Source organism: Streptomyces sp. NPDC007346 (genome assembly GCF_040703535.1).
GTDB lineage: Bacteria > Actinomycetota > Actinomycetes > Streptomycetales > Streptomycetaceae > Streptomyces.
In genome coordinates, this window is record NZ_JBEYKR010000054.1 from 1 (window position 1) to 43,168 (window position 43,168).

Sequence of the window (43,168 nt, forward strand, 5' to 3'; positions counted from 1 at the left end):
CGATGGCGCCAAGCTGCTGGTGGGCGGCAAGCGCATCCTCGAAGAACCCGGCGGCCGCGCGGGGCCGCCGGGTCGCGGTGCTCAAGCCCGCGCAGACGGGCCTCGCGCCCGGGGAGCCGGGGGACGCGGCCGAGGTGGCGCGGCTGGCGGGCGACCATGTGACCGCCGTCGAACTGGCCCGGTTCCCCGAGCCGTTGGCCCCGGCCACGGCGGCCCGGCGGGCGGGGCTCGCCCCGGTGCGGCCGCACGAGGTGGCCGAGGCGGCTCAGAAGCTGGCCACCGAGCACGATCTGGTGCTGGTGGAGGGGGCGGGCGGGCTGCTCGTCCGCTTCGACGACCAGGGCGCCACGCTCGCGGACGCCGCGCGGCTGCTGTCCGCACCGGTGCTGGTGGTGGCGCCCGCGGGGCTGGGCACGCTGAACGCCACCGCGCTGACGGCGCAGGCGCTGGGGGCGCGGGGGCTGGAGTGCCTCGGTGTCGTGGTGGGCAGCATGCCCGAGCGGCCGGACCTGGCCTCGCGGTGCAACATCGAGGACCTGCCGGTGGCGGCCGGGGCCCCGCTGCTCGGAGCCGTACCGGCCGGAGCGGGCGCCCTGCCGGGCGCCGACTTCGCGGCGAGGGCGGGCAGTTGGCTGGCCCCGCGGCTCGGGGGGAGCTGGGTCGTGCCGGTCCTGTGACGCCGGGGACCCGGCCTGGGGCCGTACGGAGACGCCACCACCGGTCCGTACGGAGGAGAAGCGGTGAGGGGAGGGAGCGGTGAGGGGAGGAAGCCGTACGCCCTCTCCCTCCCGGCCCCCTGTGTGCGGGGCGTGGCCCGCGCGCCGTTCACCTCGGTCCGAGGGGCCCTCGCCTCACACGCTCCACTGGCGCAGCTCGTCCGCGATGGCCCGCACGTCGGCCTTGCCCTGCTTGACCAGGAGGGCAAGATCGCGCACCTGTTCGGGCGAGGTGATGACCTTCAGCCCGGAGGCGACGAGGTAGCCGTACGCGACGGCCGAGGCGAACATCGCGTTGGAGTGTTCCAGGGCGGGCACATGCAGTAGCAGTTGCAGCAGGGACGCCGCACGCGTGTGCGGGTCGCTGTAGACCGCGCTGCCGAAGATCTCCGCCTCGTGCCGGGCGACCGCGGCGACGAGCGCGCCCCAGTCGACGACCTGGGGGTCACCGGGGGTCTTGTGCTCGGCGACCATGAGCAGCCAGGAGAGGTCGATCCGCAGGTTCAACGGGTGCCTTCGCGCTCCGGGCCGAACTCTTCGGCGAAGACCGACTCGTACTGCTTCATGAAGTCGGCGGCGGCCTCGACGAAGGTGTGTCCCACCTCGCCGGCGTCCTGTTTGACGAGCTCCTCTATATAGCGGTTCACGCTCATCCCCCTCTGGAGCGCGCGCTGTCGCGCGGCCTCGGCGGTGGCCTCGTCCACTCGAACGTTCAGCTGAGTCTTGGGCACCCTCCCACGCTAGCGCGGTCGCGCTAGCACCGGCAAGGGGAGGGCGCGGGTGCCGGGCCCGGCCGCCGGGAAAGCGATCGACTTCCCCAGGGGGCGGATGGTGGGATGGCCGCCATGAACGATCTCTCGACACGGTCCGCGACCGCGGCCGATCTGGACCGGGTGCTCGCGTTCTGGAAAGTGGCGGCGGAGGGCACCAGCATCAGCGACGACGGCGACGGGGTCGCCCGCCTGGTGGAACGGGACCCGGACGCCTTGATCCTCGCGGAGCGGGACGGGACGCTGGTGGGCACCGTGATCGCGGGCTTCGACGGCTGGCGCTGCCACCTGTACCGGCTCGCGGTCCATCCGGAGCAGCGCCGCAAGGGCGTGGGCGGCGCTCTGCTCACGGCGGCGGAGGAACGGTTCGCCGCGCTCGGTGGACGCCGGGCCGACGCGATGGTGCTGGACCGCAACGGCCTGGCCCAGCACGCCTGGCGCGCGGCGGGGTACGGGCCCGAGCCGCAGTGGAGCCGCTGGGTGAAGCACCTCACGGCCTGACGCGGTACGGGCGGGAGCAGCTGGGGCGGTACGGGGCGGGGCGGCTGGGCAGACGCTCTACGATGACACCCCTGCCCGACGCCCCCGCCGCATCCGCCGAAAGGTGTGAGCCCGCACCCATGGGCGAGCCTCCCGACAGCCGACGCCGCGCGCTCCTCCCGCCCCTGCCCGATCATGGGACGGAGGTGAACCGATGACCGAAGTGCTCCTGCTGCTCGTCGCCCTTCTGCTCTGTGTCGCGTGCGGCGCCTTCGTCGCGGCGGAGTTCTCCCTGACCACGGTGGAGCGCGGGGAGCTGGAGCGGGCCGTCGAGCGGGGTGACCGGGGGGCCGCGAGCGCCCTGAAGGCCGTACGCAGCCTGACCTTCCAGCTCTCGGGCGCGCAGCTCGGTATCACCGTCACCAACCTGGTGATCGGCATGCTCTCCGAGCCGTCGATCGCCAAGCTCATCCGCCACCCGGTGGAGGCGGCCGGGCTGCCTCCCGCCGCGGCGTCCACGCTGGCCCTCGTCATCGGTACGGCCCTGTCCACGGTGGTCCTGATGGTGGTCGGCGAGCTGGTGCCGAAGAACTGGGCGATCTCCTCGCCGCTGTCCGTGGCCAAGGCGGTCGCCACCCCGCAGCGGGTGTTCACCGCCGTGTTCCGCCCCTTCATCAGCCACCTCAACAACACGGCCAACCGGATCGTGCGCCGCTTCGGCCTGGAGCCGACCGAGGAGCTGGCCTCCGCCCGCAGCCCGCAGGAGCTGGTCGCGCTGGCCCGGCACTCCGCGAAGGAGGGCGCGCTGGAGGAGGACACCGCCGAACTCTTCGTACGCACCCTGAACCTGGCGCAGCTGACCGCGGAGAACGTGATGACCCCCCGGGTCCAGGTGACCGCGCTGGAGGTGCGGGCGACGGCCGAGGACGTGGCCAACGCCACCCGGGCCACCGGTCTCTCCCGCTTCCCCGTCTACCGGGGCAGTCTCGACACCGTGGTCGGCGTGGCCCACATCAAGGACGTGCTGGCGGTCCCGGCCGACGAGCGCCCCCGCAAACGCGTCTCGGAGATGCTGCGTGAACCTGTGCTCGTACCGGAGACGCTCACCGTGGACCGGCTGCTGGACCAGCTCTCCGGCAGGCTCGCCATGGCGGTGGTGATCGACGAGTACGGCGGTACGGCGGGCGTCGTGACCTTGGAGGACATCGTGGAGGAGGTCGTCGGCGAGGTCCGCGACGAGCACGACCCGCACGAGACGCCCGACCTGGCCGCCGCGGGTGAGGACGCCGACGGCCGTGCCCTGTGGTCGGCCGACGGCGCGGCCCGTACCGACCAGCTGGGCCGGATCGGGCTGCGGGTGCCCGAGGGGCCCTACGAGACGCTGGCCGGGCTGATCGCCGCGGAGCTCGGGCGGATCCCGACGGTGGACGACAGCGTCGAGCTGGCGGGGTGGCGGATCGACGTGGTGGACGCCACGGGCCACCGGGCGGCGCGGGCGCTGCTGCACGCGCCGCCGCCCGGCGGCCAGGAGCAGGCGGAGGAGGGCCGGTGATCGTCCTTCAGCTCTTCATCGGTCTGCTGACCCTGGTGGTCAACGCCTTCTTCGTGGGCGCCGAGTTCGCCCTGATCTCCGTACGCCGCAGCCAGATCGAGCCGGCGGCCGAGGCGGGCGACCGGCGGGCGCGCAGCGTCATCTGGGGGCTGGAGCACGTCTCGGCGCTGCTGGCCGCCGCCCAGCTCGGCATCACGCTGTGCACCCTGGTGCTGGGCATCGTGGCCGAGCCGGCCATCGCCCATCTGCTGGAGCCGGTCTTCGACGCGGTGGGGGTGCCGCATCCCCTGGTGCACCCGATCTCGTTCGTGATCGCGCTGAGCGTGGCGACCTATCTGCACATGCTGCTGGGCGAGATGGTGCCGAAGAACATCGCGCTGGCCGAACCGGCCCGCAGCGCACTGCTCCTGGGCCCGCCGCTGGTCGCGGTGGCCCGTGCGCTGCGTCCGGTGATCTTCACGATCAACGCCTTCGCCAACACCCTGCTCAAGCTGTTGCGGGTGGAGACGCGGGACGAGGTCTCCGCGACGTTCTCGGACGACCAACTGGCCCGGCTGGTGAAGGACGCCGGGGACGCGGGGCTGGTCGACGACCGTTCGGCGGAGCGGCTGCACCACGCCCTGGAGCTGGGCCGCCGGCCCGTACGGGATGTGGTCATGCCGATGGACCGGGTGCTGTACACCCTGGCCGGCACCACCCCCGAGGAGCTGGAGCGGCTCTCGCACGAGTCCGGGTTCTCCCGCTTCCCGGTGATGGACGGCGAGGCGGGCCGCATCCTGGGCTATCTCCATGTGAAGGACGCCCTGGACGCCACGCCCCGGGACGCGCCCTTCCCTCTGACGGCTCTGCGGCCGATCGCCCGGGTCCGCGGGGAGACCCCGCTGGACGACGTGCTGACCGCGCTGCGGCGCAGCCGGACCCATCTCGCCGCCGTCCTCGACGAGGAGGACCGGCTGGTCGGCATGGTCACGATGGAGGACGTCCTGCGCGAACTCGTCGGCAGGACGCAGTCCCGCTGAGCACCTGCCCCGACGGCTCCCGTACCGGCCGGACGGTACGGGAGCCGTCACGGTAGAATCGGTGGGCCATGGAATTGAATGCCTCCTACACCAGCTTCGTCGCGGTCGGCGACTCGTTCACCGAGGGCATGTCGGATCTGCTCCCCGACGGCACCTACCGGGGCTGGGCCGACGTCCTGGCCTCCCGGCTCGCGGCCCGGTCCCCCGGGTTCCGGTACGCCAACCTCGCCGTGCGCGGAAAGCTCATCGGCCAGATCGTCGACGAGCAGGTGGACGCGGCGGCCGCGATGCAGGCCGATGTGGTCACCCTCGTCGGCGGGCTCAACGACACGCTGCGCCCCAAGTGCGACATGGGCATGGTCAGGGGACGGCTCGAAGAGGCCGTGGAGCGGCTGGCCCCGTCCTGCAAGAAGCTGGTGCTGATGCGCAGCCCCGGGCGCAACGGCCCGGTGCTGGAGCGGTTCCGCCCCCGGATGGAGGCGCTGTTCGCGCTGGTCGACGATCTGGCCGGGCGGCACGGCGCCTCGGTGGTGGACCTCTACTCCGCCCCCTCGCTCAGCGACCCGCGCCTGTGGGACGCCGACCGGCTGCACCTCACCGCCGAGGGGCACCGGCGGGTGGCGGAGGCCGTCTGGCAGACGCTGGGGCTTTTGCCCGAGCTCGACTGGCGGGCGCCCGTCCCCGCCTCCCCGCCGCCGCGCTGGGCCGACCGGCGGGTCGACGACCTCCGCTTCGCCCGCCGCCACCTGGGGCCCTGGATCGGCCGACGGCTCACCGGACGGTCCTCCGGCGACGGCCGGGTCGGCGCCCAGTTCGACGCCGGGACGGCCTCGGCCTTCTGGGTCACGCCCGCGGACGCCGCGGCCCCGGGCCCGGTGGCGGGATGGCGCCGGGCCCAGGACCTTCCTCAGCCGGGACCGCCCGCCGGAAGCACCGGGCTGCCGCCGGAGGGCTCGGCCCCGACGTCGTCGTAGCCGGCCTCCCGTCCTCGTAACCGGCCTTCCACCTCTTCGTACGTAGAGCTTTCTGTCTTCGCGGCCGGCCTTCGTAGCAACCCACGAACAGGCCTGCGGTGCTGGCCTGCGGAAACCGACAGTAGAATCCGTCCACTGTTCTACGGGGATAGGCTACTTTGCAGGTCAGCGTTGCTAGCCACCCCTCTGAACGGTGATCATTTCTCACAATTTCTCACGTGAGGGCCTTCCGGTCACCGCCGTGGAAGGCGTCGAGAGCCAGTGCGGCACCCCGCATGTCCTCTGCTTCGATGCTCACGTACTTGGCCTTGGTGAAGCTCGCGTTCGTGTGACCGGCCCACGCCGCGAGGATCACGTCAGGGACACCGCTCAGGGCCAAGGCCTTGAGGACGGAGTGCCGGGCGTCGTACAGCCGGACACGGCGCAACTCCAGCTCACTCATCAGGCGGTAGGCGTACTCCCGCAGCTGCCGCGTGTTGATCGGCATCCCCAGCTCGTCGACGACGACGTAACCCGTAGTGGTGTACGCCTCGCCCGCGAACTTCCGCTCAGCGGCCTGCCGATCGCGGAACGCCCGCAGCGCTTCCCACGGGCCGCGCGGCAGGGGCAGAGCCCTCTCCCCCGACGCGGTCTTCGTGTCCTTCTCCAGCACCTTGTTGTTGCCGACCATCGTCCGCGTCATGGTGATGCCTAGGATGCCGTCGACCAGGTCCACATCAACCCAGCGCTGGCCGCAGACCTCCGCCGGCCGCAGCCCCATCAAGGACAGCAGCAGCGGGGCGTACAGCCGGTCGCCTTCCATGCCGCGGACGAAGGTCTGCACCTCGGCCACGGTCCAGGGCTTGACCTTGACCCGGTTACGCTTGTCGGTCTTCTTGTCGGCGAGCGCCACCCGAACGTACTGGGCCGGGCTGCTCGGGATCAGCTTGCGGACCACCGCCCGCCCCAGAGCCTCGCGCAGCCGCGTCAGGATGCCCTCAACCGTGGACACCGCCAGGCGTGTACCCGGCTCACCACCGCGGCGCCGGCCGGTGGCAACGATCTCGTCGATGAAGTCCTGAATGTGGTCCTCGGTCAGCTCCTGGAGCCGGATGTGGCCGAGGCGTTCGACGACGTGGACCAGGGCCAGGCGGTAGGTGCGGATCGTCGTCTCCTCGACGTCGCGCCGCTTGTACTCCAGCCACTGCTCCAGCCACTCCCCCAGCGTGATCTTGTTGGGGGCGATGAATGTCCCGGCGGCCCGCTGGTGCAGGATCCTGTCCCGCTCCTCCTTGACCGCCGTCTTGGTGTCCCGCGTGATCGTCAGCTGGACGCGCTTGCCGTTCTCGTCCAGGCCCGCATCGACGACCACCCGGTACCGCACCTTGCCGTCGCGCAGAACAAGCCGTTTCGGCTCAGCCATGGCCCTGCTCCTTTGGCTGCGATGAGGCTGGGTCGCTGCGCTTGTACAGCCACTGTGGCCGCCCAAACAGCTCGTGCTCAGCCATCTCTCTCCGTGCGCTCCCTTCCGACAAGCGCAGGGGGCGTTCTCCGTCGGCCCATGCCCACGCCTCTCCCGCCGGGACAACTCCTCCGCCGGTTACGTGGATGGGGTCCATCGGCTGGTCGGAGAGCGGCAGTAGCAGAGCAGAGGGTGAGACGCCGAATACCACGGCAAGGGCTACGAGTTCGTCTGCGGTTACGACCCGCTCCGCCTTTTCCATCCGCGTGATACCCGAAGCCGGAATTGCGCGCCCAGCGCTCGCCAGCTCAAGAGATAGCTGTCGGGTGGTCAGGCCTCGACGATCGCGCAGGCGGACAATATTTGCCGCGACTGCCTGGCCGGTGGACCCCACGGTGATAGCGCGTCGTCCGCGCCGTTGCTCCGCCATAGGCGACAGCGTATGCACCAACTTCTCCTTTCATCGCTGACGTTGAGTGCTACCACATCCATGCCCTGCATTGTAGAATCAGATGTTCCTTATAAGCATCATCTGAGTCCAGAAAGGAGTGGGTCATGGCCGATCAGCCGACCCTTGATGACGTCCGCGGGTGGCCAGCTACCGTCGCCGTCAGCCGAGCCGCCCAAGCCCTTGGTTGCAGCAAGAGCCACCTGCACGAGCGCATCAAGCGAGGCGACTCCCCCGTGCGAACCATTCCCTTCGGGTCCCGCCATGTCGTCATCACGGCCGACCTGCTCCGCGTACTGTCCGGGGAGTCGCAACAGGCAGCTTGACCGCCCCGGGCCGGGCACAGACCGGGGCCGGACCGCAGCGCCCTTGGAGGCGGCTGGAGCGGTCCGGCCCCGGCGTCTGTGCAACGAGATCCCCTACCGCTGAGCACGGTTCACAGGTCACTCGTCCAGGTGGATACCCGACGCGCAACGACGGGTACGGGAGACCGCCCGCCAGTCGCCACAGGGGGTACTGCGGCTGACCGGACTGCTCCCCCACGGCCAGTGGGAACCTGAACCCCACTGGCCGAGATCATGAGAATCAACTGCTTCTGGCATAGTCCTGAGCTTCAAGGTCATCTGGATATATCCAGATCAGAGCGCTGTCCATAAGTTCGGACCTCAAGTCGTGATGATCAGTTACGCCAGGGATCCGAATGCCAGAAGCGGCGCACCGGCGCATCGCCGCTGACATCCGCCGCCGCATCCGGGCCGGCGAGTGGAACGTCGGCCAACCGCTGCCTTCCCGCCGCGAGATGGCCGGTAGCTACCACGTTCACGAGCAGACGATCCGGCTCACCTATGACCTGCTCCGCAGGGGTGGCGTTCTCGACGGAGAGTCCCGCAGGCGCGTCACTGTGGCCCATCCTCCTGCTGTGCGCACTCTCACGAACGCTGACCTGCCGTGGCCTTACAGCAGCGAGACGACCGACACCCGGCCGCGGCCAGCGACCGAGGAGATTGCCGCCCGGCTGGGGGTTCGGCCTGGGGTGATGCTGCATCACGAGACGGTGGAGTGCCTGGACCCGGGAGGGCATTCGGCGATGATCGTGTCGTCGTGGTGGCGTGGCCAGCGCAGGTCGCATGCCAGTCACGTGGTGGAGGTGGGGACGGCCCCGCTGACCACAGAGCAGGCTCACGCCTTGGGGCTGCTGGTGGACATGGTCGCGTTTCGTTTGGTGCGGACGCGTCTCGACGAGGGCGGCGCTCCGGTGGAGACTGCTGATCTCGTCCTCCCCGTGGATCGGTGGTTGATCAGGCTGTGCAGCCGGTATCATGCCCCGGTTGCTGACTCTGGGGTCAGTCAGCACCACTGAGCGTTGCTCACTTTTGACCAAAAAACTAGTGCCCGACGGAAACTGATGCCCTGACCATGCGTCAGGATCACCGCGCGTATAACCCCAGGCCAGGGGCAAGGCCACCCTTACCCTCACGCAGGCGGCGTGTGGCACGGACAGCTGCACCGGATGACCAGAATCGGCGTCTCCCACGCCGGCGCCCCCGGTAGGCGCACCACGCTGGGCCCCGGGCATTCGCCGTGCTCACCGATCCGACAGGGGGGCGCCAGGACCGAAGCCGCGGAGGCGGTCATGCCAGCGGGGTGAGGTGTCGCTGCTCCCGGCACGGGGCGCACGCGTACAAGCCGGCGCCAGGCCCGGACCCCTGCTCGATGACCTCCACCAGGCGTGCAGTCCCGGACGGGCCCTTGTGCCAGTGGCACCAGCCAGAGGTGAGGCCTGCCGGTGTAGGGGTGGGGTCGGTAGTCTGTTCCATGACGTCGCTCCTCTAGGCGGTGTCCGCACCCCCGGACCGGTGACACGGTCGCGGGGGTTCTTCGTGAGTCCCACGATAGACGGGGAGGGATAGGTGCGATAGGCGGGCTAGGCCAACCTATCTAGCCTGCCTCGCCTGGTTGACCTTGCGCGCTTAGCGTCGCGTTCATGGATTGGAAGCCGGATATTCCCAGGTGGCGGCAGGTGTATGCCTTGCTGGAGGAGCGCATCGACAGCGGTGTCTACCCGCCTGGGGCGCGGCTGCCGTCGGCGCTGGACCTTCAGGCTGAGACCGGTGTCAGTCCGGTGACCGCACGCCGTGTCCTTCAGGAGCTGCGGGCGGCCGGCTTGGCGTACATGGAGCCGGGTATCGGGACGTTCGTCGCACGGCTGCCGGAGCCGCCCCCTGCTTGAGGTGGCCCGCTGGAACTACTGCTGGTCCCAGCCGATCTACCAGAAGTCGCGCGGCTAGCCAGCGAGGCGGCATGATCACGTTCGCGGTGCTGCGGAAGTGATGGCCTGACCTGCATGGCGGTCGAATCGTCGCCGGGGTGGCCTACTAGGATCCGGCCGTGGCGAATCCGAGTGAACATCTGATCCAGCTGTGCCGTGCTGCTGTCGAGGCGGAGTGTGTGGCCTTGTCCCAGCCGTACACGGAGGAGGGCTGGGCGCCGTGGCGTGAGGCTGCGGAAGCGTTCCAGCGGGCGGTGACCGAGGAGGTCGGGGACGGCAACCGGTACACGCTGGAGCAGGCGGCGAAGAAGGCCGTGCTGCACCCCGAACCGGACGGCGAGTAGTCAGCCTTCGAGGCTGCGATCGTAGGCGTCGCAGACCCGCAGCAGCCAGGACTCCGGGATGAGGTGCACGCCGTGGAGCGGCACCCGCCAGTCCGGGACGGCGGCGCTACGGCGGCCGAGCAGGGCGGGTTCGTACAGCAGGTGGGCGAACCAGTCGAGTGCGCGGATCACGGAGCCTCCTCAAGCAGCCCCGCCCCCGTCCCGGGAGCAGCCGGGATGGGGGCGGTAAGCAATCCCCTTGTTCGCGGGCCGAAGCCCTGGGGGTTGATGTGACAAGCGTATCGGCGGGCGGTGACAACCCGGGCTCGATCAGCCCCGGCGCGGCGGCCGGTTCTCCCCCGGCGACAGGTAGACCAGCACCTCATCCGGGCGCGGCTGGTATGGCGGAAGCGTCCCGCCGTGAGCGGGGACCGGGATACCGAGGCGGCGAAGGGTAGCGGCCAGCAGGCGGCGGATCACCACGTCGCTCCGTGATCGATGCACCGGAAGTGGCTCTCCTCGCACAGCGGGCAGGAAGGCTCCTTCGATGTCATCACCTCGGCAAAGGCCTCCTCCGACGTGAGAGACATGATGCGCAGAGATTCGGCGTCAACGCCGCCCTGTGTTTCCAGCGGTTCGCTCATCACAGCCTCCTAGGGGTGCCCCCGTCGACGGGGGAGGCGACGGGGGCACCACCAGTGTGACAGGGCAGGCGGGGGCTGGGTGGGCGATACGCTGACACGGCGACGCCCCGGCACTATCCCTGCCGGGGCGTCGCATCGTGCGGGCTACTGCTCGGTGGCGGGCGCCTGTCGGCGCGTCGGCCAACCTGACGCCGCGTGCATTCGCTCGCTGTCGATATCGATGAGGCCAAGTTCCAGCAGGTGGAGCAGGGCTTCACGGACCGCGTTGTCGACGATGTCAGCGAGGGGCCGGTTCTGAGCGTAGGCGCCGTCGGGTCCGAGGGCCCATCCGGTGGCGGCACTCCCGGCGATCCGGTCAAGACGGTAGAAGTCGCTGTCCGGGCTCGTGTCGATCGGGATACGGGGCCAGGGGTCGAAGGTACGCGCCGGGAGCGGGGGCTTCGTGTCACTCATGGTTGCGGTCCTCACTGCTCGATGGTGGCTTCGTGTGCGCGGACGAGTGGCGCTGCGATGAAGTCATAGGCCTCGGCGTCGACCAGGTGTCGGACGCTGGTGGCGGCGGCCGTATTGCCGATGAACTCTTGAGCGATGTTGAGGGCGACAGCCATGAACGCATCGTGGATGTCTTCCTGCGTTTCCAGGGCCTCGAAGTCCGGCATCCGCCGCAGCTCTCGCGGATCGCAGGCGTCGTACCACGTGCTCAGCTCGTCGATGTCAATCTCGGTGGCGATGGTCGCGACTGCCGCACGGATCGGCCCCTCCACGGCCATCCACGCCTCACTAGCCAGGTCGTCGTAGTTGTCGTAGTCGGGCTGGTCGGAGACGCTGATGGCCGCGTCGATGAAGAGCCCGACAGTTTCCCACCAGTCGGTGGTGCATCCCGAATCACGGGCGGCGAAGAGGAACGCGCGGGCGCTTTCGCTCGTGTGGAGAGGGGCGATCAGACCCGTGATGCCCAGCCTGTCCTGTGTCGCTTTCACGCTCGCCTGGTGGGCGCTGGCGATGTCAAGGCAGCCGCGGATGACGTCCGGGCTGAGGTTGAGCGCCTCGGCCAACTCGCGGGTATCAACGCCCCGGGATGCGTGTTGCGCGAGGTTCTTGAACGCGGCACGGTGGGACCTGTGGAACCCGGGCTGGTCGGCGTAGACGTGGAGAGGGTGTGCCGCGTCGTAGCCGAAAGTGATCTTCCATAGCCATCGCAGCGAGTCGGCTTCCTCCTCCGTGAGGGCCGCTGGCGGCGGCCCGTACTGGGCCCCGTCGTCGTAGATGCCGCTCATGGTCAACGCTCCTTCGTCTGAGTAGTGGCGGCTTCGGCGCCCATGAGTCCGACGGCTTCGAGTCCGGCTTCGATGGTGGCGGCCCGCTTCAGAAGGAAGGCGGCCTCCTGGATGAGGCGAGTCAGGTCGCCTGAGACCGTATTCCTCCCGGCGGCCGGGGGGTTCGCGGCGATACGTGCGGCCTGCTCAGCCAGCCGCTTGGCCTCCTCAGAGAACTGGGCCTGCTCCCGCTTGAGCGAGTAGGCCAGGGCGTCGTGGGCGGTCACCTTGGCCATGGTCAGCCCTCCTTGGTGGCGGTGTCGTCTGCTTCGGCCCCGCATCGTCGGCACTCGTCACCTTCCCCGACCGGGGGGTAGTCGTGCTCCGGGTACACCTCGCCGTCCGGGCTGACGCAATCGTCCTCCAGCGGGAAGTAGTCGCGCTTCTCCCCGCCAACGGGTGGCATGTAGGTCGACATGGTCAGCTCTCCTTGTGGTGTCGGTTGACGTGGCTGTTGATGCTGGCCGGGGCCCCGGCGTACCCGCAGCCTCGGGGGCAGAGTTCCCAGCCCCTCTTGAGGGCGGCAGCCCGGACGGTCCCCTTCTCACCGCCGGGCGCGTGCCCCGTGTCATGGAGAAGCTGGGCAACGGATCCGCCGTGGTGGACGGCCATATACGCAGCTTCAGCGATCTTGTCGTGGCCTCGGGCGAAGAAACTGCCGAGGCCCGTCTCAGTGCCGCAGCCGCACCAGCAGGTACCGGTGGGGAGGAGGCGCTCGCTCACTGGGCATCCTCGGTGTTGACGGTCTCGACGATGTCGAACGAGATGCCGGCGTCCTCGGTCGCGGCAAGGAACTCGGCTGCTGCGTCGGCCGGGCTGGCGGCCTCGGAGTAGACCTTCAGGGTCATGCGGTAAGTGGGCATGCATTCAAGATAGCTGTTCTTGATTGGCAATCAAGGTGGACTAGAAAAGATACGCCAGGGGCAGCATCCTTCGGGCGCAGCTAGACTCGAACGCATGTACGACCTGCCGCCCGACCTGGACCGCCTCCGAACCCTCCACACCTGGTACGCCATGTGGCTCGGACGCATCGACCAAGCGATCAAGCAGGCCGAGGAAGAACAGAAAGCCCAGGAGCTCAAGGCGCAGCGCAAGGCCGCCGCCACCCCCGACTGGGTCGTCGAACTCGACCGCGGCACCCACAACCCCTACGCCGACGTCCACACCGGCAACTGCCACATGATCGGAAAACGCTGGAAAGCCATCACCCGCGAGCAAGCCGCCCAACTCATCAACCAAGGCGGCACCCCCTGCACCCACTGCCGGCCCGACACCGAACTCGGGATCCTGGAGTAACCCGGCGCGCGCCCCGCCCAGCCCCAGCGCAGGATCAGGCTGTGGAGTACCCGGTCAAACCCGCCCTCGCCCAAGCCGTACCGACCATCCCCGACGGCCCCGGCTGGTGGTACGAGCCCAAAGCGGACGGGCACCGGACCATCCTCCGGCGCACCGACGAGACGGTCATCCTGTACGCCAGGTCCGGGCGCGACGTCACCAGCCACTGGATGGACCTTGCCATTGCAGGCATGCAGCTGCCGCCCGGGACCACACTGGATGGCGAGGCGGTGATCTGGAAAGACGAGCGCATCGACTTCGGGGCCGCCCAGTCCCGGGCCGCCTCCAGCCTCACCCGGGCACGGGCGCTCGCCGCACAACACCCCGCCTCCTACCTCGTCTGGGACGTCCTGGAGCACCCCGACCGGGGGCAAGTCACCGCGCTCCCCTACACCCAGCGGCGGCAGCTGCTCGTCGACCTCATCGGCGACCTCGGGCCACCCATCCAAGCCGTACCCGCCACCGACGACCGGAACGTCGCCGTCGCCTGGTACGAGGGCCTCCAGCAGCAGGGCATCGAAGGGATCGTCGCCAAGAAGGCGCTGGCGCCGTACCCGCTCGGCCGGCGCGCATGGCTCAAGGTCCGGCACACCGACACCGAAGACGCGCTCGTCGTCGGCTACCTCGGACCCCGGCGCCGGCCCCACCGGCTCGCACTCGCCATCGGCGACGAAGGCGGGCCGATCCGGTTGTCCGCGCGGCTCGACCCCGTACTCGCCAGCAGGATCGCCGACGCGCTCACCGCGGCCGAAGTGCTCGGGGAACGGCGGGCCGAAGGGGAGACGTACACCCGGGTCGACAGCGACCTGACCGTCGAGGTACTCGCCGGCTCCGGCAGGCACGGGACGCTCACCGTCACCCGCATGCGGTAGCCAGGCACACGAACGCCCTCCCCCGGAGCAACCGGAGAAGGGCGTCAGGGCGTTAACTCAACGGCGGTCCCGGGCATCCACCTCGTCGAGCCAGTCCCCCTCGCCCGCATCCCAAGTTCCAGGGCGCATGTACCTACCCTCGTGGAGGCGGACCCCGGCCTCAATGCCGCCGTTCAAGCGCCCCGACCGAGTCGTGATCTCGACTCCGCACGCCGCAGCAAACTCGTACACGTTGAAGTTGGGGTCCTGGTGCCCCAGCACCTGGGCGGTCACCCACATTACGTTCATGCGGATGGTGTCGGTCTCCTGGTCGGTGAGCACACGCCCACCCCTGCCATCAACTGCACGGTCGTGGCCAGCGCGATCGGCCCGGAAAGGGGCATCGGACCAGTCGTGGTTCCTGATTTCGGCGGCATGCTCACGCGCGATACGGCTCAAGGCCATGGTGTCCTCCGACAGGACTAGGTGCTGCGCCATCCCCCGATGGGACGGTACGTCCATGCTACAACTAACGCCCTTGCGCGGGCAGCCGCTTGGCCTCCCGTGGGGAGCCGGGAGGTGCGGCAGGCCCCGCCCGCGACGGGGGTCGACACGGGGCGGGGCCTGAGCAGATCCACACCCTCGGGATGGGGAGCTGCGAGAACAACGATGCACCCGAACCGGCCACAGGGGTAGAGGTGTGACCGGAAACGGTTGATCAGAGATCCGTGATGGCTCGGTGCTTCAACCTGATGAAAAGCCAGATAAGCAACGCCCCATAGGGCCAGCGGGCCACGGCGCCGTACTGGTGCAGGTGCATCAGTGTGCGTGAAGGCCAGGAGTCCCCGACCTCTAGCGGTGCCGATCCTTCAGGCACTTCTCCCAGCCGGGTGAGTGGCGCCTGTCCAACGTTGCGGCACGAACTCGGGTAGAAGAAGTCTCCGGTCGGCCGGCTCACAACTAGGGGGCCCTGCCAACTGAGCATTCCATCGGCGTCGGCGCCGTTCTGTTCCATGTCGAGCTCAGCCTTGAAGCGTTCATGCGTCATGGCCAGCTTCGCTGCGTTGCCAACCCGGTCAGCGTCGGGTCCCGGGGTTCCTCCCGTGCTGATGCACGTGAAGGTCACGTCACCTGCGTCGATCATGGCGTGGATGTTGATGAAGGCTGCGTGTTGTGGAAGCGGCCACTTCTTCGGAGAGAACCTCGCCGAGCTGCCGAGTGCGTCGGCGTATCCAGTCCCGTACATACCTCCCTCGTCCATCTCTCCACGGATGTGCCGGTTGCGCAGTCGGAACATCGCGGCTACGGCCTCAGGGCTCTCCTGGATGTCCTCCCAGACGCCCTCGGCCAGGTCTTCGTGAACGGTCATGCGGATCTCCAGACTCAGGTGGCGGAGCGGAAGCGGCTGGTGATCTCTCCGAAGAGAGCCTCGGCCGCGTCAACGTGGGAAGCGTTGCGTACAGCCTGATCTGCCGGCGTCCGTCCGAAGCCGTCCCAGGCCGAGCCGTATTGCTCTTCCATGCCGAGCAGTACGGTTGGCGGCCGACTCCGGTAGGCGACGAAGGACGGTGCATCCTGTAGACCCTCGGCCGTGTTGCAGCTGGTGCAGAGCAGTCCGCGGATGAGGCCGCTTCGGTGGCAGTGGTCGACGAGCAGTCGTGTCGGGCGAGCGCTGCACATGGCACACGCTCCGGCCTGCCACCGGCGAAGTGCCTGCGTAGCGGAGAGGTGCGGTGGCACTTCTCCAGCAGGGATCTTCCAGGCGTGGCAGGACGGGACGCCTTGGCGATCGAGGATCTCTGCTTCAGCGAAGGACGGACGGTTCTGCGTTGCGCCCCCGAGCCACTTCCGCTCAACGTCGTCCTGGCGGCGCACCTCCGCCATCGCCCACTCGTGGTCGCTGCTCACGAGCTCTCCAGTTCTGCGCGCGATGCGGCCGCCATTGTCGGCCGGTGGCCTGCCCGAAGCTCCGGCACGTACTTGTAGATGGTCGTGCGGCTGACGCCGAGGAGCTTGGCGATCGAGCTGATCGACGCCTCCGGGTCGGCCAGCATGGAGCGGGCGTGCCGGATCTGCTCCTCCGTCATCGCCGGCGGCCTGCCGAGTCGCTGCCCGCGGGCCCGTGCGGCGGCCAGGCCTTCATGGGTGCCCTGGACGATGAGCTCGCGAATGAACTCGGCGAGGGCAGCGAAGACGTGGAAGACTAGCCGACCGCCCGGCGTGGTGGTGTCGAGAGCTTCGTGCAGCGAGCGGAAGCCGATGCCGCGCTTCCTCAGTCCGGCGACGATGGCGATGAGGTCTTGGATGGAGCGGCCGAGCCGGTCAAGTGACGGTACGACGAGGGTGTCGCCTTCGCGGAGGTAGTCGAGGGCCTTCCAGAGCTCTTCGCGCTCTGTGTTCTTGCCGGACTTCTTGTCGGAGAAGGTCCGTTGGCATCCTGCCGCTTCGAGGGCGGCGATCTGGCGGTCGAGTTTCTGGCCCTTGGTGCTGACGCGGGCGTAGCCGATGAGTGCGCCTCCGCCCCCGACGGGGTCAAGGAGGTCTTGGGTGTCGAGATCCATACCTCATTGTCCAACAAAGGGTAGGGGTTAGTACATGGACATCGAGGCTTTCTGTACACCATTTTTGGACAACCACATGGGCCGTTATGCCCGTTTCAATCCCCAACTGTTCAAGTAGCCAGCAATCGATCGATTGTTGGACAGTCACGTACCGCAACGTCGCCGGTCGACCCCAACGAGCAGCACTTCAGGGAACGTTATGCACTACCCCGCCTCATGCGGCCTGCATGTGGGGCCCGGCTTGCATGAGACCCGCATGACGAAGCGCCCCGCCCTCGGATGAGAGCGGGGCGCAGGCGCGTCCGGTCAGGCAGCCGTCCCGCCTCTCCCCCACGCTCAGCCCTGGGGAGACCGGCCCGGACAAACCCGCGGTTGTGCGTCACGCTGGTTGTGCACGGCCGGTCAGGGAGCCCCGGTGTCCCCGCGCCCACTCCCCGACCGGCCGGCCACACAGACCCGTTGCCGGGGGTGTACCGGCAACGGCAGCCTGGCCCCACCAGCCTTGGTCGAGGACCTGGTGGGGTCAGGGTTCGCCCGTCTCCGGGTCGACGGCGCATTGCGGCCCCCTCCGGAACCCGAGGCCTGGTGGGGGCCGCGCTGTTTCCTCAGCCCAACCCGGCTTGCTCCCGCATCCGGTGAATGTCGTACAGGATCGCTTGCCTGATGTCCCCTGCCGGGTCGGCCCAGCTCACCGGTTCCGGGTCGGGTAGTGCCCACGGTGCCGGGTGGAGGCGGAGCTGTCCTGCTTCCCTGGACCACCAGTACGGCTTGTCGAAGAGCCACACGAGGCGATCGGTGTCGCGGCTCATGCCTCGCCGCCTTGTAGTGCGGCGAGCCGTGCGGCTCCTTTGTCGGTGAGCCAGCTGGTGCGGAGGCTGACCCCGCACTCCAGGTGCCCGCGGTCGTCCTCGCGGATGTAGGCGGTGCCCGCCGACCCGGTTTGCTGCCCCCGGTCGGGTGCGGGCCGACTACGCCACTTCCGGGTGCTCCCGGAACCAAGCCACCATCTGCTGCAACGGCTCCGACACCGCGAAGCTGTTCCCCTTCGCGCCCAAGTTGTCCAGCCCGTAGTGCTCCGCCCGCTGGCGTGCCGTCTCCACCATGCCGATCGGTTCCGCGAACAAGACCTTGTCCTCCGCGCGCATTGCTGCCATCACGTCTTCCGCAGCAGACAGCTTCGCCGACACCAACTCCTGGCACTCGTCGGCCGTCTCGCAGCCCGGTGCGGAAGCCTCGTGGTACAGGTCCAGAGCCTCCCGCACCCCCATCATGTGCGGTGCCACCGAAGGGCTCGCTGAACTTTCCGCCCCGTCACCACCGCTGTCTGCCCCGCACCCCGCTGCACCGAATGCCAGCACCGCCGCGACAACCAACCCCACCCCACGCATCATCCTCATGCGCCGCAGGATGACACCCCCAACGGGCAGGGGGAAGGAAAACCCGCACATCGGGGATCATCGACAACAGGCGCGGGGCCTAACCACGAAAGCGGGAGCCCCACCGCCATGGCAAAAGGCCGGATCATCGAAGCCGACACCGCCGCCCGACGCGCCAAACTCCTCAAGCTACGCCGACAAGGCATCCCGTACGACGACCCACGCATCATGGGCCTCGGCTACGCCAACCCCGGCGCCGCCCGCAAAGACCTCACCCGAGCCCTCCAGCACCACCACGAAGAGGAAGCCGCCGAGGCCAGCGTCTACCGGCAGCAGGAAAACGAACGCCTCGACGCCCTCCTCGCAGCCGTCTGGGACAAAGCCACCACCCCCAGCCCCGTTTTCAACAAGGACCGTGAGGAGATCGCGAGAGAGATCGACCTCAAGGCCGTCGACACCGTCATCAAGCTCATGGATCGCCGCGCCAAGCTGAACGGCCTTGACATGCCCGTCAGGGCCGAACTGTCGGGACCGGGCGGCGGGCCGATGCAACTCGGACCCGTGAGCGAGGCGGAGCTGGAGCTCCTGATGAGCCTTGGTCGGAGCGCCGCCCAGCGCCAGGGTGACGCGGAGGAGGAAGCGGACGGCGATGCCGATGAAGGGTGAGACCCTTCTCCGCGCCTACGGCACTCTCCCCGATCAGCAGCGCCTTGAGATAGCACGGTCTGCGTCGCCGGAGCTTCGCATCCAGCTGGTCACTATCGAGCGCAGCATGGCCATGGACCGGTCGCCCGGTGCCCTGTCCAGCGTGCTCACCGGCGGCCGCGAAATGCAGGCACCCCACCTCGACATCATCGACCGCATCTACCAGCGGATCGCCGCCGGCGAGCGCCTCAAAGTCATGGTCACCATGCCTCCGCGCGCGGGAAAGTCCCGGCGCACCTCACGCTGGGGCCCGGTCTGGTACCTGCGCAAGCAGCCCGACCATCGGTTCATGCTCGCCTCCTACGCTGCGCACCTCGCCGACGACCACGGCCGCTGGGTCCGCAACACCATCACCGAGCATGCCTCCACCCTCGGCATCAGCCTGAAGTACGGATCGCAGGCGGCGAACCGCTTTGACATCGACCGTCACGAGGGCGGCATGGTCACCGCAGGCGTCGGAGGGGCGCTGACAGGCCGCGGCGCCCACGTCGCAGCCGTAGACGACCCCTTCAAGGGATCCGAGGACGCCGGTTCGCCCACCATGCGCGACCGCGTGTGGGACTGGTGGCAAGCCGTCCTCCTCACCCGCCTCGAACCTCAAGGCTCTGTTCTGCTGGTCAACACGCGCTGGGACGACGACGATCTCTCCGGACGGCTCCTCAAGGAGGAGCCCGACGACTGGATCGTTATTGACCTTCCCGCCCTCGCCCTCACCGCCGATGACCCCCTCGGCCGGCAACCTGGTGAAGCGCTCTGGCCGACCCGGTTCTCCGCAGAGGACTACGCCCGCATCCGCAAGAGCGTCGGCGAACGCGTCTGGTGGTCCCTCTACCAGCAGCAGCCCCGCCCCCTGGAAGGCGGCGTCTGGCAGTGGTCCTGGATCACAGGCAACCGTGTCAGCTCCGTCGCGTTCCGCGGCGTCGACCTCGCGCGCATCGTCGTGGCCATCGACCCGTCCGGCGGATCCAGCCGAACCAACGACGAGACCGGCATCGTCGCTGCCGCCCGGGACACCGGCGGCGACCTGTACGTCCTGGCCGACAAGTCCGGCCGCCACGGCGCGAACGCCTGGGGACGAGAAGCCTGCCTCCTCGCCATCGAGCTGGGCGGGGACGCTTTCGTCGTCGAGACGAACTTTGGCGGAGACATGACCCGCCAGGTCCTCCTCCAAGCCTGGGCCGAGCTCGAGCGCCAAGGCCGGACCGGCGGCATGGCGATGCCGCGCATCGTCGAAGTCAACGCCAAGCAAGGCAAGAGGCTCCGGGCCGAACCGATCGCCCAGCTCTACGAACAGGGAGCCGTCCACCACATCGGCGAGTTCCCCGAGCTTGAGCGGCAGATGGTCACCTGGATCCCCGGCATGGACTCCCCGGACCGCATGGACGCCGGAGTGCACGCCCTCACCGAACTCGCCAACCCGGCCTCCGGCTCCACCGGCAGCAGCGCGTACAGCGACCAGCGGTTGGCCGGCCGCCGCTGAGCGGGGGGAGCGCCCCGGCCCCGCGCCCGTACGCTGAGATCATGGCGCGGGGCCTGGTGTGAAGAGGTGCGCCCCGTGGGCTTCAGGGACCTGGTCATCGACGCGTGGGGATGGCTGAACTACAAGCCCGTCTTCTCCGAGAACGGCAACGGCCGCGGCATGCCCTACCGCCGCGCCTTCCCCGAGGCCTACGCCACCTGGGTCCCCGACGACGACGTCAGGCGCCTCGCCGCCTACAAGGTCCTCGCCGCCTACGACAACAACCAAGCCGGTGAACTCGCCGAATACCGCGACGGCCCCGCCGCACGCGAACGCCGAGAGTTCGGCGACCCCAGCATGTTCATCGACACCCTCGTCGCCCACGTCATGGGGCGAGACCAGCACATCGTCATCCCCGGTGCCGAGCAGACCGACACCACCGAACAGAGCGCAAGCGCAGCCGCCGCCGAACGCGTCCAGGACCTCCTGCGGGAGTGGGCGGAAGACGAACTCCTACCCATGCGGATGCTCCAGGCCGAACGGAAAGCCGTCGGCCTCGGCGACGCCGTATACCTGCTGTTCTGGGACTCCGACAAGCAGCGCCCCCGCCTCCGCACCTACGACCCCGGCTTCTATTTCCCCGTCCTACCCGAGGACGGCGACGGCTCCGACTATCCGCAGCGCATCCATCTCGCCTGGGAACTCCCCGAAGACCCCCGCCGGCAGTTGAAGAAGCGCCTGCGCCGCATCACCTACGAGATCGACTGGATCGGCCCCGCCACCGCCTCCGGCATCGACAAGAACGGCCGGCCCGTACGAGCCCGCGTCATGTCCGAGCCCACCGACGACACCCCGTCCACACCAGTCCTCAACCGCGGGGACTCCCTCGACGAGGCAGGCGGCATCACCCGCCTGTATCCGTGGAACGACCAGCCGACCGGGCACACCTGCTACCTCACCGACGCGATCTGGGACATCGGCGACCTGGCCGGGCCGAACCTCGACATCGACGACCTGCCCATGGACCGAGCTCAGTTCGCCACCAGCGCCACCGGCGAGGTCCTGGACCGACTCGACCTCTACCTCGACTTCATTCCGCTGGTCCACGTCCCGAACACCGTCCCACCGGCCGAGGAGCACTGGGGGCAGTCATCTCTCGCGAAGGCGTTGCAGGCGTTCGATGAGCTCGCCAGCTCCGACACCGACAGTGCGCGGGCCTCCGCAACCACCGGCCTCCCCATGATCGGAATCTCCGGCGTCACGGACCCCAGGCAACAGCTCGGCGTTGGGCCCGGTGTGGTTTTCAAGCTCGGCGACACCGGCAAGCTCACCACCATCGACACTGCCCCCGCCCTCCGCGAACTCCGCGAACACCGGCACGACCTCGCCGACCGGGCCGCGAACATCGTCCGGCTCCCCGCCGTATCCCTCGGCACCATGGACCCCTCCAAGGTCCCCTCCGGATACGCCCTCGAACTGTCCCTCGGCCCCCTCGACTCCCTCATCGCCGGGATGCGCCTCGCCCGCGCCCACAAGGACACCCTCCTCCTCCGATTCGTGCAGCGCCTGTTCATCGCCGGCCAGCACCCCGACTGGACTGGCGTCACCCCGCTGCCCGCCAAGCTGGTCCGCGGCCCCTACACACCGACCGACAAGGGCGCCGTCCTGGAGCAGGTCACCACCGCCTACGAGGCGAAAGTCATCAGCCTCGAGACCGCGGTCCGCATGCTCACCGAAGTCGGGTGGCCCATCGAAGACGCAGCGAAAGAGATCGAACAGATCCAGTCCCGCAGCTTCGCCGACGCCCGTCTCCTCGCCGACGCCCTCGGCAACACAGAAGAGACCGCAGACTTCCTCGGCCGGAAGGCTCCCGCCGCCCCCCAGACCCGAGCACCCACGTTCCCGCCAGTGCCCGGCAACGAGACCGAAGAAGACCCTGAAGAGGAGCCCCGGGGGAGCAGGGGCAACGAATGACCGGAGTCATGCTTTCCTTGGATCAAGGCGCGGGGCCTGACAGCGACTCCTTGGGAGGACGTACCCTCATGCGCCGCCCCCAGCGCCACCGCTCCACCCCGAACTGCACCTGGGCGCACCCCTACACCGGCACCCTCGCCATGGCCGTCTTCTACAACGACGGCGGCGACCCGCCCGCCGACGACCCGCCCAAGCCCGGCCCGCCCAAGGTGAAGCCGCCCGTCCCCGTCTCCGACCGCCCCGGTCTCCAGGACGGTGAACTCGTCGTCCACAAGGACTGGCTGGAGCAGAAGCTCACCGTCGAGAAGGACGCCGGGCGCCGCAACGGAAACCAGCGCCTCGCCGACGACCTCGGCTTCGGGGACGTCAAGGAGATGCGGGCCTACGTCGAGGAAAAGCGGAAGGCCGACCAGGCGCAGCTCTCCGAGACCGAACGGCGCACCCAGGAACTCGCGGACCGGGAGCAGCATCTGGCCGCCCGGGAGGCCCAGGCCGCCGCGCGTGAACTCGTCGCGAACCGGCGGGCCCTCCTCGTCGGGCTCGGAGCCACCGGGGCGGACCTCGATGACGCGACCGCGCTCCTGCGGGTCGCGAACGACGCCACCGACGCCGAGGTCGAGGCCGCCGCGGAAGCGCTGAAGCAGCGCCGACCGGAACTCTTCGGCGCCCGCTCCCAGGCCCCCCAGCAGCAGCTCCCTCCGGCCCCGCATGGCGCCCCGGCTGGCACACCCCCCTCCCGGCAGTCCGGGGGAAGCAAGCCCGGAGACCGCGGCCGCGAAATGGCCCGCCTCCGCGGGCATAAGCCTGCCGCCTGATCAGACTTCTCGGCCGAACGCCGAGGTTGGGACCACGCCCTCTCCTCGTGGACGTGCACCCACGGGTGCCGATGCCAGACATCGCATCACCACGAGGAGAGGCAGTCGTGAACGACTTCCAGCCGCTCTCCTACTCGAGCGAAGTCACCGCCGACCGGCCGTGGCTCGCGTCTCTGGTAGGAGTGCAGGACACCAACACCATCACCCTCGACCTGACCAAGTTCACCGAGGGCGTCCACTACACCCCCGGCACCCTGCTCCAGCGCCGCAACGTCATGCGCTCCGGCATCCCCCTGGGCAAGGTCGCCGCCTCCGGGCTGTACGCCCCGTACTCCGGTCCCCACTCCGAGGTGCAGACCGTCACCGTCACCGGCACCCCGACCGGCGGCACGTACACGCTGACGTTCTCCGGGCAGACCACCGCTGGCATCCCGTACAACGCGACCGCCGCCCAGGTGAAGACCGCCCTGGAGAACCTCTCCAACGTTGAGGTCGGCGACGTCACTGTGACCGGCGGCCCCCACCCGGGCAGCGTCATCACCGTCACGTTCGTCGGTCAGTACCTCGGTGACGACGTCGCCCAGATGACTGCGTCCGCGACGAACCTCACCGGCGGCACCAGCCCCGCCGTCAACGTTGCCACCGCCACCGCCGGCGGCGGGGCATCCGCGAGCGACGGCACCCAGGTCCTCGCCGGGTTCCTCGTATCCAGCATTGCGTTCAACCCCGGCAGCACCAAGGCCGCCGGAGCGCTGCTGTGGCACGGCGAGGTCTTCGCCGACAAGTGCCCGATCCCGTTCGACCCCACCGACGTCGCCGCGACCGTGCCCGGCGTCAACATCCACTACCGGTAGGAGGAGACCGTCATGGAGCAGAACCTCGAGATCCTCCTGCGTGACACCAACGACGAAGACCTGACGGTCTTCGCCCGGGAGATCGACACCCCCGCGAAGTACCTGCTGACCCGGGATATCCTGCCCGAGCGGCAGATCCAGGGCGTCAAGTTCAAGTCCGAGTCGGCGAAGCGCCGCGTCAACGCCGCGAAGTTCCGGGCCTACGACGCTCCGACCGCGCTCGCGAAGCGCCAGGCCGAGCAGGTCGTCAACGAGGGCATGCTGCCCGCCCTCGGCCAGACCCTCCCGGTCTCCGAGATGGACCAGATCCTCCTCGATGTCAGCCACGGTCAGGACACCGAGCGGTACATCGAGCTGCTGTACTCCGACGTGGAGCGGCACGTCGAGTCCATCAAGACCGCCCAGGAACTCGCCTGCGGGCAGCTCTTGGCCACCGGCACCGTCACCCTGCCGGGCCTCGGTCTCGACGTGAACTGGAACGTCCCGGCCCAGAACATGCCCACCGCCGCGATCATGTGGGACGACGAGGACGCCAAGCCGCTCTCCGAAGAGCGAGCCTGGATCGACTTCCTCGTCGACGGCGGGGCGCCGGAGCCGAAGCAGATCCTCACCTCCCGCCGGGCCCTGCGCGTCCTCGCTTCCAACGAGGAGTACCGGCGGGCGTTCTATGGGTCGTCCACCATCGGCGGCACCCCCACCGCGACCCTGGCCCCGAACGAGGTCAACGTGGTCCGGGCCCGCTACGGGCTCCCGCCGATCGTCACCTACGACGTTAAGGTCTGGGACAACGACGCCTACCGGCGAGTCCTCCCCGACAACAAGTGGATCATCCTCCCGGATGTGTCCCCGCAGGAGTGGGCCGAGACCCTCTACGGCATCACCCGCGAGGCCGCCCGCTTCACCTCCGGCACCAACCCGGCGCTCACCCGCCAGGAAGCCCCCGGCATCGTCGTCGTCTCCAAGTACGACGACGACCCAGTGCAGATCTACACCCGCGGTGCCGCGATCGGCATGCCCGCCCTGTACGTCCCGGACCTGCACATCTCCGCGACCGTCCTCGGGGCGTGAGCCATGGCGACCCTACGGAAGGCCGTGTTCGTGAAGGACCCGGACCGTCACGCAATGGTGCTCCTGCGCCCCGGGGAGGAGCCGGAGCCACGCCTGGCGGCTCTGATCACGAACCCGGACGCGTGGGAGGACGGGAAGCTCCCGACCGCAGCGAGCACCGGCGACGACCAGGGAGACGCCTCTGGCGAAACCTCGGACGACACCGGCACCGCTGACCCCAAGTCCGACGGCAACCCCAACAAGGGCTCCGAGGGCACCAAGCCGGCCGCACGCAAGACCGCGGCCCGTAAGCCGGCCCGGGGCCGGACGGCCGCCGTTGAGGGCACCGGCGGCCAGTAAGCGGTGTGCGGGCCCGCACCTGGTGGGGCGCCAGGCCGGGCCCGCACCTGCACACCCCTTCCCAGCCCACCCCTGACCTGGAGGACCGGTGGACACATCCGTACGAGCCTGGCTCCTCTCCGAGCTGGGCACCACCACCGACGTGCCCGACCTGGAGGCTCGGTACGCCCGGCTGAGGTCGGGACGAGCGGTGGCGATCGAGGTGACCCGAGAGCGGCTCGCCGCGCTGCGTGGTCAGCCGTCCACGGTAAATGTGTCCGGGGTGGTGTCCGTGTCGTACACGGAGACCATCAAGGCCTACGAACGCCAGTTGGCTGCGCTGATCGCCGGTGAGCCCCCGGCCCCGGACGATCCGGCCGACGACACCAGTGGTGACGGGTTCGGCCTGATCCAGCTTGTGGAACGGCCCCGCCGATGACCACCCCCACCCAAGCTCGCCCGGACCAGCAGCGTGCGGATCTGCTGGCGCTCATCGCCGCGTCCACCGCCCAGCTTGCTCAGGTGTGGGGCCGACTCGGTGCCGCCCAGGAACGCCTCCTCGCCGCCCTGGATGGCATCCTGCCCGGGGTGGGCGCCACACGCCGGGCTCGGGCGGCGGTCACCGACTTCAACCAGGCCGTCGCCAAGTTCGACCGTGACACCCGCGCGTTCGCGGAACGGTGGGCGGCAACAACCCTGCCCACCGTGTACCGCGACGGAGCCCTCCAGGCCCTGCGCCGGGCGAACCGCAGCATCACCATGTTCCGGTGGACGGTCGACCACCAGGCCGCCGTCACCCCGCTCACCGCCGTGTTCTACGCCGACCTGATCCGCCGCATCCAGGAGACCGTGCGGCGGGCGCAGGTTTTCGCCCGAGCGGCGCAGGACTCGGTCCGGGGCGTGGTCGTCGGCCGCCACCACGACGGTATCGACCGGGCGCAGCTCGCCGCCGAGCACCCGCTGGACACGGTCATCTACTCCAACGACGCCCGACATCCGGCCGCATCGTGGGCGCGGGCCGCGTTGTCGTGGCAGGGGGTGGTGTCCGCGAACGCGGGGTTGGTGAACACCTCCAGGTGGGAGCTGGGGGCCGAGTGGATGCAGTGCGTGGACGGTCCTGAGTGTGGGTTCGTTTCGCACCCGGATACCGATCATGCGGACAGCACGATCCGCAGCATCGACGACGCGTCCATGTACCCCGCCGCCCACCACGGTTGTATCCGCCAGTGGATCCCGCGCCCGGACCTGAACGGCCGCACCGACATCGAATCCGGAGACTCCGCATGAGCGCCCCGCAGAAGTTCCGCAAGAAGCCCGTCGAGATCGAAGCCATGCACATGGCCGAGCCCAACACCCCTGACGAAGTCGCACGTTGGTGCGGTGGTCGTGTCGTGGGCGACGGCATCACCGGCCACCCGTACAGCATCGAGATCGACACCCTCGAAGGAACCATGCGCGGAGAGCGCGGTGACTGGATCATCAAGGGGGTGGCTGGCGAGTTCTATCCCTGCCGTGAGGACATTTTCCAGGAGACGTACGAACCAGCCGAGACTCGGACAGTGGTCCTCTGCGGCAACAGCGAACTGGACGCGGAGGAGGTCGGCCGCCAGATCGCCAGGGCCGCACGCCATGTCCGTCGAGGCGGTGACGCAGCATGACCGCGACTGTCGACTCGCTCCTGCGTGAGTACCACCGCCGCCTGACGCACTACCACGCACCAGCGGACCGAACGCCCTTCGCGGAGGCTCAGCTGCACGGCGAGCTCATGGGGCTGAGAGGCGCCATCGGGATTGCTCTCGATGGAACAGTGCGAGGCGGCGACGCTGATCGCCTGGCCGTCGAGCAGTACGCGCTGTGGAGGGAAAGCGGGGAAGCCGACGCCGCTGCCTGCGCCTGCGACCTGGGCAAGGAAGGGGTCCCGGCATGACCGCCCCGAACATGGCGGACCAGCCTCGCCACGTGAGCATCACCACCGACGGCGGCGCGGGCAAGGTCACGATCGACGGCACCGACGTCAGCCGGTCCCTCCAGGGCTACAGCCTCCAGCACCAGGTCGGCGCCGCACCGCTCCTCGTGCTCCACACCGCCCCGCACCAGGGCCTCGACTTCGAGGGGCTCGCCCAGGTCGCTGTCGCTGCCCCCGAGCAGGATGAAGGCGACGTGGTGGCCGCATTCCTCCAGAACATCGACCCCGCCGCCCTGTACCGTGCCGCCCTGGAACGGGACGACCTCGACGGCAGCCCCAACGAACTGACCGTGGCGATGCTCCGCCAGCTCGCCGACTGGGCGCAGGGGGGTACCTGATGCAGGGCCTCGATGACGCGCTTCGTGGGGTGGTCGGGTGGATCGAGGAGAACCTCCTCATCGACACCGTCCGCATCACCCTCCCCGCCGACAGCGACCCCATCCTCAACCCGGACACCGGAGAACTGGAATACCCCGACGGAGGTGTCCTCTACGAAGGCCCCGGCGGTGTTCAAGGCTCGTCGGCGCAGGCGGAGATCGTCGCCACCCCCGACCGGAATCTGCCGTGGACGTCCGAGACGACCTCCCGGTACCGCCTGTTCACCCCTCTCGAAGCGCCGATCGCCCCGAAGGACGCCGTCGTCACCGTCGTCGCCGTTCACGACCCGGCCCGCACCGGGCTGATCGGCCGGTCGTGGACCGTCACCGACCCCGGCCGGGCAGGCACCGTCGAAGTCGTCCGCATCACCCCCCTCGACCAGCTGCGGACCGAGGTGACTCCATGACCCCTGAGCAGCTCGCCGACCGCCTCGACCGGGCCGCGACCCGTGTCGGCCCCGCCATCCAGCGCGCCGTCCGCCACACCGGGGAACTCGGGCGCGCCCGAATCCGGGGCAACGCGTCCGGGCGCCCCGGGCCGAACGTCATCACCGGGGCGTACCGCAACTCCTGGGAGACGAACACCCGCCGGCTGCCGTACGGGGCGATGTGCACGATCGGCACGAACGCGCCCCAAGGCAGGCGGCTGGAGTTCGGGTTCGTTGGCCCCGACAGCTTGGGGCGCGTTTACAACCAGCCCCCGTTCCCGCACGTCGGCCCCGCCATCGACTTCATCGGGGCGACGCTGATGACGGAGATGCGGTTCGCGGTCGCGGAGGTACTCCGATGATCGCCAAGCGCCCCGTCACTATCGCCCTGGCCGCACTCCTCGCCTCAGCCAGCAACCGCCCCGTCGGGCGCGGCAAGAAACCCCCCGGCACCCCGCAGCACTACTACCTGCTGTACTCCCTCGACACCGCCCTCGAGGGGGCGCCGCTCGCCGACGAGAACGAAGACCTCTCCCCCATTTACCAGGTGACTTCCGTGTCCGCCCCGGACCCGACCCGGCCCGGTAGTAGTGGTGACCCGGATCAGGTGGAGTGGATGGCCGACAAGGCCCGCGAGATCTTCCTCGGGCGCCACCCGGCCACCGGCTTGTGGCTGCACCCACTCGTCATCCCTGGTGTCAGCGTCATGGGCCGGTCCCTGGACGTCGAACCGGGGGGATCATCCGACCCGGCCGATGCCATCATGAGTTACGTACAGCGGTTCAGGTTCGACCTGACCCCCGCCTGACCCCCGGTCAGGTATTTCACCGCACCGCGGCGGCCCCAGCGCGGACGTGCCACCTCGTGGCCGACTCCCACACCAGTTGCTTGAGGGGCCGAACGCCACCGGCGGAGCCCCGGGAAAAGGGGCCCCATCATGGCCAGGTTCCAGCGCAAGGGCATCTCGAAAATCCTCTTCGTGGAGACGATCGCCGACCCGGGATACATGCCGACGAACGCCGAACTCACCAGCGCGACCGACTACAGCCGTCAGATCGCTGCGGTCGACGGGTTCTCGCTGGAGAACCAGATGATCGAGACGCCTGACATGGCGTCGACGTTCGTGTCGAAGATCGGCGGCGATGACTCCGCCTCCGACTCCAGCATCACGTTCTACGAGGACGACACCCTCGACGACATCGAGTCGGACCTCGCGAAGGGCACCAGCGGTTTCATCATCAGCTGTCGTAAGGGCAAGACGCCCGGCACTCCTGGTATGGACGTGTTCCCGGTGACGGTGTCGTCGAACTCGGCGGCGATCACTCTCGACAACGAGGCCGCGAAGGTCGTCGTGTCGTTCGCGATCACCGACCGGCCGCTCCTCAACGCCACCGTGCCTGCATCCGGTGGCGGCTGACCAGCCCCCTCTCAGCTCCCGGCCGGGCCCGACAGCGTTCGGGAAGGGGCGCCCGTTGGCGCTCGGCCGGGCCCCCTTCCCCTCAGACGGAGGACCACCACATGCCCACCAAGACCACCACCGCGCCTGCCCCGCCGGCCGCCGCTGTCGCCGCCGACGCGCACTGGGCGGCCACCCGGGAGCGGCTCCGCAACCGCACACGTCCGACCGTTTCCCTGACGATCTGCGACGACCTCGACCTCCGAGTCGCCCTGGACACGGCCAAGCGCGTCCTGGCCCGCATCACAGCGGTAGCCGAGGACCGGCAGGACGACACCACCGGCCCGGAGGCAGTCGCCCGAGCCGAGGAGGACCTCGCCGAGGCGCAGGCCGCGTTCGACGCGGCGGCCATCGTGCTCCGCTTCCGCGCCATGCCCCGCAAGGAGTTCGAGGCGCTCAAGAAGTCCCACCCGGCCACAGAGGAACAGGCGGAGGACGGACACGACATCGACGTCGAGTCTCTCGCCCCTGAGCTCGTCTCGAAGTCGTCGGTGGACGGCATGACCGAGGACGACGCCCGCGAGTACCTCGAGACCTGGTCCGAGGGGGAGGCCACCGCCCTGTTCAACGCCGCGTGGAATGTGCAGGAGACCGCGCGCATGGACCTGGGAAAAGGCTGATCCGGGATGAACGATTCCGTGACGAACTCGCCCTCTGTGATCGGTGGGGTATCCCCCACAGCCTGTTCCGGGGCATCGGCGATGGCACATGGACGGCCCGCGACCGGGCGAAAGCCCGCGCCTACCTGGAGTACCAGCGCACCGTCTGCCCGCAATGCAACACCCGGTACGACGACTGGGATCACGGCGGCCCCGACGAAGAGGACGCCTACGCGGTCACCGTCCAGCGGTGCGTCGGCTGCCAGGTCATCGCTGACCGGCAGGACCAGCTGGGCCGCGACGGCATCGACACGAACGGCGTCAAGGTCGGCCTGATTCCCGCCGCCGCAGCAGCCGCACTCCAGGCGCAACGCGAACTCGCCGGACGCCGGCACACCACGAACAACGACTGAGCAGCAGCGAGAGGGAGGGGTGGCACCGGTGGCGAACTGGAACCTCTCGGTAGACCTGCGCGGACGCGGGAACGACCTGGCTCAGTCTCTCAAGTCCGCATCGAAGCACGCCCGGACCCTCGGCACGCATGCTCGGGCTGCCAAGTCAGACGTGCGGGAGCTGGGGCAGGTGTCCCAGACCGCATCCCGGCACATCCGGACCCTCGGTACCGTGGCTCGAACCACCGGCCGCCACCTCAACACCCTCGGCAACAACGCCCGCACCGCCGGCCGGAACCTCGGCCGGTACGGGGATGCCGCCCGGACGGCGAACCGGCACCTCAACTCCCTCGGCGGGAACTCCCGGACCGCAGGCCGGGATCTGGCCCGCATGTCGAACCAGATCAACAGTGCAGTCCGGGATCTGACCCGTCTTGCGCAGGCCGCTCAGAGGGCTTCGACCGGCATGCGCGGGGTTGGCTCCGGTGGTACGCGCAGCCTCCGCCAGATGCGCTCCGAGACGGGCCGGCTCCGCCACCAGCTCACCGGTCTGGCCGCTCTCATGTCCGGTGGTGCGCTGGTCATGGGCTTCGGCGGGATGATCAAGCACGGCAACGAATACCAACAGAGCATGAACACGTTCGGGGCGGTCACCAGCGCCACCGCGATTCAGATGCAGCGGGCCGCCGCTACCGCGAACCAGCTCGGTGGCGACCTCACCCTCCCCGCCGCGACCGCCGCTGGGGCAGCCGAGTCCATGGTGGAGCTCGCCAAGGCCGGTTTCCGTACTGACCAGGCGATTTCCGCGACCCGGGCGTCCCTCACCCTGGCGTCCGCCGCGAACGTCTCCGCGGCCGACTCCGCACGGTATCTCGGGGACATGATGGACCAGTTCGGCATGGGCGCCGACCAAGCCTCCCAAGCCGCCGACACCCTCGCCGCGACCGCGAACAACGCGAGCGGCGACATCATCGACATCTACTACGCCATGAAATACGCAGGCCCCGTCGCCCACGGGCTAGGCGTCAGCATGGAGGAAGCCGCCTCTGCGGTCGGCATGCTCGGCAAGGCCGGCATCCTCGGCCAAACCGCTGGTACCACTCTGCGCGGCATGATGGCCAACTTGGCTGCGCCCACGAAGCAGATGAAGCAGGGCCTCGCTGACATGGGCATCGAGGCGTGGGACGCCACCGGCAAGTTCAAGGGGCTGAGGTACGTCATTGAGGGCCTATCCAAGGCCCAGCACTCCATGACGCAGCAGGACTTCACCGCGGCGGTGAAGAAGTCGATGGGTAAGCCGGCCATGTCCGGTGCCATCGCCCTGGCCCACCAGGGCACCGACAGCTTCGATGCGCTGATGGCTGCGGTGACGCGGACCGGTGCCGCATCTGACATTGCCGCGGCGAAGGGCCAGGGGCTTGCTGGGTCCATGGTTCAGCTGAAGGCCAAGTCGGAGCAGGCTGGGCTTGCCATCTACACCGGCATTGCACCCGGGTTGGAGTATGTGATCCGTGGCGTCACCTCGTGGATTTCTGACGCCACCCCGAAGATTGAAAAGTTTTTCGCGTACTTCAACGACATCGGGACCCTCTTCGGCCCCGACATTGCGTCCGCAGCCCGCAGCACCTTCGATGACATTGGCGGCGCGGCCGAGAGGATGATGGGCCCGTTCAAGGAGATGGCCGGTGATGCGGCCGCTTCCGGTCTTCACATGCTGCTGTCTGTCGGGACGATGGTCGTCGATGTGCTCCGGAACCTGGCTCGGGGTGCGGAGCCGGTCGTGGACGCCCTCACTGACGTGGCCGGAGAGGGTACTGCCCTCACCACGATCCTTGACACGCTGGTTTTCGTTCTCGATACCGCAACGAGCACGGTCACTGCCCTTTCTGGTGTTCTGGTCCCGATTGGGCGGATCGTTGGTGGGCTCGTCTCCGCTTTTGGTGACCTGCCTGGCCCGGTTCAGACCGCGATCCTGGCCATGCTCCTCATGCGCCGCGTCGGCCCGATCGCCCAGGGTGCCGCGAGTGCTGTGGGGGGGCGTCTCACTGGGGCGTTCCAGTCGCTGAACCGGCAATTGCTTGTCCAGCAGAGCCAGGCTCGCCGCGCTGGACAATCCATCACCGGGTATGGAGCGGCGTTCGCGGTCCTTCAGTCCCGGGTGCCCGTCGTCGGTGCCATGGGCGCCTCTTTCCGTAGGGCGAGCGGGGAGGCCACGGGGTTCACCGGCGCCCTGCGGGGGGTGACTGCCGCTGCCGGAACTGGGCTGCGGTCCGCCATGGGTGGCCTCATGGGAGTCATGGGCGGTCCGTGGGGGCTTGCGCTCGCTGCGGCTGGTGTTGGGCTGAGCATGCTCGCCGGGCGCCAGCAGAAGGCCGCAGCGGCCGCTGCTGAGCATGAGGCTGCTGTGGACGGGCTGACGTCTTCCCTGCGGGACTCCAACGGCATCATCGACGACGCCGTCCGCGCCCAGGTTGCCCAGCAGTTGCAGTCGCAGAAGCTTGTCAAAACCGGGGCCAAACTCAGCGAGGCGATGGCGAGCGCTGGGGTTCCGCTGAAGAAGCTGACGGAGGCGTACATCGAGGGCGGATCGGCTGTCGATGAGCTCTCCGCCAAGATGCAGTCTCTCGCCGTCCAGGCCAAGGTCGACGGCAACTTGGGCCTGGCCGACATGTACCAGGAGGCCGCCACCACGCTGCGCGGCATGTCTGGTGACATGGACCGGGCCAAGAAGTCCGCGAAGGACTTGGATGCCGCCTCACGGTCCAGCCGTGGTATCACCGCCTACAGCCGGTTGAAGGACGCGGTCGGCGCCCTGGCGGACAAAACCGCAGACGCCGACTCCCGCACCCGGGCTCTGCGTGACGCCCTTGATCTGCTGTCCGGCGGGTCTGTGTCACTTCAGGCCGCCCAGGCCCGGGTGAATGAGGCGATCTCCCAGGCCAATGAGGCGTTCGCCGATGGCGTCGATAAGGCGGACGGGTGGGGCAAGGCCTTGATCGGGCTGAACGGGACTGTGGACACCACCACGAAAAACGGGCAGCAGCTCTTCTCTACTCTTGACTCGATCGCCGACAGTTCGGCATCTGCTGCGGTCGCCGCATATGACTTCGCCCAGTCGCAGGGCAAGACGGTTCCCCAGTCGATCACCGCTGCTACGGCGGAGATGCAGAAGGGTCGGGACGCAGCCGCGAAGCTGGCCGGTCAGTACGGCCTGGGCGAGAAGCAGGCGCTGGCCATGGTCGACGCCGTAGGCCTGATCCCGGGTCGGGTGTCGATTCTCTTGCAGACGAAGGGCGTCGATACCGCCCTGGCCGAGCTCCTGGGGGTTCAGGCCGAGTTCGAGCGGTTCCCGACTAAGAAGACGATCCGGATCGATGCGTTGGGAGAGGAGGCCCGCAAGGAGCTAACGGATCTTGGGTACAAGGTCGCTCTGATCCCCGGCACCCGCGAGTACAAGATCACCGCCCCGACGAAGAAGGCCCGCGCTGAACTTGATCTACTCATCACGAAGCTGGGCGAAACGAACGGCCGCACGGTTGAGATCGACGCTAAGACCCAGGGTGCGATCACCGACCTGGAGACCCTCCAGGCGAAGGTGAAGTCGACCAAGGGTAAGACCGTCACGATGAAGGTGCCCACCACGGAGGGTCGCCGTCAGCTGGAGCAGCTCGGCTTCAAGATCAAGTCGACGAAGGGGAAAACGGTCACCATCGAGGTGCCCACCGGCACCCAGAAAGCCGCCGTGCAGTCCCTCGCCGCCACCATCGCCGGACTCAAGGACCGCACCGTCACCATCCGCACCATCGAGGTCACCGACCGGCGGATCACGAACACCGTCACCGGCGAGACCCGCTCCCGCACCAAGCTCCGAGCCGGCTCCCAGGCCGACGGTAGCGTCCTCAGCTTCTACGCAGGCGGCGGCATGAACACCCCGGGCCCCTTTCCGCGCGGGGAAAACCATGTCGCGCAGATCGCCCCAGCCGGCGCCTGGAGGGTGTGGGCGGAGGATGAGACTGGCGGCGAGGCGTACATTCCGCTCGCCCCGTCGAAGCGTGGCCGGTCGCGGGCCATCACCGAGGAGACGATCCGCCGCCTTGGTGGCGACCCGAAGACAGTGCAGTGGAAGGCCGACGGCGGTGTCGTCCACTTTGCGTCCGGCGGGTTCTCCTACTCCCCGACGGGGATGCGCCGCGACACCTCTTACGTGCAGTCGTCGTACACCGACTCACACCAGCCGATCGACAAGGACACGTACAACAAGAAGATTCGCGCCCGGAAGAACGCTATCGACAGCCTCCGCTCCGCCGAGGCTGCACTGGCCGCGCTGCGCCGCCGCAAGCACACGGGTGCGCAGATGGTGGCCGCGGAGAACCGGGTGGCAAAGGCCCGCCGCGCCGTGTCCACAGCCACCGAAGCGGCACGCAAGGCTGAAGCCCGGTACAAGAGGAAGTTTTCCCTCGCCGACTGGCAGAAGACCCTCAAGGGCGCCGTGTCGGCCAACGCATCGTACGAGGCGAGCCTGAACAAGATTGCATCCCGGGGCGGTTCTGACATCGTCGATCAACTACGCGACCTTGGCGAGGAGGGCGCCGCGATGGTCGCCGCGTTGGCGAAAGCGTCGAGCAAGCAGTTCAAGGACATCGTCGCGAATCTGCGGAGGCTCGGCCCTCTCGCGAAGGCGTCCCTGGCGGACTACACCAAGCAGCTCAACGCCTCCAACAAGACGTCCACAGCGTTCCAGGCGAACCTCACCAAGCTGGCAGGAATGGGGTACGGCGACCTCGCAACCCAGCTTGCCGGGCAAGGTGATGAGGCGGCCGAGAAGCTTGCCGCTGAAGCGGTCAAGAACAAGGGCAAGGCCGCGTCCGCGAACGCTGCGGCGAAGAACAGCGGCAAAGTTCTGTCGGGTGAGGAGCTGGAGCAGCTCCTCACGATCATCGCCGCGATCAAGACGTCCAAGACGGGACTGCACACGGTTGCGGACACCACCGGACTGGGCGAAGACGAGATCATCACCGTCGCGAACAAGGCCAACACCCAGATCAAGTCGTCGCTCGGGGCTCGAGCCACCCAGTTCCTCGCCGATCTCGCCCGCGCCAACAAGGGCCTGTCCTACGCCAACGGCGGGATCCGGGAAGGCATCTACTCCACCCGGGCCGGGGCCGTGACCTTCGCCGAACCGTCGACCGGCGGGGAGGCGTACATTCCGCTGGGCGCGAATAAGAGGGGTCCGGCCACGAACGTTCTGCGTGACGTTGCGGGCCGGTTCGGTGTCGGCCTCACCGACGCTGCCGGCGGCCGTCCTCTGGTCATCGTCCGCGAGGGCGGCGATACCCACGTCACCGTGCCCACCGTCCGTACCGGGGCGTCCGCCTCGGACATCGCCGCCCAGGTCGGGCGCCAGGTCCGCCGAGCACGCAGGGGAGGGGTGAACGCACGTGTCGCTTGAGAACTGGCAGTACGATTTCGGCGGTGTTCTGATGGGCGCCGGCACGCAGATCCAGGTGAAAGAGACCACCGGGCTCGGCCGCCCGCCCGTGCGGGATGCCGATGTCGACCAGCCGTCCATGGACGGGGCGTTCCCCGGCCCGGACTACTACGGGGCCCGGCAGGTGCAGATCGACGCGGCGATCCGTATCCCCGGCGACCCGGCAGCCTGCCACAACGTGGTCGCCGCCCTCCAGGTGGACGCGGACGATCCGGCGGTCCGTCTAGCCGGCGGCACCACTATGCCGCTGCGGATCCTGCGCCCCGGTCGGCCCGTCAAGCGCCTCTACGGCCGGCTACGCCGCCTCGACCCCGAATACGCGCAAGTCATTCACGGCTACGTGCCGTTGGACATCGAGTTCATCGCCACCGACCCCGGGTTCTACGCCGATGAGGAGACCACCACCGAGATCCCCCTCGGGTGGCTCACGGGCGGCGGGTTCGCTGCCCCCGTGGTCGCCCCGATCTACGTGCAGTCCGGGACCACCGCCGCTGACCGGCCGGGCTGGGCCACCAACGCCGGCACGGGGCACGCGTGGCCGGTCATCCGGATCACCGGGCCTGTCGCCAACGCGTCCGTCATCAACGCGACGACCGGCCGCCGTCTCGACCTGCCCACCCTCAACCTGGCGGCCGGTCAGTGGGTGGAGATCGACACCCGGCCTGGGCACCGCACCGTCCGGCGGGAGAACGGCGGCAACGCCTCCGCGCTACTCACCCCCGCCTCCCGCATCGACCTGTTCTCCCTGGCGCCCGGGGTGTCGGAGATGCGGTGGACCGGCTTCGATAACACCAACACCTCCCGCATGCGCCTGACTTGGCGCGACGCCTACATCGCCCTCTGAGGAGCACGCCATGCCGTTGTACCAAGTGCCCATCCTCGTCAACGGGGCCACACACTCCGCCGAGCAGTTCCGGGCCATGGTCCAAGACCTTGCCCGCGGCGCCGAGGGCATCACCGCCGGCACCGACCTGAAGGTCACCCAGCTCGGCACGCCTGGCACTGGCGTTCAGGTGGCCAGCGGCTCCGGAGTTGTCCGGGGCCGCTTCGACGCCTTCCAGGGTTCCTATGCCATCCGTAACCAGGGGGCGGACACCGTCGACATCGCTGCGACCGGCGGGTCGCCCCGCTCCGACATGCTGATTGTGCGAGTCCAGGACCCCCAGTACGAAGGCAGCCTGAACCCGGCAGTCGACAACATCAACTTCTTCCAGGTCATCTCGAACGTGTCGTCCAGTGCGACTGCGATCCCTGATGGCCGCACCGGTATTCCCCTCGCCCGGATCGACATCCCCGCGTCCACGGCCACGATCACCAACGCAATGATCAAAGACATTCGGCGGGTTGCGAACCCGCGCCGCGAGTCCCGGCTCCTCACCCAGTCCCCAGCCTCCCAGTCCACCGCCATCGGCGGCAGCGCCGGTAGCTACGCCTACTTTTCCACTGCCGCCGGGTGGAGCATCGCGATTCCCGCTTGGGCCACAACCGCCCGCATCCGGATCGATGCTGCTGGGCTGCGCATTCAGACGGGGAATCTTTTCGGCGGTGTACGGGCCACCCTCGGTGCGTCCGCGACTTTGCAGCCGACCGTGATCGACGACAACCAGGGCTCGCAGTTCCGCCGCCAGTCGACGGTGGTGGCCGACACCCTGACCATCTCCGACGCCTACCGGGGCACCAGCCAGCTCCTGCGCGTTCAGGCTGCCGGGCTCAGCGGGAACTTGGCGCAGATATACGCCGACGCTTCCACCACGTTCGTCGCCCAGTTCGAGTTCGAGGAGGCGGCCAGGTGACCGTCCCGGACCGGGTGCTGACGCAGCATGCTCTGACGGGGGCGTGGCTGTCTCTGGCCCTGCCCGTACAGGGTTTGGAGTACGGGGACGAACTCAACGGGCCCGGATCTCTCACCGGGTCCCTGTCGCCGCGCCTCGTGTCCCAGAGCCCCACTTTGCTGGACCCGGGCACCACCCTCATCTACGTGGAGTCCGACGGGTATTTGCGGTGGGGTGGCCTGATCTGGGACGTCCGCCCCCAGGGCGACACCTTCACCATTGAGGCGGCTGGCTGGTCGTCGTACCTGATGAAACGGCATGATAACGACGGGCAGTGCGGTGGTCGCGGCCCGTGGACGCATGCCGACCGGTGCCAGGTTATCCGGGACGTGTGGGCCTACGCCCAGTCCGTCGCTGACGGCAACCTCGGTGTCGTCGTGGACTCCACCACGTCGACCAGCACGATCGGCACCCCGGCGGAGCGGTTCAACTCGAACTGGTGGGACGGCAAGGCGTTGGGCGACATCGTGGACGAGCTGGTGTCCGCTGAGGCCAGCCCCGACTACTCGTGCGCGACGACCTGGAATTCGGGGAAGACTGCCCCGGTGCGCCGGATCCGGCTCGGTTGGCCGAGGCTCGGCGCGCGCCGCACCGACATCACCTTTTCCACCGGGGTGAACATCATCCAGGATCCGGAGGTGCCGTTCTCCGGGGATGACTACGCGCAGGTCGTCATCGGTCTCGGTGACGGTGACGGGTCCGCGCGGCGCCGTCAGGTGTCCGCCGTCCGTAACGGGCGCCTCCGCCTGGAGCACGTTCAAGATTTTCCGCAGGTCAAGGGCAACGACACCCTGGCCAAGCTGGCCGCCGCCGAGCAGTCCCGCCGCATGGTCCTCGGCTCGGTCGATCAAATCACCATCCGCAACACGTCGTCCGCACCGTTCGGGTCGTGGCAGGTCGGTGACGACGTGTACACCCGCGTCCACAACGCGTGGGTCGACTACGTGGGTTGGCGACGGATCACCGGGTGGACGATCCGCCCCGACGCTGAAGGTGGCCCGCAGGCGGTCATCGACCTGAAGTCGGCTGACGCCTACAAGTACGGGGGTGTGTGATGGATATCGGACGGAAACTCGCCGCGATGGAGAAGCAGATCGCGGAGCTTCAGCGCGCTGCCCGTCTCTCCTCCGCGTCTCTGGACGACACGGCCCTTCTGGTCCGCGACGAGTCCGGGTCCCTGCGTGGCATCGTCGGGCAGCAGGGTGACGGCACCACGGCGGTGACCATCGTCAATGGGCCGCCTCCGCCGCAGCCGTCTGCGCCGATCGTCGTGTCCGTCCTGGGCGGGGTTGCCGCGTCGTGGGACGGCTCCTTCACCGACGGGCAGGTGTTGCCGCTGGACTGGTCCCGTACTGAAGTCCACGCCAGCCCGGACAGCAGTTTCGCCCCGGCCTCGGATACGTTGCAGTCGACGATCGAGACTGCGCAGGGTGCCACTGTTGTCGTTCCCGCCGATGGTCCTGTGTACGTGCGGCTCGTGGCCCGCAGTACGTCCGGGACCGCGTCCGCTCCGTCCCTTCAGGCGGGCCCTTACGGGCCGATGCCGGTTGTTGCTGCTGAGCTTCTTGACGGGATCGTCACCACGGTCAAGTTGGCAGAGGATGCTGTCACGGCTGCGAAGCTTGCCGCTGGGGCCGTGGGTGCCACCGCGCTCGCGGACGGGGCCGTTCTCGCTGCGAAGCTTGCTGATGCTGCTGTCGCTGTCGGGAAGATCGCCAGCGGTGCGGTGACTGAGCCCGCAATCGCCGCGAATGCAGTCACTGCGGGGAAGATCGATGCTGGGGCTGTGACGGCGCGAGAGATCGCGGCTGGCGCGGTCACCACAGAAAAGTTGATCGTGACCGGGGGTGCGGAGCTGCTCGCCGACCCTTCTTTCGAGGGGGCCGCTACTGCGAACCTCGTTGCAGGGAACGCGTTCTGGGCAGTGGATGACAGCAAGGGCAACGGGTCACCGAAGTCTTTGCGGGTGAATGCGGCGGCGGGCTCGCCGACAAACCGCGACTTGGCCCTTTTTGATATGGCGGCCCTTCCCGGTGATCAGCTTGCCATATCTGTGGATTACCAGGCGTCTTCCGACTATGTTGGCACGCCTCGCATTTATGCCCGTTGGGAGAATTCCAGTGGGGGTTTTCTTTCTGCGGGAGCAGCTCAGGCCAGCCCTCCGGTGACGGGGGCATCGTGGCAGACCATTTCTGCGACGATTACCGCTCCTTCGGGTGCTGCCAGGTATCGGTTGAATTTGGCGTCCACTTCGGGCGTGAGTGGCCAGTTGTGGTTCGATAATGCTTCAGTCCGTTCGGTCTTGGCTGGTACTCAGATTCAGAATGGTGCCGTCACCACCCCGAAAATTGTTGCGGGGGCTGTGCAGGCTGCGCAGATTGATGCCGAGGCTGTAAATGCGTCCAAGATCGCTTCCGGTGCTGTCACCACCGCGAAACTCGACGCGCTTGCTGTCACCGCTGACAAGATCGCTGCGAACACCATTACCACCGGCAAGCTCGCCGCAGGGTCTGTCGACGCCACCGCACTCAAGGCAGATGCGATCACTGGGAAGGTCATCACCGGGGGCACCATTACCGGGGCGATTGTGCAGACCGGCACATCAGGGGCACGCATCGTCCTGGACACCAACCACCTCGGCATCCTGGACTCCGCCTCAAGCCTCTTGGCCGAAATCGAACCGGCAGACCCCTTCGGGCGTGCACGGTTCATCACCTACGACAAGGTCGGCGCCACCACCTTCTACTCGGCTCTCAGCGCCGCCAACGTGGCGTTCGGAATCGTCGGGCAGACCCCCCCATCCCAGGAAGGCCGAGTGTCCTTCTCGGACCTGGGCGGCGGTGCCGGACTGCCCTACGAACTCAGTCTCAGCAGCGGCAACAAAGACTGGATGTCTCCAGCCCTCATCAGCCTGTACTCCGAGAGGAGCGTGGGCGGCGGCGATCAAGAGATCGTCCTGAATGCCAACCACATCTGGGCTATTGGCCGCCTGACCGCAGGGAACATCCGTTCCGGCCAGGTCACCATCACCCCTACCGCCGCGAACACCCCCGCATCCGTCACCGTCACAGGACTCGCAATGAGCGGAACCAACCCCCGCGCCATAGCCACCCCCCGCACCACCGGACCCGGAACCGTCGTCCTCGGCGTCGGATGCGGCAACGTCACCACCGACAGCCTGACCGTCTGGGCCACACGCACCAGCGTCGCCGCCACCAACATCGACTACATAGTGATAGCGAGCTAACCATGAACGAAGACGAACCCACCCCCGTCATAATGACCGCCACCTGCCGCACCCCCGAATGCCCCATGGAAGGCATCGGCATCGTGGCCCCGTTCTACAACAACGCGCCACCCGGCCAACCCCCCATCTACCAAGGGCACTGCGCACAATGCAACCAGCCCGTCACCGACCTCGTCCCCGTCACCCCCTGACCCGGGGAACCACCCCACCCACACACCCGTACCCTGACCCGTAGGGCGACCCTCCGCCCCGCACCAACCCCGAGGGACTGCCACCCGGCCCCGACCGGCGCAGCACGCCAACCACATCTGCTCTGGGCGCGGGGAGTGCAGGAGCACGGGCACGGTGCCCACCGATCTCACGACCCGCACATACGACCCCGCCGGGCACCTCGGCCGCCACCAAGCCCTGGACCCGCGGAGTCTCGCCTACCGGCGCCCGTACGACGGGCAACCTCTACGCCCCACCGCGTGGGAACCCCGCATCCCCGTCCTCGACCAGCGAAACCTGATCGCCCAGGGGATCCGCACGTCCGTGTCGTACGGCCTCGACACCGACGTAGACGCCCTCGCCTCGTGCACCGGGCAGGCCGCGACCGCTCTCCTGTCGATCCTCCTCACCCCCGAACAAGCCGCTGACGTCGGGCTCGACACCACCAATGCGGTGACCCCACAGCACTTCGCGATCGACCTGTACGCCGACGCGACCGCCGCCGACCGGTGGCTGGACCACACCTGGCCCACCCACGACACCGGCTCCTCCGGCCTCGGAGTCGCCAAAGCCATGCGAAACCGGGGCCTCATCGACCAGTACGGGCACGCCACCACCGCCGAGGAACTCTGCACCCTCCTCCAAACCGGGCCCGCCCTCCTCGGCCTCCCCTGGTGCGCCGCATTCACCGACACCTCGGACCCGCACGGGTTCATCGACGCCGACCCCAACTGGGCCACCTCCCCCCTGGAAGGCGGCCACGAGGTGTGCGTCACCGCCCTCGAAGACGTCGCCCAAGTCGACGGCGCCCTGGACCCGAACCACACCGTCATCCGCTTCAGAAACTCCTGGGGGACCTGGGGCGACCACGGCGACGGGCGCCTCCGGCTCTCGACCTACCTGATCCTCCGGGCCCAGGCCGACATCATCCAGCCCCGCCTCGACTCCTGGAGATCCCAATGAGCCGCCTCAACAAGCCCGACACTCCAACCGGCGACAGCACGCCGGAGGAAACACCCCTCCCCCCCGCCTCGGCCGCAGCCATCCCAGAGCCCTCACCGGCAGCCGACCCCAGCAGCCCGTACGAGCCGTACCCCGGCCCCGGGTTCTTCCACGGCGGGCGCAACAGCCCGATCATCCAGGCCATGGCCCGCCGGCTCTTCCAGGAAGGCCACTGGGCGAGCACGCAGCCCGCCGGGCCGGACTGGACGAACGGCCACAAGCGTGCGTTCGCCACCTTCCAACGTGCCCTGCGCCCCAAGGAAGGCGGCGACGTCAGTGGCATCCCCGACGAGGTGGCGTGGGGCCGGCTCCAGGTGCCCCGCGTCAGCCCCGCCCCGAACAGGAAGAACTGACCATGGCCACCCCGCTCACCGCCGACCGCCTACTCAAAGCCCTCCGCGACGAAGGCCTGACCGTCGTCGAACACCGCAACTGGCGTACCAACAACCGGAACCACAAGGGCGCCTGGGGTCCGGCGCACGGGGTGATGATTCACCACACCGTGACTACCGGGACGGCGTCGTCGGTGGAGCTCTGCTACAACGGCCACTCCGCGCTCCCCGGCCCCCTCTGCCACGGCGTCATCGCCAAGGACGGGACCGTCCATCTCGTGGGGAACGGGCGGGCCAACCACGCGGGGTCCGGCGACGGCGCCGTGCTCCAGGCCGTCATCGCCGAGCGGGCGCTGCCGCCGGACACCAAGGCCAACACCGACGGCAACCGCCACTTCTACGGCTTCGAGGCGGTCAACCTCGGCGACGGCAAGGACCCGTGGCCGGCGGCCCAGCTGCTGGCCATCGAGCGCGCGGCCGCCGCCGTGTGCCGGGCCGAAGGCATCGAGACCGCCGAACAGCTGGCGTTCCTGCGCCGCCACCGCTGCGACGTCGGCCAGGGCTACCTGTT

53 protein-coding genes are annotated in these 43,168 nt (G+C 68.7%); 37 read left to right on the forward strand and 16 right to left on the reverse strand.

Translation table 11 applies throughout. The features are described from left to right. Positions 1-2: 2 nt before the first annotated feature. Positions 3-677 (forward strand): dethiobiotin synthase, encoded by a 675-nt coding sequence (bioD, locus tag AB0917_RS16465; RefSeq protein ID WP_366820226.1) that lies wholly within the window; start codon positions 3-5, stop codon positions 675-677. 174 nt (positions 678-851) lie between these two features. Here bioD and AB0917_RS16470 read toward each other — a convergent pair whose 3' ends face one another. Next, the gene (locus AB0917_RS16470) at positions 852-1,223 is read right to left on the reverse strand and encodes a fic family toxin-antitoxin system, toxin component (RefSeq protein ID WP_366820227.1); all 372 of its coding nucleotides are present in this window, start codon (positions 1,221-1,223) and stop codon (positions 852-854) included. Continuing rightward, the gene (locus tag AB0917_RS16475) at positions 1,220-1,447 is read right to left on the reverse strand and encodes a hypothetical protein (protein ID WP_014157595.1); all 228 of its coding nucleotides are present in this window, start codon (positions 1,445-1,447) and stop codon (positions 1,220-1,222) included. The genes AB0917_RS16470 and AB0917_RS16475 overlap by 4 nt, the downstream gene beginning before the upstream one ends. Positions 1,448-1,552: 105 nt before the next feature. On the opposite strand from AB0917_RS16475, the gene AB0917_RS16480 reads away from it, so the two are divergent. The 4 genes from AB0917_RS16480 (at position 1,553) to AB0917_RS16495 (ending at position 5,511) form a co-directional block, all read left to right on the forward strand. After that, the gene (locus AB0917_RS16480) at positions 1,553-1,987 is read left to right on the forward strand and encodes a GNAT family N-acetyltransferase (RefSeq protein ID WP_366820228.1); all 435 of its coding nucleotides are present in this window, start codon (positions 1,553-1,555) and stop codon (positions 1,985-1,987) included. 193 nt (positions 1,988-2,180) lie between these two features. Continuing rightward, entirely contained in the window at positions 2,181-3,518 is a 1,338-nt protein-coding gene (locus AB0917_RS16485) for a hemolysin family protein (RefSeq protein WP_366820229.1), read from the forward strand. After that, on the forward strand, positions 3,515-4,537 hold the full coding sequence (locus AB0917_RS16490; protein WP_366820230.1) for a hemolysin family protein: 1,023 nt from the start codon (positions 3,515-3,517) through the stop codon (positions 4,535-4,537). Before AB0917_RS16485 ends, AB0917_RS16490 begins: the two co-directional genes overlap by 4 nt. Positions 4,538-4,605: 68 nt before the next feature. Continuing rightward, entirely contained in the window at positions 4,606-5,511 is a 906-nt protein-coding gene (locus tag AB0917_RS16495; RefSeq protein ID WP_366820231.1) for an SGNH/GDSL hydrolase family protein, read from the forward strand. 214 nt (positions 5,512-5,725) lie between these two features. On the opposite strand, the gene AB0917_RS16500 is transcribed toward AB0917_RS16495, so the two are convergent. Then, positions 5,726-6,913: a site-specific integrase gene (locus AB0917_RS16500; protein WP_366820232.1), complete on the reverse strand. Its 1,188-nt coding sequence runs from the start codon at positions 6,911-6,913 to the stop codon at positions 5,726-5,728. A 1,187-nt stretch (positions 6,914-8,100) separates the two neighbouring features. Between AB0917_RS16500 and AB0917_RS16505 the strand changes: the two genes are divergently transcribed. From AB0917_RS16505 to AB0917_RS16515, 3 genes are all read left to right on the forward strand, one after another. After that, positions 8,101-8,760, forward strand: a complete 660-nt coding sequence (locus AB0917_RS16505) for a GntR family transcriptional regulator (protein ID WP_366820233.1) — start codon at positions 8,101-8,103, stop codon at positions 8,758-8,760. A 624-nt stretch (positions 8,761-9,384) separates the two neighbouring features. Further along, positions 9,385-9,630 (forward strand): winged helix-turn-helix domain-containing protein, encoded by a 246-nt coding sequence (locus AB0917_RS16510; protein WP_366820234.1) that lies wholly within the window; start codon positions 9,385-9,387, stop codon positions 9,628-9,630. Positions 9,631-9,788: 158 nt separating this feature from the next. Then, a complete protein-coding gene (locus AB0917_RS16515; RefSeq protein ID WP_366820235.1) occupies positions 9,789-10,013 on the forward strand; it encodes a hypothetical protein in 225 nt (74 codons plus the stop codon). Here AB0917_RS16515 and AB0917_RS16520 read toward each other — a convergent pair whose 3' ends face one another. The 7 genes from AB0917_RS16520 to AB0917_RS16550 all read right to left on the reverse strand — a co-directional run bounded on the left by AB0917_RS16520 (position 10,014) and on the right by AB0917_RS16550 (position 12,815). Then, entirely contained in the window at positions 10,014-10,184 is a 171-nt protein-coding gene (locus AB0917_RS16520) for a hypothetical protein (protein WP_366820236.1), read from the reverse strand. A gap of 284 nt (positions 10,185-10,468) precedes the next feature. Continuing rightward, positions 10,469-10,636, reverse strand: a complete 168-nt coding sequence (locus AB0917_RS16525; RefSeq protein WP_366820237.1) for a hypothetical protein — start codon at positions 10,634-10,636, stop codon at positions 10,469-10,471. A gap of 144 nt (positions 10,637-10,780) precedes the next feature. Beyond that, positions 10,781-11,089 (reverse strand): hypothetical protein, encoded by a 309-nt coding sequence (locus tag AB0917_RS16530; protein ID WP_366820238.1) that lies wholly within the window; start codon positions 11,087-11,089, stop codon positions 10,781-10,783. An 11-nt stretch (positions 11,090-11,100) separates the two neighbouring features. After that, a complete protein-coding gene (locus AB0917_RS16535; protein ID WP_366820239.1) occupies positions 11,101-11,913 on the reverse strand; it encodes a hypothetical protein in 813 nt (270 codons plus the stop codon). A gap of 2 nt (positions 11,914-11,915) precedes the next feature. Further along, positions 11,916-12,188 carry a hypothetical protein gene (locus tag AB0917_RS16540; RefSeq protein ID WP_366820240.1) on the reverse strand — a complete coding sequence of 91 codons (273 nt, stop codon included), beginning with the start codon at positions 12,186-12,188 and terminating at the stop codon, positions 11,916-11,918. A gap of 2 nt (positions 12,189-12,190) precedes the next feature. Continuing rightward, a complete protein-coding gene (locus AB0917_RS16545; protein ID WP_366820241.1) occupies positions 12,191-12,370 on the reverse strand; it encodes a hypothetical protein in 180 nt (59 codons plus the stop codon). Positions 12,371-12,671: 301 nt separating this feature from the next. After that, entirely contained in the window at positions 12,672-12,815 is a 144-nt protein-coding gene (locus AB0917_RS16550) for a hypothetical protein (protein WP_366820242.1), read from the reverse strand. Positions 12,816-12,909: 94 nt separating this feature from the next. On the opposite strand from AB0917_RS16550, the gene AB0917_RS16555 reads away from it, so the two are divergent. Continuing rightward, a complete protein-coding gene (locus tag AB0917_RS16555) occupies positions 12,910-13,248 on the forward strand; it encodes a DUF6233 domain-containing protein (RefSeq protein WP_366820243.1) in 339 nt (112 codons plus the stop codon). Positions 13,249-13,289: 41 nt separating this feature from the next. Further along, positions 13,290-14,159, forward strand: a complete 870-nt coding sequence (locus tag AB0917_RS16560) for a DNA ligase (RefSeq protein ID WP_366820244.1) — start codon at positions 13,290-13,292, stop codon at positions 14,157-14,159. Between the two features lie 57 nt (positions 14,160-14,216). Here the strand turns inward: AB0917_RS16560 and AB0917_RS16565 are convergent, their stop codons facing one another. The 6 genes from AB0917_RS16565 to AB0917_RS16590 all read right to left on the reverse strand — a co-directional run bounded on the left by AB0917_RS16565 (position 14,217) and on the right by AB0917_RS16590 (position 18,096). Further along, on the reverse strand, positions 14,217-14,636 hold the full coding sequence (locus AB0917_RS16565; protein ID WP_366820245.1) for a hypothetical protein: 420 nt from the start codon (positions 14,634-14,636) through the stop codon (positions 14,217-14,219). 220 nt (positions 14,637-14,856) lie between these two features. Beyond that, positions 14,857-15,507, reverse strand: coding sequence for a hypothetical protein (locus AB0917_RS16570; RefSeq protein WP_366820246.1), 651 nt, complete (start codon positions 15,505-15,507; stop codon positions 14,857-14,859). A 14-nt stretch (positions 15,508-15,521) separates the two neighbouring features. Further along, positions 15,522-16,046 carry an endonuclease domain-containing protein gene (locus AB0917_RS16575; RefSeq protein WP_366820247.1) on the reverse strand — a complete coding sequence of 175 codons (525 nt, stop codon included), beginning with the start codon at positions 16,044-16,046 and terminating at the stop codon, positions 15,522-15,524. Further along, complete coding sequence (locus tag AB0917_RS16580; protein ID WP_366820248.1) at positions 16,043-16,699, reverse strand: recombinase family protein; 657 nt, start codon at positions 16,697-16,699, stop codon at positions 16,043-16,045. Before AB0917_RS16580 ends, AB0917_RS16575 begins: the two co-directional genes overlap by 4 nt. Positions 16,700-17,304: 605 nt before the next feature. Continuing rightward, positions 17,305-17,508 carry a hypothetical protein gene (locus AB0917_RS16585; RefSeq protein ID WP_366820249.1) on the reverse strand — a complete coding sequence of 68 codons (204 nt, stop codon included), beginning with the start codon at positions 17,506-17,508 and terminating at the stop codon, positions 17,305-17,307. Positions 17,509-17,667: 159 nt separating this feature from the next. Then, the gene (locus tag AB0917_RS16590; protein ID WP_366820250.1) at positions 17,668-18,096 is read right to left on the reverse strand and encodes a hypothetical protein; all 429 of its coding nucleotides are present in this window, start codon (positions 18,094-18,096) and stop codon (positions 17,668-17,670) included. 108 nt (positions 18,097-18,204) lie between these two features. On the opposite strand from AB0917_RS16590, the gene AB0917_RS16595 reads away from it, so the two are divergent. The 27 genes from AB0917_RS16595 to AB0917_RS16725 form a co-directional block, all read left to right on the forward strand. After that, positions 18,205-18,741 (forward strand): hypothetical protein, encoded by a 537-nt coding sequence (locus AB0917_RS16595; protein WP_366820251.1) that lies wholly within the window; start codon positions 18,205-18,207, stop codon positions 18,739-18,741. A gap of 106 nt (positions 18,742-18,847) precedes the next feature. Continuing rightward, a complete protein-coding gene (locus AB0917_RS16600; RefSeq protein ID WP_366820252.1) occupies positions 18,848-20,260 on the forward strand; it encodes a terminase family protein in 1,413 nt (470 codons plus the stop codon). Positions 20,261-20,335: 75 nt separating this feature from the next. After that, positions 20,336-22,213 (forward strand): hypothetical protein, encoded by a 1,878-nt coding sequence (locus AB0917_RS16605; RefSeq protein WP_366820253.1) that lies wholly within the window; start codon positions 20,336-20,338, stop codon positions 22,211-22,213. A 68-nt stretch (positions 22,214-22,281) separates the two neighbouring features. Further along, positions 22,282-23,028: a hypothetical protein gene (locus AB0917_RS16610; RefSeq protein ID WP_366820254.1), complete on the forward strand. Its 747-nt coding sequence runs from the start codon at positions 22,282-22,284 to the stop codon at positions 23,026-23,028. A 107-nt stretch (positions 23,029-23,135) separates the two neighbouring features. Next, the gene (locus AB0917_RS16615; RefSeq protein WP_366820255.1) at positions 23,136-23,882 is read left to right on the forward strand and encodes a hypothetical protein; all 747 of its coding nucleotides are present in this window, start codon (positions 23,136-23,138) and stop codon (positions 23,880-23,882) included. Between the two features lie 12 nt (positions 23,883-23,894). Continuing rightward, positions 23,895-24,950 (forward strand): major capsid protein, encoded by a 1,056-nt coding sequence (locus tag AB0917_RS16620; RefSeq protein WP_366820256.1) that lies wholly within the window; start codon positions 23,895-23,897, stop codon positions 24,948-24,950. A 3-nt stretch (positions 24,951-24,953) separates the two neighbouring features. Then, entirely contained in the window at positions 24,954-25,289 is a 336-nt protein-coding gene (locus AB0917_RS16625) for a hypothetical protein (RefSeq protein ID WP_366820257.1), read from the forward strand. 88 nt (positions 25,290-25,377) lie between these two features. Continuing rightward, positions 25,378-25,707 carry a hypothetical protein gene (locus AB0917_RS16630; RefSeq protein WP_366820258.1) on the forward strand — a complete coding sequence of 110 codons (330 nt, stop codon included), beginning with the start codon at positions 25,378-25,380 and terminating at the stop codon, positions 25,705-25,707. After that, positions 25,704-26,555, forward strand: coding sequence for a hypothetical protein (locus AB0917_RS16635; RefSeq protein ID WP_366820259.1), 852 nt, complete (start codon positions 25,704-25,706; stop codon positions 26,553-26,555). Before AB0917_RS16630 ends, AB0917_RS16635 begins: the two co-directional genes overlap by 4 nt. After that, the gene (locus tag AB0917_RS16640; protein WP_366820260.1) at positions 26,552-26,926 is read left to right on the forward strand and encodes a hypothetical protein; all 375 of its coding nucleotides are present in this window, start codon (positions 26,552-26,554) and stop codon (positions 26,924-26,926) included. The genes AB0917_RS16635 and AB0917_RS16640 overlap by 4 nt, the downstream gene beginning before the upstream one ends. After that, entirely contained in the window at positions 26,923-27,195 is a 273-nt protein-coding gene (locus AB0917_RS16645; RefSeq protein ID WP_366820262.1) for a hypothetical protein, read from the forward strand. Before AB0917_RS16640 ends, AB0917_RS16645 begins: the two co-directional genes overlap by 4 nt. Then, entirely contained in the window at positions 27,192-27,572 is a 381-nt protein-coding gene (locus tag AB0917_RS16650; protein WP_366820263.1) for a hypothetical protein, read from the forward strand. The genes AB0917_RS16645 and AB0917_RS16650 overlap by 4 nt, the downstream gene beginning before the upstream one ends. Beyond that, entirely contained in the window at positions 27,572-28,018 is a 447-nt protein-coding gene (locus tag AB0917_RS16655; RefSeq protein ID WP_366820264.1) for a DUF6093 family protein, read from the forward strand. The genes AB0917_RS16650 and AB0917_RS16655 overlap by 1 nt, the downstream gene beginning before the upstream one ends. Continuing rightward, the gene (locus AB0917_RS16660) at positions 28,015-28,401 is read left to right on the forward strand and encodes an HK97 gp10 family phage protein (RefSeq protein WP_366820265.1); all 387 of its coding nucleotides are present in this window, start codon (positions 28,015-28,017) and stop codon (positions 28,399-28,401) included. The genes AB0917_RS16655 and AB0917_RS16660 overlap by 4 nt, the downstream gene beginning before the upstream one ends. After that, positions 28,398-28,847: a hypothetical protein gene (locus AB0917_RS16665; RefSeq protein ID WP_366820266.1), complete on the forward strand. Its 450-nt coding sequence runs from the start codon at positions 28,398-28,400 to the stop codon at positions 28,845-28,847. The genes AB0917_RS16660 and AB0917_RS16665 overlap by 4 nt, the downstream gene beginning before the upstream one ends. Before the next feature lie 129 nt (positions 28,848-28,976). Further along, the gene (locus AB0917_RS16670) at positions 28,977-29,456 is read left to right on the forward strand and encodes a hypothetical protein (protein ID WP_366820267.1); all 480 of its coding nucleotides are present in this window, start codon (positions 28,977-28,979) and stop codon (positions 29,454-29,456) included. Between the two features lie 101 nt (positions 29,457-29,557). Further along, entirely contained in the window at positions 29,558-30,115 is a 558-nt protein-coding gene (locus AB0917_RS16675; RefSeq protein WP_366820268.1) for a hypothetical protein, read from the forward strand. Continuing rightward, positions 30,070-30,507 carry a hypothetical protein gene (locus tag AB0917_RS16680; RefSeq protein ID WP_366820269.1) on the forward strand — a complete coding sequence of 146 codons (438 nt, stop codon included), beginning with the start codon at positions 30,070-30,072 and terminating at the stop codon, positions 30,505-30,507. The genes AB0917_RS16675 and AB0917_RS16680 overlap by 46 nt, the downstream gene beginning before the upstream one ends. A gap of 211 nt (positions 30,508-30,718) precedes the next feature. Next, positions 30,719-35,935 carry a phage tail tape measure protein gene (locus tag AB0917_RS16685; protein WP_366820270.1) on the forward strand — a complete coding sequence of 1,739 codons (5,217 nt, stop codon included), beginning with the start codon at positions 30,719-30,721 and terminating at the stop codon, positions 35,933-35,935. Beyond that, on the forward strand, positions 35,925-36,818 hold the full coding sequence (locus tag AB0917_RS16690) for a hypothetical protein (protein ID WP_366820271.1): 894 nt from the start codon (positions 35,925-35,927) through the stop codon (positions 36,816-36,818). Before AB0917_RS16685 ends, AB0917_RS16690 begins: the two co-directional genes overlap by 11 nt. 10 nt (positions 36,819-36,828) lie before the next feature. After that, complete coding sequence (locus tag AB0917_RS16695; RefSeq protein WP_366820272.1) at positions 36,829-37,767, forward strand: hypothetical protein; 939 nt, start codon at positions 36,829-36,831, stop codon at positions 37,765-37,767. After that, on the forward strand, positions 37,764-38,861 hold the full coding sequence (locus AB0917_RS16700; RefSeq protein WP_366820273.1) for a hypothetical protein: 1,098 nt from the start codon (positions 37,764-37,766) through the stop codon (positions 38,859-38,861). Before AB0917_RS16695 ends, AB0917_RS16700 begins: the two co-directional genes overlap by 4 nt. Positions 38,862-38,887: 26 nt before the next feature. Continuing rightward, entirely contained in the window at positions 38,888-41,053 is a 2,166-nt protein-coding gene (locus AB0917_RS16705) for a hypothetical protein (RefSeq protein ID WP_366820274.1), read from the forward strand. A gap of 2 nt (positions 41,054-41,055) precedes the next feature. Continuing rightward, a complete protein-coding gene (locus AB0917_RS16710; protein ID WP_366820275.1) occupies positions 41,056-41,244 on the forward strand; it encodes a hypothetical protein in 189 nt (62 codons plus the stop codon). 154 nt (positions 41,245-41,398) lie between these two features. Then, on the forward strand, positions 41,399-42,226 hold the full coding sequence (locus AB0917_RS16715; RefSeq protein WP_366820276.1) for a hypothetical protein: 828 nt from the start codon (positions 41,399-41,401) through the stop codon (positions 42,224-42,226). Next, the gene (locus AB0917_RS16720; protein ID WP_366820277.1) at positions 42,223-42,618 is read left to right on the forward strand and encodes a peptidoglycan-binding protein; all 396 of its coding nucleotides are present in this window, start codon (positions 42,223-42,225) and stop codon (positions 42,616-42,618) included. The genes AB0917_RS16715 and AB0917_RS16720 overlap by 4 nt, the downstream gene beginning before the upstream one ends. 2 nt (positions 42,619-42,620) lie before the next feature. Then, positions 42,621-43,168: N-acetylmuramoyl-L-alanine amidase (locus AB0917_RS16725; RefSeq protein ID WP_366820278.1), on the forward strand; the 548-nt coding region annotated here is incomplete at its 3' end.

Bases quoted from the DNA above. Each gene is read 5' to 3' on its own strand.
- AB0917_RS16625 (WP_366820257.1), top strand. From the start codon at position 24,954: ATGGCGACCCTACGGAAGGCCGTGTTCGTGAAGGACCCGGACCGTCAC.
- AB0917_RS16695 (WP_366820272.1), top strand. From the start codon at position 36,829: ATGCCGTTGTACCAAGTGCCCATCCTCGTCAACGGGGCCACACACTCC.
- AB0917_RS16525 (WP_366820237.1), bottom strand. From the start codon at position 10,636: ATGAGCGAACCGCTGGAAACACAGGGCGGCGTTGACGCCGAATCTCTG.
- bioD (WP_366820226.1), top strand. From the start codon at position 3: ATGGCGCCAAGCTGCTGGTGGGCGGCAAGCGCATCCTCGAAGAACCCG.
- AB0917_RS16645 (WP_366820262.1), top strand. From the start codon at position 26,923: ATGACCGCGACTGTCGACTCGCTCCTGCGTGAGTACCACCGCCGCCTG.
- AB0917_RS16565 (WP_366820245.1), bottom strand. From the start codon at position 14,636: ATGGCGCAGCACCTAGTCCTGTCGGAGGACACCATGGCCTTGAGCCGT.
- AB0917_RS16495 (WP_366820231.1), top strand. From the start codon at position 4,606: ATGGAATTGAATGCCTCCTACACCAGCTTCGTCGCGGTCGGCGACTCG.
- AB0917_RS16620 (WP_366820256.1), top strand. From the start codon at position 23,895: ATGGAGCAGAACCTCGAGATCCTCCTGCGTGACACCAACGACGAAGAC.
- AB0917_RS16640 (WP_366820260.1), top strand. From the start codon at position 26,552: ATGAGCGCCCCGCAGAAGTTCCGCAAGAAGCCCGTCGAGATCGAAGCC.
- AB0917_RS16600 (WP_366820252.1), top strand. From the start codon at position 18,848: ATGGCCATGGACCGGTCGCCCGGTGCCCTGTCCAGCGTGCTCACCGGC.
- AB0917_RS16480 (WP_366820228.1), top strand. From the start codon at position 1,553: ATGGCCGCCATGAACGATCTCTCGACACGGTCCGCGACCGCGGCCGAT.
- AB0917_RS16510 (WP_366820234.1), top strand. From the start codon at position 9,385: ATGGATTGGAAGCCGGATATTCCCAGGTGGCGGCAGGTGTATGCCTTG.
- AB0917_RS16585 (WP_366820249.1), bottom strand. From the start codon at position 17,508: ATGAGCCGCGACACCGATCGCCTCGTGTGGCTCTTCGACAAGCCGTAC.
- AB0917_RS16545 (WP_366820241.1), bottom strand. From the start codon at position 12,370: ATGTCGACCTACATGCCACCCGTTGGCGGGGAGAAGCGCGACTACTTC.
- AB0917_RS16535 (WP_366820239.1), bottom strand. From the start codon at position 11,913: ATGAGCGGCATCTACGACGACGGGGCCCAGTACGGGCCGCCGCCAGCG.
- AB0917_RS16550 (WP_366820242.1), bottom strand. From the start codon at position 12,815: ATGCCCACTTACCGCATGACCCTGAAGGTCTACTCCGAGGCCGCCAGC.
- AB0917_RS16650 (WP_366820263.1), top strand. From the start codon at position 27,192: ATGACCGCCCCGAACATGGCGGACCAGCCTCGCCACGTGAGCATCACC.
- AB0917_RS16555 (WP_366820243.1), top strand. From the start codon at position 12,910: ATGTACGACCTGCCGCCCGACCTGGACCGCCTCCGAACCCTCCACACC.
- AB0917_RS16635 (WP_366820259.1), top strand. From the start codon at position 25,704: ATGACCACCCCCACCCAAGCTCGCCCGGACCAGCAGCGTGCGGATCTG.
- AB0917_RS16570 (WP_366820246.1), bottom strand. From the start codon at position 15,507: ATGACCGTTCACGAAGACCTGGCCGAGGGCGTCTGGGAGGACATCCAG.
- AB0917_RS16655 (WP_366820264.1), top strand. From the start codon at position 27,572: ATGCAGGGCCTCGATGACGCGCTTCGTGGGGTGGTCGGGTGGATCGAG.
- AB0917_RS16670 (WP_366820267.1), top strand. From the start codon at position 28,977: ATGGCCAGGTTCCAGCGCAAGGGCATCTCGAAAATCCTCTTCGTGGAG.
- AB0917_RS16540 (WP_366820240.1), bottom strand. From the start codon at position 12,188: ATGGCCAAGGTGACCGCCCACGACGCCCTGGCCTACTCGCTCAAGCGG.
- AB0917_RS16580 (WP_366820248.1), bottom strand. From the start codon at position 16,699: ATGGATCTCGACACCCAAGACCTCCTTGACCCCGTCGGGGGCGGAGGC.
- AB0917_RS16595 (WP_366820251.1), top strand. From the start codon at position 18,205: ATGGCAAAAGGCCGGATCATCGAAGCCGACACCGCCGCCCGACGCGCC.
- AB0917_RS16660 (WP_366820265.1), top strand. From the start codon at position 28,015: ATGACCCCTGAGCAGCTCGCCGACCGCCTCGACCGGGCCGCGACCCGT.
- AB0917_RS16710 (WP_366820275.1), top strand. From the start codon at position 41,056: ATGAACGAAGACGAACCCACCCCCGTCATAATGACCGCCACCTGCCGC.
- AB0917_RS16720 (WP_366820277.1), top strand. From the start codon at position 42,223: ATGAGCCGCCTCAACAAGCCCGACACTCCAACCGGCGACAGCACGCCG.
- AB0917_RS16590 (WP_366820250.1), bottom strand. From the start codon at position 18,096: ATGAGGATGATGCGTGGGGTGGGGTTGGTTGTCGCGGCGGTGCTGGCA.
- AB0917_RS16530 (WP_366820238.1), bottom strand. From the start codon at position 11,089: ATGAGTGACACGAAGCCCCCGCTCCCGGCGCGTACCTTCGACCCCTGG.
- AB0917_RS16675 (WP_366820268.1), top strand. From the start codon at position 29,558: ATGCCCACCAAGACCACCACCGCGCCTGCCCCGCCGGCCGCCGCTGTC.
- AB0917_RS16610 (WP_366820254.1), top strand. From the start codon at position 22,282: ATGCGCCGCCCCCAGCGCCACCGCTCCACCCCGAACTGCACCTGGGCG.
- AB0917_RS16485 (WP_366820229.1), top strand. From the start codon at position 2,181: ATGACCGAAGTGCTCCTGCTGCTCGTCGCCCTTCTGCTCTGTGTCGCG.
- AB0917_RS16665 (WP_366820266.1), top strand. From the start codon at position 28,398: ATGATCGCCAAGCGCCCCGTCACTATCGCCCTGGCCGCACTCCTCGCC.
- AB0917_RS16505 (WP_366820233.1), top strand. From the start codon at position 8,101: ATGCCAGAAGCGGCGCACCGGCGCATCGCCGCTGACATCCGCCGCCGC.
- AB0917_RS16500 (WP_366820232.1), bottom strand. From the start codon at position 6,913: ATGGCTGAGCCGAAACGGCTTGTTCTGCGCGACGGCAAGGTGCGGTAC.
- AB0917_RS16705 (WP_366820274.1), top strand. From the start codon at position 38,888: ATGGAGAAGCAGATCGCGGAGCTTCAGCGCGCTGCCCGTCTCTCCTCC.